Annotated in this window: 50 protein-coding genes; 38 read left to right on the top strand and 12 right to left on the bottom strand. The window is 49.8% G+C overall.

Features of this window, described 5'->3' with window-relative positions:
- Positions 1-66: 66 nt before the first annotated feature.
- The 6 genes from CHB92_RS21360 (at position 67) to CHB92_RS21335 (ending at position 6,012) form a co-directional block, all read left to right on the top strand.
- Entirely contained in the window at positions 67-783 is a 717-nt protein-coding gene (locus tag CHB92_RS21360; protein WP_089321276.1) for an ABC transporter ATP-binding protein, read from the top strand.
- A gap of 51 nt (positions 784-834) precedes the next feature.
- On the top strand, positions 835-2,079 hold the full coding sequence (locus tag CHB92_RS21355; protein WP_089321275.1) for an ABC transporter permease: 1,245 nt from the start codon (positions 835-837) through the stop codon (positions 2,077-2,079).
- Positions 2,080-2,299: 220 nt separating this feature from the next.
- On the top strand, positions 2,300-3,550 hold the full coding sequence (locus tag CHB92_RS21350) for an ABC transporter permease (protein ID WP_089321274.1): 1,251 nt from the start codon (positions 2,300-2,302) through the stop codon (positions 3,548-3,550).
- Positions 3,551-3,596: 46 nt separating this feature from the next.
- On the top strand, positions 3,597-4,691 hold the full coding sequence (locus CHB92_RS21345; RefSeq protein ID WP_089321273.1) for an efflux RND transporter periplasmic adaptor subunit: 1,095 nt from the start codon (positions 3,597-3,599) through the stop codon (positions 4,689-4,691).
- 201 nt (positions 4,692-4,892) lie between these two features.
- Positions 4,893-5,387 carry a CHRD domain-containing protein gene (locus CHB92_RS21340; protein WP_089321272.1) on the top strand — a complete coding sequence of 165 codons (495 nt, stop codon included), beginning with the start codon at positions 4,893-4,895 and terminating at the stop codon, positions 5,385-5,387.
- A gap of 130 nt (positions 5,388-5,517) precedes the next feature.
- Positions 5,518-6,012, top strand: coding sequence for a GNAT family N-acetyltransferase (locus CHB92_RS21335; protein ID WP_089321271.1), 495 nt, complete (start codon positions 5,518-5,520; stop codon positions 6,010-6,012).
- Positions 6,013-6,087: 75 nt separating this feature from the next.
- Here the strand turns inward: CHB92_RS21335 and CHB92_RS21330 are convergent, their stop codons facing one another.
- Positions 6,088-6,648, bottom strand: coding sequence for a DUF4864 domain-containing protein (locus CHB92_RS21330; protein ID WP_089321270.1), 561 nt, complete (start codon positions 6,646-6,648; stop codon positions 6,088-6,090).
- Positions 6,649-6,785: 137 nt separating this feature from the next.
- Between CHB92_RS21330 and CHB92_RS21325 the strand changes: the two genes are divergently transcribed.
- The 4 genes from CHB92_RS21325 to CHB92_RS21310 all read left to right on the top strand — a co-directional run bounded on the left by CHB92_RS21325 (position 6,786) and on the right by CHB92_RS21310 (position 9,951).
- Positions 6,786-7,580: a phosphatase PAP2 family protein gene (locus CHB92_RS21325; RefSeq protein ID WP_089321269.1), complete on the top strand. Its 795-nt coding sequence runs from the start codon at positions 6,786-6,788 to the stop codon at positions 7,578-7,580.
- A 276-nt stretch (positions 7,581-7,856) separates the two neighbouring features.
- The gene (locus CHB92_RS21320) at positions 7,857-8,213 is read left to right on the top strand and encodes a hypothetical protein (protein WP_089321268.1); all 357 of its coding nucleotides are present in this window, start codon (positions 7,857-7,859) and stop codon (positions 8,211-8,213) included.
- A 137-nt stretch (positions 8,214-8,350) separates the two neighbouring features.
- Positions 8,351-9,439, top strand: coding sequence for a DUF3616 domain-containing protein (locus CHB92_RS21315; RefSeq protein ID WP_089321267.1), 1,089 nt, complete (start codon positions 8,351-8,353; stop codon positions 9,437-9,439).
- A gap of 68 nt (positions 9,440-9,507) precedes the next feature.
- On the top strand, positions 9,508-9,951 hold the full coding sequence (locus CHB92_RS21310; protein WP_089321266.1) for a hypothetical protein: 444 nt from the start codon (positions 9,508-9,510) through the stop codon (positions 9,949-9,951).
- Between the two features lie 60 nt (positions 9,952-10,011).
- Here CHB92_RS21310 and CHB92_RS21305 read toward each other — a convergent pair whose 3' ends face one another.
- From CHB92_RS21305 to CHB92_RS21290, 4 genes are all read right to left on the bottom strand, one after another.
- A complete protein-coding gene (locus tag CHB92_RS21305) occupies positions 10,012-10,329 on the bottom strand; it encodes a hypothetical protein (protein WP_089321265.1) in 318 nt (105 codons plus the stop codon).
- Between the two features lie 66 nt (positions 10,330-10,395).
- Positions 10,396-11,772, bottom strand: coding sequence for a lysophospholipid acyltransferase family protein (locus CHB92_RS21300; RefSeq protein ID WP_089321264.1), 1,377 nt, complete (start codon positions 11,770-11,772; stop codon positions 10,396-10,398).
- 161 nt (positions 11,773-11,933) lie between these two features.
- Complete coding sequence (locus tag CHB92_RS21295; RefSeq protein WP_089321263.1) at positions 11,934-12,335, bottom strand: hypothetical protein; 402 nt, start codon at positions 12,333-12,335, stop codon at positions 11,934-11,936.
- A gap of 283 nt (positions 12,336-12,618) precedes the next feature.
- Positions 12,619-12,837 carry a hypothetical protein gene (locus CHB92_RS21290; RefSeq protein WP_089321262.1) on the bottom strand — a complete coding sequence of 73 codons (219 nt, stop codon included), beginning with the start codon at positions 12,835-12,837 and terminating at the stop codon, positions 12,619-12,621.
- Positions 12,838-13,102: 265 nt separating this feature from the next.
- Here CHB92_RS21290 and carB point away from each other — a divergent pair, with 265 nt between their 5' ends.
- From carB to CHB92_RS21260, 6 genes are all read left to right on the top strand, one after another.
- A complete protein-coding gene (gene carB / locus CHB92_RS21285) occupies positions 13,103-15,916 on the top strand; it encodes a carbamoyl-phosphate synthase large subunit (protein WP_089321261.1) in 2,814 nt (937 codons plus the stop codon).
- 281 nt (positions 15,917-16,197) lie between these two features.
- Entirely contained in the window at positions 16,198-17,073 is an 876-nt protein-coding gene (locus CHB92_RS21280) for a hypothetical protein (RefSeq protein ID WP_089321260.1), read from the top strand.
- Between the two features lie 206 nt (positions 17,074-17,279).
- The gene (locus CHB92_RS21275) at positions 17,280-17,573 is read left to right on the top strand and encodes a DUF4834 family protein (protein ID WP_089321259.1); all 294 of its coding nucleotides are present in this window, start codon (positions 17,280-17,282) and stop codon (positions 17,571-17,573) included.
- Positions 17,574-17,615: 42 nt separating this feature from the next.
- The gene (locus CHB92_RS21270) at positions 17,616-20,057 is read left to right on the top strand and encodes a YfhO family protein (RefSeq protein WP_089321258.1); all 2,442 of its coding nucleotides are present in this window, start codon (positions 17,616-17,618) and stop codon (positions 20,055-20,057) included.
- A 77-nt stretch (positions 20,058-20,134) separates the two neighbouring features.
- On the top strand, positions 20,135-21,034 hold the full coding sequence (locus tag CHB92_RS21265; RefSeq protein WP_089321257.1) for a 1-aminocyclopropane-1-carboxylate deaminase/D-cysteine desulfhydrase: 900 nt from the start codon (positions 20,135-20,137) through the stop codon (positions 21,032-21,034).
- Positions 21,035-21,286: 252 nt separating this feature from the next.
- Positions 21,287-21,922 (top strand): DUF4230 domain-containing protein, encoded by a 636-nt coding sequence (locus CHB92_RS21260; RefSeq protein WP_089321256.1) that lies wholly within the window; start codon positions 21,287-21,289, stop codon positions 21,920-21,922.
- 108 nt (positions 21,923-22,030) lie between these two features.
- On the opposite strand, the gene CHB92_RS21255 is transcribed toward CHB92_RS21260, so the two are convergent.
- Positions 22,031-22,513, bottom strand: coding sequence for a regulatory protein RecX (locus CHB92_RS21255; protein ID WP_089321297.1), 483 nt, complete (start codon positions 22,511-22,513; stop codon positions 22,031-22,033).
- 245 nt (positions 22,514-22,758) lie between these two features.
- On the opposite strand from CHB92_RS21255, the gene CHB92_RS21250 reads away from it, so the two are divergent.
- From CHB92_RS21250 to CHB92_RS21240, 3 genes are all read left to right on the top strand, one after another.
- Positions 22,759-23,649, top strand: a complete 891-nt coding sequence (locus CHB92_RS21250; RefSeq protein WP_245842782.1) for a DMT family transporter — start codon at positions 22,759-22,761, stop codon at positions 23,647-23,649.
- 137 nt (positions 23,650-23,786) lie between these two features.
- Positions 23,787-26,357 (top strand): DUF5686 and carboxypeptidase regulatory-like domain-containing protein, encoded by a 2,571-nt coding sequence (locus tag CHB92_RS21245; RefSeq protein ID WP_245842780.1) that lies wholly within the window; start codon positions 23,787-23,789, stop codon positions 26,355-26,357.
- Positions 26,358-26,583: 226 nt separating this feature from the next.
- Positions 26,584-26,937, top strand: coding sequence for a hypothetical protein (locus CHB92_RS21240; RefSeq protein WP_089321295.1), 354 nt, complete (start codon positions 26,584-26,586; stop codon positions 26,935-26,937).
- A gap of 50 nt (positions 26,938-26,987) precedes the next feature.
- On the opposite strand, the gene CHB92_RS21235 is transcribed toward CHB92_RS21240, so the two are convergent.
- Complete coding sequence (locus CHB92_RS21235) at positions 26,988-27,938, bottom strand: EamA family transporter (RefSeq protein ID WP_089321254.1); 951 nt, start codon at positions 27,936-27,938, stop codon at positions 26,988-26,990.
- Positions 27,939-28,101: 163 nt separating this feature from the next.
- Here CHB92_RS21235 and CHB92_RS21230 point away from each other — a divergent pair, with 163 nt between their 5' ends.
- The 5 genes from CHB92_RS21230 to CHB92_RS21205 all read left to right on the top strand — a co-directional run bounded on the left by CHB92_RS21230 (position 28,102) and on the right by CHB92_RS21205 (position 38,905).
- Positions 28,102-30,558 carry a bifunctional UDP-N-acetylmuramoyl-tripeptide:D-alanyl-D-alanine ligase/alanine racemase gene (locus CHB92_RS21230; RefSeq protein ID WP_089321253.1) on the top strand — a complete coding sequence of 819 codons (2,457 nt, stop codon included), beginning with the start codon at positions 28,102-28,104 and terminating at the stop codon, positions 30,556-30,558.
- 268 nt (positions 30,559-30,826) lie between these two features.
- A complete protein-coding gene (locus tag CHB92_RS21225; protein ID WP_245842778.1) occupies positions 30,827-31,039 on the top strand; it encodes a FeoA family protein in 213 nt (70 codons plus the stop codon).
- Between the two features lie 9 nt (positions 31,040-31,048).
- Positions 31,049-33,202: a ferrous iron transport protein B gene (gene feoB, locus CHB92_RS21220; protein WP_089321252.1), complete on the top strand. Its 2,154-nt coding sequence runs from the start codon at positions 31,049-31,051 to the stop codon at positions 33,200-33,202.
- Positions 33,203-34,118: 916 nt separating this feature from the next.
- A complete protein-coding gene (locus CHB92_RS21210) occupies positions 34,119-37,403 on the top strand; it encodes a SusC/RagA family TonB-linked outer membrane protein (protein WP_089321250.1) in 3,285 nt (1,094 codons plus the stop codon).
- A gap of 11 nt (positions 37,404-37,414) precedes the next feature.
- Positions 37,415-38,905 (top strand): SusD/RagB family nutrient-binding outer membrane lipoprotein, encoded by a 1,491-nt coding sequence (locus tag CHB92_RS21205; RefSeq protein WP_089321249.1) that lies wholly within the window; start codon positions 37,415-37,417, stop codon positions 38,903-38,905.
- A 189-nt stretch (positions 38,906-39,094) separates the two neighbouring features.
- Here the strand turns inward: CHB92_RS21205 and CHB92_RS21200 are convergent, their stop codons facing one another.
- From CHB92_RS21200 to CHB92_RS21180, 5 genes are all read right to left on the bottom strand, one after another.
- Positions 39,095-39,811, bottom strand: coding sequence for an SAM-dependent methyltransferase (locus CHB92_RS21200; protein WP_089321293.1), 717 nt, complete (start codon positions 39,809-39,811; stop codon positions 39,095-39,097).
- 156 nt (positions 39,812-39,967) lie between these two features.
- A complete protein-coding gene (locus CHB92_RS21195) occupies positions 39,968-40,735 on the bottom strand; it encodes an alpha/beta fold hydrolase (RefSeq protein ID WP_089321248.1) in 768 nt (255 codons plus the stop codon).
- A 90-nt stretch (positions 40,736-40,825) separates the two neighbouring features.
- Positions 40,826-41,878, bottom strand: a complete 1,053-nt coding sequence (gene selD, locus CHB92_RS21190; protein WP_089321247.1) for a selenide, water dikinase SelD — start codon at positions 41,876-41,878, stop codon at positions 40,826-40,828.
- Entirely contained in the window at positions 41,851-42,909 is a 1,059-nt protein-coding gene (mnmH, locus tag CHB92_RS21185) for a tRNA 2-selenouridine(34) synthase MnmH (RefSeq protein WP_089321246.1), read from the bottom strand. The genes selD and mnmH overlap by 28 nt, the downstream gene beginning before the upstream one ends.
- Positions 42,910-42,911: 2 nt before the next feature.
- The gene (locus CHB92_RS21180; protein ID WP_089321245.1) at positions 42,912-43,625 is read right to left on the bottom strand and encodes a pyridoxine 5'-phosphate synthase; all 714 of its coding nucleotides are present in this window, start codon (positions 43,623-43,625) and stop codon (positions 42,912-42,914) included.
- 175 nt (positions 43,626-43,800) lie between these two features.
- On the opposite strand from CHB92_RS21180, the gene CHB92_RS21175 reads away from it, so the two are divergent.
- The 14 genes from CHB92_RS21175 (at position 43,801) to CHB92_RS21110 (ending at position 57,044) form a co-directional block, all read left to right on the top strand.
- Positions 43,801-44,262: a GatB/YqeY domain-containing protein gene (locus CHB92_RS21175; protein ID WP_089321244.1), complete on the top strand. Its 462-nt coding sequence runs from the start codon at positions 43,801-43,803 to the stop codon at positions 44,260-44,262.
- 132 nt (positions 44,263-44,394) lie between these two features.
- Positions 44,395-44,913 (top strand): CvpA family protein, encoded by a 519-nt coding sequence (locus CHB92_RS21170; RefSeq protein WP_089321243.1) that lies wholly within the window; start codon positions 44,395-44,397, stop codon positions 44,911-44,913.
- 105 nt (positions 44,914-45,018) lie between these two features.
- Complete coding sequence (locus tag CHB92_RS21165) at positions 45,019-45,588, top strand: anthranilate synthase component II (protein ID WP_089321242.1); 570 nt, start codon at positions 45,019-45,021, stop codon at positions 45,586-45,588.
- A gap of 51 nt (positions 45,589-45,639) precedes the next feature.
- Positions 45,640-46,413: an alpha/beta fold hydrolase gene (locus CHB92_RS21160; protein ID WP_089321241.1), complete on the top strand. Its 774-nt coding sequence runs from the start codon at positions 45,640-45,642 to the stop codon at positions 46,411-46,413.
- On the top strand, positions 46,410-47,075 hold the full coding sequence (locus CHB92_RS21155; protein ID WP_089321240.1) for a CBS domain-containing protein: 666 nt from the start codon (positions 46,410-46,412) through the stop codon (positions 47,073-47,075). Before CHB92_RS21160 ends, CHB92_RS21155 begins: the two co-directional genes overlap by 4 nt.
- 12 nt (positions 47,076-47,087) lie before the next feature.
- Complete coding sequence (locus CHB92_RS21150; RefSeq protein ID WP_089321239.1) at positions 47,088-48,476, top strand: BamA/TamA family outer membrane protein; 1,389 nt, start codon at positions 47,088-47,090, stop codon at positions 48,474-48,476.
- 10 nt (positions 48,477-48,486) lie between these two features.
- Positions 48,487-49,377, top strand: a complete 891-nt coding sequence (locus CHB92_RS21145) for an NAD kinase (RefSeq protein WP_089321238.1) — start codon at positions 48,487-48,489, stop codon at positions 49,375-49,377.
- A gap of 123 nt (positions 49,378-49,500) precedes the next feature.
- On the top strand, positions 49,501-50,496 hold the full coding sequence (locus tag CHB92_RS21140; RefSeq protein WP_089321237.1) for a DUF6089 family protein: 996 nt from the start codon (positions 49,501-49,503) through the stop codon (positions 50,494-50,496).
- 44 nt (positions 50,497-50,540) lie between these two features.
- A complete protein-coding gene (gene porG / locus CHB92_RS21135) occupies positions 50,541-51,317 on the top strand; it encodes a type IX secretion system protein PorG (protein WP_089321236.1) in 777 nt (258 codons plus the stop codon).
- A 59-nt stretch (positions 51,318-51,376) separates the two neighbouring features.
- Positions 51,377-52,120: an isoprenyl transferase gene (locus tag CHB92_RS21130; protein WP_089321235.1), complete on the top strand. Its 744-nt coding sequence runs from the start codon at positions 51,377-51,379 to the stop codon at positions 52,118-52,120.
- An 11-nt stretch (positions 52,121-52,131) separates the two neighbouring features.
- The gene (gene bamA / locus CHB92_RS21125) at positions 52,132-54,618 is read left to right on the top strand and encodes an outer membrane protein assembly factor BamA (protein WP_089321234.1); all 2,487 of its coding nucleotides are present in this window, start codon (positions 52,132-52,134) and stop codon (positions 54,616-54,618) included.
- A gap of 15 nt (positions 54,619-54,633) precedes the next feature.
- Positions 54,634-55,290 carry an OmpH family outer membrane protein gene (locus CHB92_RS21120; protein WP_089321233.1) on the top strand — a complete coding sequence of 219 codons (657 nt, stop codon included), beginning with the start codon at positions 54,634-54,636 and terminating at the stop codon, positions 55,288-55,290.
- A gap of 29 nt (positions 55,291-55,319) precedes the next feature.
- Positions 55,320-55,922: an OmpH family outer membrane protein gene (locus CHB92_RS21115; protein ID WP_245842776.1), complete on the top strand. Its 603-nt coding sequence runs from the start codon at positions 55,320-55,322 to the stop codon at positions 55,920-55,922.
- 90 nt (positions 55,923-56,012) lie between these two features.
- Complete coding sequence (locus tag CHB92_RS21110) at positions 56,013-57,044, top strand: RluA family pseudouridine synthase (protein WP_089321292.1); 1,032 nt, start codon at positions 56,013-56,015, stop codon at positions 57,042-57,044.
- Positions 57,045-57,671: the final 627 nt, after the last annotated feature.

The raw sequence follows: 57,671 nt of genomic DNA, 5'->3' as shown, positions 1-57,671 counted from the left end.
ACTACTGATAGCTTGCATAGCCGACTACCGTATGAAGAAAGAGTTTTACTGTCAAACATTTAGCCTATGATACAGCTCCAGGACATACACAAGTATTACGCCGTAGGCCACAACAGGCTGCATGTGCTCAAAGGCATAGACATGCACATCGGGGAAGGGGAGTTTGTGTCGATCATGGGCTCTTCCGGTTCCGGTAAGTCTACCTTGCTTAACATTCTGGGTATTCTGGACGATTACGATCAGGGGGACTATACTCTGGCTGGTACCCCTATCAAGAATTTATCGGCAGCTAAAGCAGCCTATTACCGCAACCGCTTCCTGGGCTTTGTGTTCCAGTCCTTCAACCTGCTGTCTTTTAAGAATGCGATGGAGAATGTGGCCCTGCCGCTGTACTACCAGAAGGTAAGCCGCAGAGAGCGCAATAAGCTGGCCCTGGAGTACCTGGACATGGTGGGGCTGAAAGACTGGGCAGAGCACTCGCCAAACGAGATGTCGGGCGGGCAGCGGCAGCGGGTAGCGATTGCCCGTGCCCTGATCTCACAGCCCAAGCTAATCCTGGCCGACGAACCTACAGGAGCTTTGGACACGCAGACCTCCTACGAGGTAATGGACATTTTTAAAGAGGTAAACCGCAAGGGCATGACGGTGGTGATCGTAACGCACGAGAACGACATTGCCGAGCAGACCCACCGTGTGATCCGCTTAAAGGATGGCTTGATTGTAAATAGCCATGGCCTCCACGAAACAGCCAGTACAGTAGCAGCTGAATCAGCAGCTAAATAGGCACGCTTACACTTAAAAAGGCAAACGAAACCTATCAAATAAGTAGCATACATGTTCGATCTGGATAAGTGGCAGGAGATACTGGGAACAATGCAGAAAAACAAGCTGCGAACTTTCCTGACAGCCTTTGGCGTGTTCTGGGGCATCTTTATGCTGGTGTTGCTGCTCGGTGCGGGTAAGGGCATGGAGAACGGCGTGTACAACCGCTTTGGTGCTGGTGCCAAGAACAGCATTTTTGTATGGAGCGGGAAAACAGCGCTGGCACATAAAGGCATGGTGCCGGGCAGGGAGATCAAGTTCACGAACGAAGACCTGGAGGCAATTGAGCGGGAGGTAGCCCAATTAAATAAGCTGGCACCGCGCAATCGCGTGTGGGGCGAGTACACGATCAACTATAAAGACCAGAATGGTTCTTACCAGGTGTTTGGGGCAGAGCCGGCTTTTTTGGACATGAACGGCGAACGCCCTTACCGGGGCCGCGTGCTGAACGAGTTTGACGAGCGGGAGAAGCGTAAAGTGATTGTGCTGGGCGAGCAGGCCGCAAAGGTGCTGTTCAAAGAGCAGGACCCGGTAGGCGAGTACGTGAACATACAGGGTATTTACTTTAAAGTGATCGGTACTTTTAAGGCAAGTGGCAACAACAGCGGCCGTCGGGAGGAACGGGCCTATATCCCCTTCTCTACACTACAGACAGCCTTTAGCCAGCCAAACCAGGTGCAGATGATGCTGCTTACCCCGCAGGATGGCGTGCCGGCCAAGCAGGTGGAGGACAAACTGCGGGCCTTGCTGGCCAAACGGCACAAGTTCGCAGAGAATGACGACATGGCCCTGGGCATTGAAAACACCGAGGCAGAGTACCTCAAGCTGCAGGGACTTTTTAGCGGCATCAGCATCTTTGTATGGATTGTGGGCATTGGCACCTTGATAGCCGGTATCGTGGGTGTGAGCAATATCATGCTGATCATTGTGAAGGAGCGCACCCGCGAGATCGGAGTGCGAAAGGCCCTGGGGGCAACGCCCTTCTCCATTGTGAGTTTGATTCTCCAGGAATCGGTGGTGATCACTGCTTTCTCCGGTTACATGGGCCTGCTTTGCGGTACGGGGTTGCTGGCCTTAGTAGAGCACCTGCTCGTGTCATCGGGAGCTGAGCTTCCCTTTTTCGCCAACCCGGAGGTAGACCTGGAAGTGGCTTTGGCTGCTACGCTGGTGTTGGTACTGTCAGGCGCCCTTGCCGGGCTGGTTCCCGCTCTAAAGGCGGCCAACATCAAGCCCATTGAGGCACTGCGGGCAGACTAGATAACCTGGAATAAATGAGCTACTGAATTTTAAATGCGTGACTATTTAAAAAAAAGCGGATGTATTGATGTGCGAACCCTGTACTTGAGCCTTGTTTTCATCCTGAAAAGATCTTGGTGACAAGTCCTAGGCCTTGTTCCTAACACCTCCGAAAATCTTGAAGCAAAGCACCCTTTAGTCAGTCATTCAAAACACAGTGATTCAAAATTAAAGAAGAGCTATGATCGACATAGATAAGTGGACCGAGATTTACAATACCGTCAAGAAGCATAAGCTCCGTACGGGGCTTACGGCCTTTGGCGTGTTTTGGGGCATCTTTATGCTGGTCGTATTGCTTGGTGCAGGCAAGGGGCTGGAAAACGGCATCGTGAGTGAGTTCAACATTGCCAAGAACGCTGTTTTTGTCTGGACGCAGCGAACCAGCGTGCCTTATATGGGCCTGAAAGCCGGCCGCTTTATCCAGATAACAAACGATGATGTGGCTGCCATTAAAGCCAACATACCCGAGGTGGGGGTAGTAGCACCCAATAACCAGCTGGGGGGAGACTTTACCGTGAATTACGAAGACAAGAGCTCAGCTTTTACGGTAAACGGAGAGTCGCCGGAGGTTCTCTTTGTGAGGCCGCTCACAATTACGGGTGGTCGTTTTGTGAATGAAATTGACATGCGGGAAAAACGAAAGGTAGCAGTAGTGGGGCCACGGGTACTGGAGGTGCTTTTCCCGGGTGTGAAAGAACCGATTGGAGAGTACATCAGCATTAAGGGGAGCTACTTTCAGATAGTGGGCACCTTTGAGCCGGTTGGAAAAGGGGAGGACATTGTGGAAGACGCTAAAGTCATCTACATCCCCCACACAGCACTACAGCAGACCTTTAATCAGGTGAACAAGGTAGGCTCTCTGGCATTGGTACCCAAGCCAGGTGTGCCGGCCGCGGTGATAGAGGATAAGGTAAAAACCTTGCTGATGCAGCGCCACCAAGTAGCCCCTACAGACCTGAAGGCTTTCGGGTCGGCTAACGTGGAGGAGGAGTTTCAGGACATACAAGGCCTGTTTGCCGGCATTGCGGGCTTTAGTTGGCTGGTCAGCATTGGCACCATCATCGCCGGAATTATCGGGGTAAGCAACATCATGCTTATTGTAGTGAAGGAGCGCACCAAGGAGATAGGCATTCGCAAGGCGCTGGGGGCCACGCCATGGTCCATCATCAGCCTGATCATTCAGGAGTCTATCGTGATCACTGGCCTGGCCGGCTATGTTGGCTTGTTGGGCGGTACGGGCATTATCGCCCTGATCGAGTACCTGATGCGGAAGTTCGACGTGCAGGCAGGCTTCTTCGGCATTCCGGAGGTAAACCCAGGCATCGCCATAACCGCTACGGTGTTGCTGGTGATAACAGGGGCCTTGGCCGGACTAATACCTGCCACCAAGGCCGCCCGCGTGAATCCGGTCGTGGCTCTGAAAGACGAGTAGAGACAATTAGAGGAAAAGATCAAGAATACATAAATAAACATCAACTATGAAAAAGGTTCTTTTAGGCTTGTTCATCGTAGTTTTCCTGGGCCTGTCTGGCTGGCTGGGCTACTACTTCTACAACAAAGCGCACACAGACCCGGTGGTGTATAAAACAGAATCACCTTTCGAGACAGAGATCGTGAAGAAAACGGTAGCCACCGGTTCTATTGTACCCCGCAAGGAGGTACAGGTAAAGTCGCAGGTGTCTGGTATTGTGGAGGAGCTATACGTAGAGGCGGGCCAGGTAGTGAAAAAGGGGCAGCTGCTGGCGAAGATCCGTATTGTGCCGAACATGGTGAGCGTGAACAACGCCGAGACAGAGCTGCAAAGAGCCAGGCTCAACTTTGAGGAGGCAAAGCGTGAGTTGGCCCGCTATGAGCAGCTATACGAGCAGAAGGTAGTGCCGGAGCAGGAGTACCGCAAGTACAAAGCAGACTTTGCCATAAAAGAGGAGACCCTGCGGGCAGCGGAAAACAACCTGCAACTGGTACGCGAAGGCTCTTCCCGCCAAAAAGGGCAGTCCTCTAACCTGGTTTACTCCACCATCGACGGCATGCTGTTGGATGTACCGGTAAAAGTAGGTACCTCTATTATCGAGCGCAACAACTTTAACGAGGGTACTACCATTGCCTCCGTGGCCGATATGCGCAGCCTTGTGTTCGAGGGAAAGATCGATGAGTCGGAGGTTGGCAAGCTGCGGGAGAACATGGACCTGCTGCTCACGATTGGGGCTATTGAGGGCCGCGTGTTTGATGCCGAGCTGGAGTACATTGCCCCGAAAGGAGTGGATGAGGAAGGGACTATCAAATTCCCCATCAGGGCCAAGGTACTGCTGGATGAGAAGGACTTTATTCGCGCGGGCTACAGTGCCAATGCCGACATTGTGCTGGACAAGCGTGAGAAGGCGCTGGCCATTAAAGAAAGCATGCTGAAGTTTGAGAAGGAGCAGCCATATGTAGAGGTCGAGACAGCCCCACAGGTATTTGAAAAGCGGGTAATCAAGACAGGCATTTCCGACGGTATTAACATTGAGGTACTGTCTGGCCTACAGAAAAAAGACAAGGTGAAGGTGCCAGACGCCAACATCGTGCAGATATAAGTTTAAAGATGTTTGTAATAAAGGTGAAAGGGCGGGCATTTTTGTCCGCTTTTTTTGTTTGTACAAGCTTCTTTGCCAGGTAAAAACAGGGCTTGGTATCAGCCTTCGAAGGGCTTACGGAATAGTAGTGGTTTGGCTTAACAACGGATGCAGGATGCGTACTTATAAGTATGCTTAAACTTAATCTAATTTACCTGCAAAATGAAGAAGACCGTAAGTTACCGAAAATCGCTGCTCCTGTACCTGGTGGTACTTAGTGGCTTAACCCTCGCCTGCGACAAAAGTGATGATGAAGAGGAATTCTTCTTTATAGATGGGAAGACGAAGTATAATAATGTACAGCTGTTAGGGGCAAACCAGCGGCCGGTGGTAACTTCTAAGGGTTCGGGTACTATGAATGTAGCATACAGCGAACTAACCAACACAATTGATTACACCATCACCTGGGAGTTAGGAAACCCTGCCGATGCTACTACGGCTATGCACTTCCACGGCCCGGCTGATGCAAACGCCAGTGCCCCTCCTGTAGTAAGTATTGGAGGCTTTAGCACCGGCTATAGCGGTACAGTGATTGGTACGACACGCATGCTTACAAAAGGCGAGGCGAGCGACCTAAAGGCAGGCCTTTGGTACGTAAATATCCACAGCTCGCGTCATCCCAACGGGGAGTTGCGCGGTAACCTTCTAAAGAAGTGAAGTAAGGCTCAACGAACTTCGTCCCTTGCTGCTCTACCTAGCAGCAAGGGCAGCACCTGCTCTTTTCGTCGCATACGCTCCTCTAATCACGCCATTTTTCTAACTTTGCGCCTTTATTACATAGCGCAACATGGCACAGCATTATAGTACCCCTTCAGCTATACAGATAGTAGACTTTAACCTGTTCTACGGCCAGGCTTTCTATGACCTGAACCACGAGTGGATCTCGAAGTATTTTGTGATGGAAGACGCCGACGTGAAGTCGCTCAGTGACCCACAAGGCTACATTATCAACAAAGGAGGGCACATCCTGATGGCGCTTTTTAACGGAGAGCCTGTTGGCACTTGTGCCTTGCTAAAAGACGGGGAAGGCGTGTTCGAGTTGGCCAAGATGGCGGTGGCCCCGAAAATGCAGGGCATGAAGATCGGGAAGATGCTGGGCGAGGCAGCCATTGACTGGGCCCGCCGTGCTGGTGCCCATAAGGTATACCTAGTCTCTAACCGTCGCCTGCAAACAGCCCTTAACCTATACGAGCGTCTTGGCTTTGTGGAAGTTCCCCTGCCTGCCAGCATTTACGAGCGGGCAGACATCAAAATGGAGTTGGAGTTACAGCCAGCGAAATAAGTTGTCCTCATCACAAAAGTAGGTGCACAGGGGGCAAGGCAAACGGCTCTTAGGCTTCCTACGTGCCAATTTTTCTTAAGTCAGGCTCGTCTCCCGAAAGGCATCCATACGCGCCACACCCTCTGTCATCCAGCAGCCTTTGTAGCTGCCCTTGCGCTGCTTTGAAAGGATAAAGAGGTAGGCTTCCTCTTTGCCGTTTCTATCTGTAATCACCACCAGTTGGTACGCCGTGTTACCCGTCACGACCAATTGCCCGGCTTTGTAACTTTTGAAGTTTAGCATTGGACGATAAGCAGGGTCCCTTACTAAGAGTCTGAAGTGATTGATCGGCCCGATATACAGCTTGTTGGTAGGGGAGGAAAAGTTAAACACCGTGATGACACCACTGTCGCTTTTGTCGTTTTGCTGTAGTGCCTTTAGTTGTATACGTATAACTTCGTGTGGCGAAAGTGCCTTATCTGGTTTTAAATAAGTCCATTTTGAGGTGGACTTCGTTTCGGCGCTAGGTGAGGCATAGGAGGCGTAGTAATGCTCTTCCTGTGTGGGTGCCTCCGGAAATTGTATCCAGAACAAGACCAGCAACACAACCCCTAGCCCTAGCATTATTTTATCAAACAATTTGTCTATCTCCTTCATGTAAATATGTACTTTGTTTAGATAGCCTTAGTTGTGGTTTAGCCCCTTTTTGGGGTGTAGGGGCATCTTTAGAAAGGCAAGAGGGTATATTGATAAACAAACCCGGTGCCTCCCGTATACCCCTTCGATGCATTCTTATGAAAAACCCCCTTACCTATAGAGTCAGAAGGGCCATAAACTGGCTAAGGCGCCAACCTGCAGTCAAAGAGCTGCGCAGGAGATACCCGCATGTCTTTCAGGTTGCGGTAGATCGCTTTAGCACCCGGGAGTTTGTTGGCTTACCGCTTACCTTGGTGTTTTTGGTGGCTGCCATCAATATCCTGCTTTTATCAGAGCTGACAGAAAGTGTTATGCAGGCTGCCTGGGTCGTGTCGGTTGATAAGCAGTTCACCGCTTTCCTGTATAGCATGCGTAGCGAGAGGCTGAGCCTGTTCTTCTATACCATCACCCAATTGGCGGACCAGCAGGCTGCCTTGCTAGTCGGGGGCCTGGCAACGATTGTTCTCCTGTATCAAAAACGTTATGTGGCGCTGCTGGCCTTCTGGCTGACACTGGCAGGTGTGGGGCTCTCGGTGAGGTTTGGCAAAACGATCATCAGCCGGGCACGGCCTGTAGATGTAGCGTACTATGCTGTAGAGCACTTTTCTTTTCCGAGTGGGCACGCGACAACAGCCATTATGCTCTATGGCCTGCTGGCCTACTTTGCTTACGGGCGTTATAGCTGGCACCCGATGTTTCGGACGCTTATCCCGTGGGTAGCAGCCATACTGATCCTCCTAATCGGCTTTAGCAGAATATACCTGGGAGTGCACTACCTGTCTGATGTGCTGGCAGGTTTCCTGCTGGGTGGCTTGTGGCTACTGGTAGGCATTAGCCTAACAGAGGTGGTAATGCTCCGGAAAGAAAGACGTGCAGCCAGGAGCAAGGCGTAGTGCTCTTCTTCCCAAAGCACCTCCATGCTATGGCAAATGGCGGGACAGAAACTTTGTAGTCACATAACTTTATGAGGTGAACAGGCTACTACTACCTGTGAGTGTGTGGACGGTGTAGGGGAGCTACTGGAATAACAGAAATATTGCGGTATACGCAACTATATGTTTATTTCTCCGATAAAATAAGTCTAGTACCCGGCATAAATATCTGGTAGAGTTGTATCGGAGGTTGGGCGCTAGAATTGTATAAATGTAACGTTTAACGTAATTAAAGCTATGGAAAACAATAAAACCAATAACTCATCCCAAGCAAATGGACAAGCAAACACTAACGCTACCTCAGGAAAAGGAGGCTTGGGCAACATCACCGGTAAGCTACAGCAGTACAGTGGCCCTATTATGGATAAAATCAGCCACATGAGTACAACACAGAAAGTGGTAGGAGGTACTATCTTGGCGCTTGGCGCAGGCTGGCTGGCTATGAGCCCTAAAAGCAAGAACAAGTTGAAGGCAAAAGCAATGGAAACAGCTAATAACATGAAAGCTGCCGGTGGGAACAACCTGACTGCTGGTAAGAACAAGCTTAGCTCAGACAGTAACAACAGTTCTAAAACAGATGCGAAAGTAAAGTAATTTACTTTTAGGATAGATGAAGAGAGCCGGACAACCTGTCCGGCTTTTTTTATGCCCGGCCAACTTAAAGTGGTAACTTTAGGTAGGTAAATGCCTGTATTGGAGTTATTAATTGTACGCCATAAACATAAGCAGCCATGAGAAAGAACATAACCTTGCGTTTTGATCCGGAACTGAGTTTAAACCCTGAGGGGAAACACGTCCGGGACGGCTTATCTACTGTACTGCGGACAGGAAATGATTTATGGCTAAGCTGCGACGAGCGCCTGACAGTGGAGCGGCTCACCCGCTCTGATGATGGTTCCTTTGCCAAACACCGGTCATTTAACCTGGGCGACTACCTCGACTTACCGGCAAAGGACGGAGGCGAGATAGACATTGAGGGAATGGGGATAGCAAACAACTACCTCTGGATTGTGGGCTCACACAGTCTAAAGCGCAGAAAGCCCCGCCGGCATGATTCCGTTGCAAAGCAGATGAAACGCCTGTCCAAGGTAAAGTCTGACCCGAACCGCTACCTGCTGGCCCGCATTCCTATCCTGCAGGATGAGGAGACGGGGCATTACGTTATTTACAAATCATGTGAAGACCCAGACCGGCCGGGGCATACCTTGCGGGCGGCACAACTTAAGGGGGACACCACGAGCAGCGTACTAACGGATGTGCTACAGCACGACGAGCACGTGTCGCCTTTTATGCATATTCCAGGCAAAGACAATGGGTTTGACATAGAGGGGCTGGCTATCAGCGGTAGCCGTATTTTCATTGGCCTGCGTGGGCCTGTGCTCCGGGGATGGGCCATGGTGCTGGAGATAGAGACGGAGGAAGATGAGCAGGGCGTGCTGCACCTAAAGCAGGTTGCGGAGAACAGGCCTTACAAAAAGCATTTCCTAAACCTAAGGGGCAAGGGTGTCCGGGAGCTTCGGGTGTTTGGTGAGGACATCTACATTCTGGCAGGTCCTACTATGGATCTGGATGGCGTCATCGCCATTTATCGCTGGCCCGGTGCCATCAGCAAGAAGGGAGAGCAGATGGTGCACAACAACGAGCTGGAGCGCCTGTGCGAGGTGCCTCATGGCACAGGCGATAACTCAGGCAAAGACAAAGCGGAGGGGCTGACCACGTATGACGAGAAACACGTGCTGATCGTGTATGACAGCCCTACCGATGCACGAAAAGTAGGGGAAGATGCTGTGTTGGCTGACCTGATACAAGTTATCCCCTAAGTGCCTTCTGAAACCTTCTGTACCGGATACGGCTATACCTGAATAACATTTTGAAACAAAGTAAAACTATGAACAAGGTAATTAAAGCTCTAGCAGGCGGGTTGGCAGGCGCCTGCGCCGTGACCCTGGTACACGAAACAGTACGACGATTCACACCAAACGCACCCCGAATGGATATTCTGGGCATGCGCTCCATAGCCAAGTTAATGCGGGAGGCAGACGAGCAGCCGCCAAGCGACAGAGATGAGCTGCATACATGGGCATTGGTAGGTGATGTGCTGTCAAACTCCCTTTACTATAGTCTTGCTGGCACGGGTAAAGATGCCTGGTGGAAAGGATCTGTATTAGGTGCTGCTGCTGGTGCTGGTGCGGTTTTCTTACCTGGTCCACTAGGCTTGGGAGAGGAGCCAAGCAACAAAACCACCGAAACGCAGGCAATGGCTGTAGCTTATTATTTACTGGGAGGTTTAGTTGCCGCCGCAGTTGGCTATGCCCTGGGCGATGAGGAGTAAAAAGGCAAAAGCCGTTAGCGCAAGTAGCGTTAGCGGCTTTTGTTATGTTCTGGCAAATGCTTAGAACTCCTCTTCCTCGGTTTCCCGTATAGGGCCACCTGGATTCTCCTCACCAATTGGGTCCACTGGTCCTACATCCGGATCAAGCATCACAGGTGTATCCTGCTCTATGCCCCGATCCCGTAAATCGGTTCCCTGGTTATTTCTTAATTCATCCTCTTCCACGTCCCTATCAAGGCTTCCTTCATTAACCTCCCCGTCATAGGCTTCTTCTGAGTTTTCTATGTCCACGCCGGTGGTGTTTTCGCCTGAGCAGCTGACTAGCCCAAAGTTTACGAGCATAGCCCCTGACAGTATAAATGCATATGTTCTTTTCATGATTTTCCAGTTTAAGTTCGTACTATAGGTTCTTTTGTACGAGCGTATGCCTGAAATTGATCATTCCTAGGCCTTTGCATCCTTAAAGTTGTTTGGGGAGCCCTCTGTCTCCTGCAGGTAGTCTTGCCTGGCTTGCTCCAGTTGTGCGATGAGCTGTTGTCGCTGCTGGCGGAGCTTATTCACCACGTCCTGCCGCTTGAAGAACAGGCGGAGCAATAGCCAGTTATCCTGCGTTTTCTGCATAATGTTCCAGTACCCCAGCGTAAAGAAGCCGCTTAAGGGTAAGCTCAGGAAATATGTCAGCAGCCATGTCAGTGACAGGTCAAGCAGCTCTGCGGCAAGCCAGGCTTTCAGGAGATAGAACACAGGAAAGGTGAAAATGCCTGCGGTTAGCATGATGGGGGCATACCACTCCTCCTCTTGTGTGACGGCACGGGCGATTTTAGAGGGAATAAGATAGGGCAGGTAGTTGTGAAGCAAGCCATATAAGTACACAGGCAGGCCAAGTACCAGAAAGAGCAAAGACAGCAGACTCTGACGCAAAACTTCCTGCTTGCCTTTGCCCAATACGGCGTCCTGGAGGTGCAGGCGCTTTAGCTGCAAGCGGTAGTTGCTGAGGTCCCGCTTAAGAGCGGCCACCCGTTCCGGGGCTACCTGGCTGAAGTAGCTCACGCTGCGCACGATGGCCTTTGTTAGTAAAAAGTCCTGCTCCGGCAAACGTGCCGGAACTGTGGCTGCCAACTGCTCTTTGTAGATGCCCTCTACTTGCCTGGCCAGTTCGTCTTCTTCGTCGGTGGGGGTGTGGATGATGAGGCGCTCCAGCCGGTGGCGAATTTCTTCTGTCAGGGCAAGTACCGCTGCGGGCCCGTCTTGCCTGTACGCGGCGAGGTAATCCGCTACCTGTATGGGCTGCCCTACATTAATGAACACGTCGCTCCGAAAGCGGGTAGGGGCGGAGTAGTTTAAACCAACAGGTAAGATTTTAATGCCCAAAGCCTGGGGCGATTCTGCCTCAGCCCCCAGAGCGATACGTGCAGTGCCTGTCTTGATCTTGCGCAGGCGCCGCTGGTTAAAGCTGTTGCCTTCCGGAAAGATGAGCAAAGTCTTTTGCTGGTGTAGCGCCTGAAAGCTGGCGGCGAAGGCTTCCTCATTGCTGATAGCCTGTTCCGGATTGTCCTCGCGGCGGTGAATGGGGATCAGGTGCATCTGGCGCAGTATCCAGTTCTGAAGCTTAGAGCCAAATACAGTTCCTTTCGCTAAAAAGAACACCGGCTGGCGTAGCAGGGAGGCCGTTACAATTGGGTCCATAAACGTGTTCGGGTGATTCGACACGACCAGGAGAGGACCCTTATCCGGCATCAGAGCACGGTTATGCACCTCTAACTTTCTAAAGAAAACGAACAGCCCGGCTCTGTAAATTAGCTTCAGGACGGCGTACAGCATGTAGCGAGTTGTTTAGTGGCTTGTTTTACCTCCAATATAAGCAATTAGGACACGCTTCACGTGGTGTGCTGTAAGTAGCAGCGAGAGGACTTGTACTATCGAAATTAGAGTAAACAGGGAGGTTAACAATAAGGGACACAAGGGGCTTCCGCGCCTGGTACTCAGGCTTTCACTGATACAAGCCAATCGTAGGCGGAGGTTAGGTCTTCGAATACCTTTACTTCGAAAGGGATTTTACAAAAAGGGTTGCTCAGAAAGGTTTGTAACTGAGCGCCTGCTGCTTCGTTGAAGCAGTTGATATAAGCAAAGCGCTTGAGGGGGAGCTGGCAGAACTGCTTTGCGAACACATTTACTGTCCAATCAATGTCTTCCTGCGATATGGGAGGCAATAAGCGTCTGTCTGAAATGGCGAACTGTATGTTCTTCTGCTTTACGATGTAAGCAAAGCGAGCATGGGCATCGCGGTACTGCTGGCTGGTACATTTCCCGTACCACTGGCTTACCAGTACGCCTTGCTCTTCGTACAGCTCTGTGTGTAAGTATTCTGAGTGGAAGCAGACCATGTTAGCGCCCTTTTTTATTTAAATATATTTATTTGGAATTGACCATCAAAGCGTTTCCCTCAATATTTTAGCTGCTTTATTAGATAGGCTGTGGCGTTCCTACAGCTGCCCTGGCTGGGGAGGGGTTCGGTTATGGGTACGAAAGTTTGCCTTAAGTATTGGCAGAGGTACTGCCTAGTACAGGTTAGCGGCACTACTCCTGTACACGTTTTATGAGAGAGGGAAAAGGCAGAGAGCCACCCCACCGGCTCGTTTAAGCAGTGCGGCCCTGAATAAAAAGAGGCTATTTTGTTCTGAGTGAGTTCGCGTTGCTCCCGTCTAATTTGCGGGTTTGTTCTTCCGTCTTGGCTGCGGCGTTCCCTCCTGCTTCTTTTCCCTCATAGCCACACTCCAGTATGTCTTTTTCTTTTTTTAGCTTCCCTTCCAATGGCTCTGGCTGCCTGTCTGTCTTACGTTCTGTTTCTGCGCTCTTGTTAGAGGGAGTGCCCTTTGCTGTCTTCATCTTTCTGTCGTCTTGTTACCTTTCCGTTTACGCAAAGGCCTGGGATTGTTTTCCGGACAGGGTGCGGAAAGAAGTAAAAGTCCAATTAAACCAATGCGTTTATCTTATGTTGCAAAGCCTTGTTTTAGCCTGTTTTTAGGCTGCATTGCTGTAATGCTCTGTCTTTTAAGGTTTGCCGACCGAAAAAAAGAGGAGGGCAGGGCGCTTTTTCCTTGTACCCCCAAACATTTTGGGCTAACTTTGGGCAATTTATACATACCTAACCATGCCTAAAGACACCAGCATTAAATCTGTTCTCATCATTGGCTCAGGTCCTATTATTATCGGCCAGGCCTGTGAATTTGATTATTCCGGCTCCCAAGCCGCCCGCTCTCTCCGCGAAGAGGGAATTGAAGTTACGCTGATTAACTCTAACCCAGCCACCATTATGACGGACCCCGTTACGGCGGACAACGTGTACCTGAGGCCGCTGGAGAAGAAGTACATCATTGAGATTCTGGAGAAGCACAAGATTGATGCGGTGCTGCCTACAATGGGTGGACAGACAGCCCTTAACTTAGCCATTGACTGTGAGAAAGCAGGTATTTGGAAGAAGTATGGCGTTAATATTATAGGGGTTGACATTAAGGCGATTGAAACGACGGAGGACCGTGAGGAGTTCCGCCTGAAGATGCTGGAGCTAGGGGTGAACGTGTGTAAGGGCGAAACGGCTACTTCCTTTCTGGAGGGCAAGGAGATCGCACAGGAGATCGGCTTCCCGCTTGTGATCCGGCCTTCGTTTACGCTAGGAGGGTACGGTGGTGGCTTTGTGAACACCCCGGAGGAGTTTGATGCCGCCCTTACCCGCGGCCTGCACGCCTCACCTACGCACGAAGTACTGATTGAACAAAGCATTCTGGGTTGGAAAGAGTATGAGCTGGAGTTGCTGCGCGATAATATCGGCAACGTGATCATCATCTGCTCTATTGAGAACTTTGACCCAATGGGGGTCCACACTGGTGACTCAATTACGGTGGCACCAGCCATGACACTGCCGGACACTGTGTACCAGAAGATGCGTGACCTGGCAATCAAAATGATGAACGGGATTGGTCAGTTTGCCGGCGGCTGTAATGTGCAGTTCTCTGTGAACCCCGAAGATGATACCATCATTGCCATCGAGATTAACCCGCGTGTTTCCCGTTCCTCTGCCCTGGCCTCTAAAGCCACAGGTTATCCTATTGCCAAAGTGGCGGCTAAGCTGGCCATTGGCTATAACCTGGATGAGTTGAAAAACGCGATCACGAAAACAACATCAGCTTACTTTGAGCCGGCGCTGGACTATGTAATTGTGAAGATCCCTCGCTGGAACTTTGATAAGTTCCCGGGCGCAAATCGCAAACTGGGCTTGCAGATGAAATCTGTAGGTGAGGTAATGGGTATTGGCCGCACGTTCCAAGAAGCGCTGCAGAAGGCTTGCCAGAGCCTGGAGATCAAGCGAAATGGTATAGGGGCCGATGGTAAAGAGATCACCGACTATAACAAGTTGATTGACAGCCTGCAAAACCCAAGCTGGAACCGCCTGTTCAGCATTAAGGATGCCATGCGCATCGGTATCCCGACCAGCACGATTCAAAATCTTACGAAGATAGACCCTTGGTTCCTGGCACAGATCGAGGAGCTGGACGCGATGGAGAAGGAGATAGAAAAGTATTCCCTGGCTACCATCCCTACAGAGTTACTGCGTGAGGCGAAGGTGAAAGGCTACGCCGACCGTCAGATAGCGCACCTGTTACGCTGCAAGGAAAGTGAAGTATTTAACGTGCGCCAGGAACTGGGCATTAAGCGGGTGTACAAAATGGTGGATACCTGCGCTGCGGAGTTCGAGGCCAACACCCCTTACTACTACAGTACCTTTGATGGTGAGAACGAAAGCATCGTAACCGACAAGAAAAAGGTCGTAGTGCTGGGCTCTGGTCCAAACCGCATCGGGCAGGGTATTGAGTTCGATTACAGCTGTGTGCACGGTGTGCTGGCGGCGAAAGAGAGCGGTTACGAAACCATCATGATCAACTGTAACCCGGAGACGGTTTCTACAGACTTCGATATCTCTGATAAGCTGTATTTTGAGCCGGTGTTCTGGGAGCATATCTACGAGATCATCCTGCACGAGAAGCCAGAGGGCGTAATCGTGCAGCTGGGTGGCCAGACGGCACTGAAGCTGGCGGAAAAGCTGGACCGTTACGGCATTAAGGTGCTGGGCACCAGCTACAAGGCGCTTGACTTGGCAGAGGATCGTGGTTCTTTCTCTTCCTTGCTGCGCGACCTGGATATTCCGTACCCTCCCTTCGCGGTAATCGAGACGGCGGAAGAGGCCCTGGCGCTGAGCAAGGAGCTGAAGTTCCCACTGTTGGTGCGTCCGAGCTACGTATTGGGAGGCCAGAACATGAAGATCGTGATCAACGAGAAGGAGCTGGAGGCCCACGTGATTGACCTGCTGAAAGACCACCCAGGCAACAAGGTGCTGCTAGACCACTTCCTGGACAATGCCATAGAGGCGGAGGCCGATGCGATTAGTGATGGCGAAGATGTGCATATCTGCGGTATCATGGAGCATATTGAGCCAGCCGGTATCCACTCCGGAGACTCTTATGCCGTGCTGCCACCATTTGACCTGAGCGAGAACGTATTGAACCAAATCGAGGACTATACCAAGCGTATCGCTGTGGCGCTGGAAACGGTAGGTGTGATCAACATTCAGTTCGCTATTAAAAATGAGGTGGTGTACGTAATCGAGGCCAACCCACGTGCCTCTCGTACCTTCCCGTTCATAGCAAAGGCATACCGTGAGCCGTACATCAACTATGCTACTAAAATTATGCTGGGTAAGAAGAAGGTGAAGGACTTTACCTTTAACCCGCATAAGCAAGGGTACGCCATCAAGGTGCCGGTGTTCTCTTATAACAAGTTCCCGGAAGTGAACAAAGAGCTCGGCCCTGAGATGAAGTCAACAGGAGAGGCGATCTACTTTATTGACGACCTGCAGGATGACTACTTCACGCAGGTATATTCGGAAAGGAACCTGTACCTGAGCAAGTAAATTTCTAAAGCCCCTCCAGCCTCGGAGGGGCTTTTTGTTTTATAGGCGTTGATGCAATTGCTTTCGCTTCGGTTCGTTTACTCTTAGTTGCAGGCGAGCGAAGAATTTAGTGAGGGTTTTGTAAGAGAGAGCCTTATTTCTGTAGTTTTACGCCGAAAAGTAAATGGTTCGGAAGGAGTTCAAGAGCTTCTTTTCCCGGACCTTCTTTTTAAAGTTTTGTAAATGATTCTTAAAGTCAGGCTATGCGTCTTTCTGTTGTTTTAACGTCTAGAGTTTGGTTATTGGTACTATTTGTGTCCGTCGTGGGTTGTACGGCTCCCAGAGCGGTCATAAACTCGGGAAAAGTAACGGCACCGGGTAGGTTTAAGGCTGGGGTTAACTTTGGGGGCAACATTGCCACAGAGCCAATCGGCCAGTTAGACGATATTGCCAAATCCGCCGTAGACGCCATCGCCAAGAGAGACTCCGTTTATTATGATGATGAAGTAGAGGCCGCCACCAAAGGCCTGCTAGCCTATGCCCTGGACCCGGTAGGGCCTACTTTCGATTTCTACATTCGCTATGGAGTGGCAAGGCGGGTGGATGTGGGCTATAAGTATGCCTCTGGCGTGCACGTTTTTGATGCCCAGTACCAGTTCTTGGGGCCTACCGGCACACCGGAGAACCCCGGTGAAGGGGACTGGTACGGAAGCGTGGGCCTGCAGTATGCCGGTCAGAGCTCAGAGTGGATCGACAACCTGTTCCTGGATAAGTTGCAGCCCTTGCTGCAGTTCACGGCAAAGCGCCGGGACTATACGGTGCCGCTTATCTTCACGAAGTCATTTGGAGTGGAGGAGCAAGCGGGCAGCGTTTCCTTCGGTGCCGTTTACAACCGTACCTCCATTGAGTACGGCTTTGAACCCGGAAAGCTCTTTGAGCGCTATGGAGGAGAAGTAGAGGAAGTGAATCCCCTGATGGAGGAGAACGGCTTTTCTTCATACGGGGTATTTGCCAATGCCCGTGTTGGCTTTAAGTTCCTCTATGTGGTGCCTGCCCTTACGGTTTACTACCAGAATTACGGTGACTATAAACTCCTGAACAACGCCTCTTATAGCTTCTCTGGTTTAACCTTTATCCCTTCTATTGGCCTGGAGGCAAGGTTTGGAAAGGGGAGGTAGACAAGCTGTACTTCAGCAGGCGTGAAGGTGTGATCGGGTAGCTTTGCCGGAACTAGCGGTTCCGGCCTGCATTTCCGCACTATACTTCTTATCTTTGCAAGAGCCTGGTTAAAAGGGCCTACAACAAAACTTTGGCAAAGGAGTTGTATAGGAATACAGGTACTGTTCTTGCAGTATCATAGTATCTTAAGAAAGAAAGCAGCATCATGATCAAGTTCATATTCACCACTTTACTTATAATTTTCTTCATCCGCATGGTAGCCCCGGTGCTGTTCAGGTGGCTGTTAGGCCTTTTTGTGAAAAAGAGCCTGCGCAACGGTACCTTCTTTTACTCAAACATGCACCAGCAGCGGCGCCAGCCTCAGAACCCCTATAACAATAGCGGAAGCCAGAGCAATGGCAAAACAAGAGGCAACGTGAAGATCGACTATATCCCAGAGCAGCCAGACCGGAAGGAATTCAATGGCGGCGAGTACGTCGATTATGAAGAAGTAAAATAAAACTCCTAACTTTCAACCTTATGTTCCGAGGTACTGAAAGATATGACAACACCCTTTAGTTTTAAGCGTGATGTGCTGCCGCATATCATCGCTGTTCTGGTTTTCCTGCTTTTAGTAGCAGTGTATTTCTCGCCGGTTATATTCGAAGGAAAAGCCCCTGCCCAACATGACCTTCTGCAATTTAGGGGCATGGCTAAAGAAATACAGGATTACCGTGCGGCTACCGGAGAAGAGGCGCTCTGGACAAATTCTATGTTCGGCGGGATGCCTTCTTACCTCATCAACACCCGTTTCCCTGGTGATTGGTCAGGTGTTATTCATACAGTCCTCACTTTCAGTCTGCCATCCTTAGCAAGTAATATCTTTGTTACGCTGCTGTGCGCTTACATTCTGTTTGTTGCCATGGGCATGAGCTCCTGGCTGGCCATTGCTGGGGCCATCGCCTTCTCCTTTACCTCTTACAACATCATTATCCTGGAGGCAGGCCACAACACCAAGTCGCTTACCATCGCTTACATACCGATGGTGCTCGCAGGCCTTATTTATGCCCTGCGCAAGAACCTGTGGATAGGAGCGGCATTGTTTGCCTTGGGCTTAACAATGAACCTGCACTTCAATCACCTGCAGATGACCTATTACTTGCTGCTGTTGGTGATCGTGTTTGGCATTGTGGAAATCATCTACGCCGTAAAGCATGGCACTTTTGCAGCACTGCTGAAGCGTGGGTTAGTGCTGTTAGTGGCAGCCGTGCTGGCAGTGGGCGTGAACTTCGGGAGGTTGTACACCACGGCAGAGTACAGTGAGTACAGCATCCGGGGGAAGTCTGAACTAACGCAGGAAGACGAAAGCCCTGATACTGGCCTGGACAGAGAGTACGCTTTTAACTGGAGTTATGGCATCGGCGAAACGATCACTTTGCTGATCCCGGACTTTTACGGGGGAAGCAGCAGTGCCTCTCTGGAGACGGACTCAGAAACCTACCAGGCCTTTACGCGCATGGGCGTTCCTCCTGTGCAAGCCGAACAGATCGTAGAGCAGGGTCTACCCCTGTATTGGGGGCCGCAGCCGATGACGAGTGGCCCTGTGTACGTCGGCGCCATCGTAGTTTTCCTGTTTGTACTGGGCATGTTCATCGTAGACCGCCGCTGGACGAGCTGGCTGGTAGCCGGTACCGTTCTGTCTATCGTGCTGGCTTGGGGTAAGAATTTTGAGGCGTTTAACTACTTCATGTTCGATTACTTTCCGCTCTATAACAAGTTCCGGGCAGTCTCCTCGGCGCTGGTGATCGCACAGATTACCATGCCTTTCCTAGCCATCCTGGCGCTCTGGAAGCTATTGCGCGAAAAAGAGCAGATCAAGGAACTGGACAAGAAACTCCTGATATCCGCAGGTATTACAGGAGGCATTTGTTTGCTGGCCTGGTTGTTTGCCGGCACGTTTAGTTATACCTCTTTAACCGACCAGCAACTGATACAGGCGCAGTTCCCGATTGATGCCATTCGTGCTGACCGGGAGAGCATGCTTCGCTCCGACGCTTTTCGTTCGCTCGTCTTTATTGTGCTGGCTGCCGGCTTACTGTACCTGTACTTAAAGCAAAAAGTGTCTGCCAACATAGCCATAGCCGGTATGGGTGTGCTGATACTGGTAGACCTTTGGGCCGTAGACAAGCGCTACCTGAAAGATGCCGACTTTAAACCGGAGGTAGTAGCGAACTTCTTCCAGCCAACCCAGGTGGACCAACTGATCTTACAGGATAAAGACCTGAGCTACCGGGTAATTTACCTGCCGAACCCGTTTAACGATGCCCGTACTTCCTACTTCCATAAGTCGGTTGGCGGGTATCATGGAGCCAAGCTGCGCCGTTACCAGGACGTAATAGACCGCCATCTCTCGCAGAACAACCTGGAGGTGCTGCGCATGCTCAACACGCGTTATGCTATCACTGGCGATCAGCAACAGCCAGTGCAACGGGTACCGGGGGCACTGGGCAATGCCTGGTTCGTGGAAGAAGTACAGGCAGTACAGTCGCCGGATGAGGAGCTGGATGCCCTGACCATGTTTGATGCAGGCAGCACAGCTGTGGTAGACGTAACAAAGTTTCCAATTGAGCAGCGGGAGTTTGCTGTAGACAGCACCAATATGATTGAACTGGTGGAGTATGAGCCGAATTACCTGAAGTATACCTACGAGGCAGCAGAAGAGGGTTTGGTGGTTTTCTCTGAAGTGTATTACGCCGCTGGCTGGCAGGCTTACCTGGACGGAGAGCCGGTGGATCACATCAGGGCCAATTATATCCTACGGGCGATGCAGGTGCCGGCGGGGGAGCATACCATCGAATTCCGGTTTGCTCCAAAGGCATATACGATCGGTAATACTGTCTCCCTCATATCCTCTATCCTGCTTTTAGTAGTTGTGGTGGGGGCCATTGCTTACGGGGTCAGGAAAAAGCCAAGCGAAGAAGAACCAATCGTGAAACAGGTATAAAGCAAAAGCTAACAGCTCATCATTCAATAAAGCAAAAAGAAGCCTCAGCAAAAGCTGGGGCTTCTTTTTAACATACTATGGAAGCTCCCTTACAAAGGATACAGGACACGCTGCTGCAGGAGCATAGTGTAACGCTATGGATAAAGCGGGAGGACCTGCTGCACCCGCACATTTCAGGCAATAAGTGGCGTAAGCTGAAGTATAACCTACAGGAAGCAAAGCACCTTCAGAAAGATACCCTGCTAACTTTTGGGGGTGCCTATTCCAATCATATCGCGGCCACGGCTGCCGCGGGAAAAGAGTTCGGGTTTAAAACAGTTGGCCTGATCAGGGGAGAGGAGCATTTACCCCTTAACCCTACCCTTCACTTTGCAACTTCCTGTGGCATGGAGTTACGCTACCTGAACCGGGAGCAGTACAGGCACAAGCAGGATCCGGCGTTTTCAAAGAGGCTGTCAGCACAGTTTGGAGAGCCTTATATGCTACCCGAGGGCGGCACAAACAGTTTGGCAGTAAAAGGCTGTACAGAAATCGTCACAGACGTTGCAGTTGACTACGACTACATCTGTTGCGCTTCCGGGACAGGCGGGACACTGGCGGGTATTGTAGCGGGTCTGGATGGGGAAAAGCAGGTGCTCGGCTTCCCGGCACTAAAAGGAGGTGCGTTTTTGCAAGAGGAAACAGCACAGCTCATAATCTCCTATAATGGCAAACAGTACAACAATTGGCAGCTCATTACAGACTATCATTTTGGGGGCTACGCAAAGGTAAAGCCCGAGCTGTTGGAGTTCATGCAGCAATTTCAGAAACAGCACGGTATTCCACTGGAACCGGTTTATACAGGCAAAATGCTGTTTGGCCTTTACGATCTTATCAGGCGCGGTTATTTCCCGCCTAACAGTAACGTCATCGCCGTTCATACAGGAGGCCTGCAGGGCAATGCTGGGTTTAAAGAACGCTTAGGCGTGGAGGTGTAGCAGGTAAATTTTAAAGCTTTAAAAGGCCTAGCACTGCCTTTGCTAGAATGGCTTTACAACTGGTATAACTATTGTTATTCTTTTAAAGCCCAGTACCCCTTTGCAGGAGCAGAACGCGTAAGGGCACGTTGCCAAACGAACAAAGTTCATTGCAAGGGTACAGGGTATTGTAACTTATTGAGCCCGATGCTTGTTGAGGTAGCATACTACAAGTATGAAAACTCTAATATCTAGCAATACTCCTTTAAGCTAATGCCTCTACTCCGACTTTTTTTTAGGCTTGTTCCCTGGATCATTATTCTGGCGGCAGGCATCTTCTTTTGGCGCACATATGATGATTGGTTTAAAAAGCCGGAGGAGGAGAAAGTGCCGGAAGTGGTGCTGAACTATAATACGGTTCTAACCTCTGTGGAGGACTTGGGACGGATGGAGTTGGTGCGGTATAATTTTAAAGACGTAGTGGAGTACGAGAAGAACGTTTCGCGCTGGATCCCAAATTCTAAAATTGTTCTGATCGTATCGGGAGAGGCAGTAGGGTGTGTGGATTTTTCGAAAGTAAGCCCTTCCGATATTCAAATTCAGGGGGACTCTGTTGTACAGGTAGCTTTGCCAGAGCCCGAGATATGCTACTATAAAGTAGATCACAGCAAATCTAAAGTGTTCTCTAAGGAAAACACCTATTTTCAGGATGCGGAGCTAGTGGAGGAAAGCTTTCAGTACGCTGAGCAAAACGTAAAGAAGGCTGCCCTGAACTCTGGTATTCTGCGCCAAACGCAGGTGAACGCTGAGAAGGTGCTTAAGCCTATGCTCGAGGAGATCACTGGCCGTCGTGTTGTGCTGGTACCACAGCGGAAAATCCAGAACCCCGAACTGCCGCCAAAGCGTTAATGCTAGACAAAGGAGGAAGATAAAAGACAAAGGAATGGACATTTAGAGCTTCCTTTTTTATACTTATGGCGAGCCTTTCATCCATTCTCTAACTGTCTTTTGTCTGTGTTATGACTCCAGCCCCTTCAAAGCGTCCTGAATGAGATCATTCTCATAGCCCTTGCTCATCAGGTAGTAGCTTAATTTTTGGCGGCGCAGGAAAGGATTTTTTTCCTTTTCGGAAGCATCTTTCTTCTCTAGTAGCTGTAGCAGGTTTTGCTCATAGGCCTCCGGGTCAATTTCCTTCATGCCTTGCTTGATGCAGTAGTCCGAGATGCCCTTGCTTTTAAGCCCCTGCATGATCTTGCGGCGGCCCCACTTTTTCAGGCCATACTTACCCCGTACATAAGACTGGGCATAGCGCTCTTCGTCGATTAGCTTCTCCTGGCTCAGGCGCACGATCAGCTCTTCCACGTCATCAGGCTCCAGGCCATAAGAGTACAGCTTATCGCGCACCTCCTGCTGCGTGCGGTCCTGGTAGGCACAATAAGCAGCCGCTTTTATCAAAGCTTCCTTCGGGGTATAAGACTTCTGTTTTTTCTGTCGCTCCAACATATACTGTTCGTTTCTCTACTGTAGACACTACGCAGCAGTGGTGAGTTCTGCCTTGCACAGGGTATAAAAATAAGCAAGGAAAGAGGGAAAGAAGGCCTGTTTACACGCTTTTTCGCCGCTGGTTTTCTGCGCTAGCCTTGCCTGAAGTAACTCTTCCCCGCCCCCCGCTTCAACCTAATCTCTAAATTACTTCTTTCCTACGGCATAAAGCCGGACCTTTGTAGTGAAAACAATTTGAGCTTATGTTATCAAAAGGGGTAAAGTACATGCTGCTCTCGACGCTCTTCTTCTCGTTGATGCAGGTGTGCGTGAAGTTGGTGCCACACATTCCGGCTACGGAGGTAATCGTGTTTCGCTCTGTAATTTCACTGGTCATGAGCTATGCTTTCCTGCGCAGAGCGAGTGTGAGCGTGTGGGGGAATAACCGGAAGTGGCTGTTGGCGCGCGGGGCTTTTGGGGCCGTGGCGCTTGTCCTGTTCTTCAATACCCTGCAAAATATTCCGCTGGCTACGGCAGCCACGGTGCAATATATGTCTCCAATCTTTACCACGATCCTGGGAATCTTTGTCGTAAAAGAGCGGGTCAAGCCCTGGCAATGGGTCTTTTTTCTGCTGTCTTTTGCCGGCATATTAGTCATAGAGGGAGTGGAGACAAACGTCGATACCTTTTACCTGTGGATAGGCGTGCTGAGTTCTGTCTTTACAGGCGTGGCCTATACCATTGTCCGGAAGCTTAACACCAAAGAGCACCCCTTGGTTATTATCTTCTATTTTCCGCTTGTTACCCTGCCCGTGGTAGGAGTTTACTCCCTGTTCCATTGGGTGCAGCCGGAAGGGTGGGACTGGGCTATTCTGCTGTTGGTAGGTATACTCACACAGCTTGGGCAGTACTACATGACTCTGTCGTACCAGGCAGAGGAGATTTCGAAGGTGGCTAACCTTACGTACATTGGTATTGTCTACGCCCTGTTGTTTGGGTATTTCATGTTTGGAGAGGTATTCGACATCTGGACATATACCGGAATGGCCTTGGTGCTGGTGGGAGTAATTTTAAATGTACGCTATAAGAACAGACTGATGAAGAAGGCCGCCGCAGCCAGGGCCGCAGTGCCTGTTGAGAAAGCCGGTAAGTAATAGCAAAATTACTATCTTGTATAAATGCCTCAGCATTAAACGTTTTGTGCTGCTTTATGCGTTAGTCTGGTATGTTACCAATATTCTTTAGCCAAAGAACACGCTCTCACCTGCGTCTTTGTTCCTTGCTCACCTTGTTGCTCCTCCTCCCTCTGCTTTCTGTGGCAGGTGTCGTGCGTGGGCGTATCACGGATGAAAACGGAAAGGGCTTGCCTTTTGCCAGCATTTACATCAAGGAGACTGCCAGTGGTACAGCCTCTAATGAGGAGGGGTTTTACCAATTGCAGCTTAGCCCCGGCACTTATACCCTGGAGTTTAAGTATGTGGGTTACCGTGCCAGCACAAAGACGGTTACGGTAGAGGAGGGAGTACAGGAACTGGATGTGCAGCTACAGCCAGAGGTACTGAAGCTAAATGAGGTAGTCGTGCGTGCGGCCGATGAAGACCCTGCTTATGCCATTATGCGGAATGCCATCCGGCTGCGCAAGTACCATCAAAACGAAGCAAAGGCCTGGAGTGCCCGTGTATACATGAAAGGGGTGTACCGCCTGGATAAAGTACCCCCAAAAGTACTAGGTATACGGGTAGTGGACGTGGATACGGGCATCGTGTACCTATCAGAGTCGGTATCGGAACTGCACTTTAAGCGACCGAACAAGATAAACGAACGCATTATTTCGAGTAAGGTAAGCGGCCAGAAAAAGGGCTTTAGCTTTAACCAGGCCTCTGAAATGAACATCAGCTTTTATGATAACCTACTGAAGGTGGAGGGGCTGAGTGAGCGGGGCTTTGTGTCCCCTCTGGCTGGCAACGCCCTTTTCTTTTACCGCTTTGAGTACCAGGGCGCTTTTGAGGAGAACGGGCGTACGGTCAACAAGATCAAGGTAATCCCCCGCCGGAAGAATGATCCTGTGTTCTCTGGCTACATTTACATTGTGGATAATTCCTGGCGTATTCACAGCACGGACCTGCGGCTATCGAAAAGTGCGGGTATTGAGTTTGTGGATTGGATACGTGTACGACAGGTATATGAGCCGGTGGCTGGTCACGTATGGCTGCCCGTGTCACAAAAGTTTAGCTTCGAGGCCGAGGGGCTCGGTTTTAAGGGAGGCGGCTATGCGATGGGGGTGTACTCTAACTACAAAGTGCAGCCCGCCTATGCCAGGCCTCCTAAACTAGTGGAAATAGAGCCGGAGCCGGAAGAGAGGGAGAAGGCTATGGCAGTAGCAGCGAAGCCTTCCCGAAAGCCTAAAGTGGAATTGGTGGAGCCGGAGGAAATAGCACCGGAAGAGGAAAAGCCTATTCACGACGACAAACTGTTTAGTAAGGAGATTCTGGTGGTGGATGCCGAGGCCAACACGCGCGACTCGGCTTACTGGGCCTCGGTAAGGCCTGTGCCCCTCACACAAGAGGAAGTGGCAGATTATCACCTGAAAGATAGCCTGGAGGTAATCAAGAGCTCGCGGGTTTACCAGGACTCGGTGGACCGGGTGCGAAATAAACCCTCTATCGGTAATTTCTTGCTCGGGGGCTACACCTACTCCAATACTTATCAGAAAAGGTTCTTCCACTTCGATCCAATCCTGAATTTACGAGGCGGTCCCAGTGTTCTGCAGTTTAATACCGTAGAGGGCGTGGTGGCCGACGTGCGGGTGGACTACATCCAACGGTTCGAAGACAGGCGCTATTATGTCATCGAGCCAGCGGTGCGGTATGGTTTTTCCAACGAAAAGCTCAATGCGAAGCTAAAGCTAAGTTATAGCTATGATCCTTTTAAGAACAGCAGGATCTCGGTAGAGGGCGGGCGTTATGTCTACCAGATCAACAACCTGGATCCCATCTCTCCTTTTGTGAATACCGCTTATACCTTGTTGGGAGGGTACAACTTCATGAAGCTGTATCAGCGGGACTTTGCAAGCCTTAGTTACCGGAGCGAGCCCTGGAATGACCTGGTGTTGAATGCCGGCGTGGATTATGCCCACCGTATGCCATTAGACAATACCAACCTCTTTACTTTCCGTGATCGGGAGGATGAGGAAAGCCGCTTTACCTCTAATGTGCCAGTCAATGCTGAACTGAAAGATGCCGCTTTCGCTCAGCATGAGGCCCTGACCTTAACGGCAGCCCTTAGCTTTAAGCCGGGGCAACGTTACATTACCCGCCCGGATGATAAAATAAACCTTGGCTCTAAATACCCAACTTTTACGCTGAGTTACCGCGGGGGAGTAAAGGCCTTAGGGGGAGACGTACAGTATAGTACAGCCGGGCTGAGTATAGGCGACGAGGTAAGCATGGGGCTGCTGGGGCGTAGCAAGTATAGCGTACTGGGTGCTTTATGGTGGGGCAAGGAGAACATGCGGCTGATGGACTATAAGCACTTTAATGGCAACCGGACGTTGTTTGCCGGTGTGTATGAGGGCTTTCAGCTACTGGATTACTACCGCTACAGCACCAACAACCGATACCTGGAGGCGCACTACGAGCATCATTTCAATGGCTTCCTGTTTAACAAGGTGCCCCTGTTTAGGCGCTTAAAGTGGCAGGAGGTTGTGAGTCTGAATTACCTGCACACGGTGGAGTCGCGGAACTACCTGGAGCTGGGCCTGGGGATAGAACACATCTTTAAAGTGATCCGGGTTGATTTTGTTACCTCTTTCCAGGAAGGCAATAAGGCAAGAACAGGATTTACAGTTGGGCTAGGCTTCTAAAAACCGCTAATTCTTTTCAGAGAGTTAAACGGTATGCAGCCTGTGCTCCAGCCAGTACAATTTAGAGGTTAGCCCGGTAGAACCTGGAAATAGCACTGCTTTCTGTTTGTTTTCTTGTAAGTGATAGACTGTTTTGCTTCAGTGTCAGGGTAGTAGCTGCTCCTTCTGAATAACCTATTAGGACTGTAGACGTTTAAAATAGCCTAGGAATTAAATGAAAACAGACATGAAAAATATAACGAATATATTCAAAACAGGGCTAGCGGTACTGTTTGCTGCTGTCCTGGGGTTTGGTTGCAATGGCGAAAGGCCCGCGACAGATCCGATTGATGATACCAGTACCTCAGAAGCGATTGTAGACAAGACAGATGCTGAACACCTGATGGAGCCGCGTCCGGCTGCGATCGGGGATACTGCCGTGACTGCCGAGCAGGCTGACCAGTTTGGGGACTTACCTTCCAACGTGGATACGGCCGCACGACGAATGCACCAGCTGGATATTCAAAAGCAGCTGGAAGAAAACCCGAATCAGCGGCCAGAGATCTCAGCACCTACGAACCGGGACATTGATGGCACATAAAACTGCGAGAGCATACAAAAAGAGCCTCCCTTGTTTAAGGGAGGCTCTTTTTACTTTACAATAGCCGTAGTGCCTACGGGTGGAATCACTATGCCATTACCCCGTTTCTTGCGCCCTTTCAGGTTCAGGTTGTATATGATCACCGAGATAAAAATGAGCAGGTAGGCCAGCATTTTGGTCGGTGTCGTCTGTTCGTTAAAATACAGGAAAGCCATCACGAAGTTGAGGATGGGGTTGATGTACATCAGGATACCAATTGTGCCAGAGGTTAGCTCCTTCAGGGCAAACAGGTTCAGGAAGAGGGGAAGCACTGTAAAACCAGCGCTTAACAAAGTTATGCTTAAAAAGAAGTGCGTGCCCAGGGCCACGGTACTGTCACCTTTAAAATAAGCATAAAAAGGGCCTATCAGGGTAATAGAGAGGAGCAGTTGCAGGGTTAGCAGCACAATCTTGTCATATGCTTTGAGAAGGCGCTGTGTGATCAGGTAAAAAGCGTAGCTGAGTGCAATCAGCAGGCTAAATAGTAAGCTGGTGACCTCACCGGAGCCAACCAGCACACAGCTTAGGGCACTTAGCACGATTGCCAGCCACTGGTTTGCCCTGAGCTCTTCTTTCAGTAACAAAAAGCCCAGCACCGCCGTCAGGATAGGGCATAGCAGATAAGAGAAAGAGCCCGTTTGAATATTGATGTGGTTGATCACGTAGATAAACGTGAGCCAGTTAACGGTGAGTAGCATTCCTCCCAGCAGCGTATAGGTGATGAACAGGCGTTTTTCGGCAGGTTCGGATTTCTTTAGCTGCGTCAGCGTTTGCTGTACCTGCTTTCTGCGGAAGATGAACGAGATTAGTAACAGCAGGGCAACAGAGAACATCACCCGAAAGTACAGGATCTGCCCGCTGGGATAAGCCGCCAGTGCCTTGAGCGGAAAGGGGATAAAGCCCCAGATAACAAAGGCGCTCAGCCCTGCTGCATAATATGGCTTTGTGTTTGTGGTTTCCATTGTCAGGTAAAAGTAAAATTGCGCAAAAGTACAGAATTGTCGCCTGGGATAAGGTGCTGGCGGGCAGAATAAAATCACTCGGACAAAGGCCGCGCTAATATGTTTCAGTTCTAAACACATTGCTCAAAGCGCTATCTTTGGAGCACGTATTTATATGACCCCTATGCTCACTTTTAAGGAACTAGCTTCTATTGTACACGGGCAGGTACTGCAGCAGGCGCACAACATGCCCGTGTTGCACTTGTTAACAGACAGCCGAAAGCTTTCGCAGTCATGGGGCACGGTGTTTTTTGCCATCAGGGGTAAGTACAATAACGGGCATAAGTACCTGGCACAGCTCTACAGGCAAGGGGTAAAGACCTTTGTGGTAGAAGAGGGGGAGCGGGAGGCTCTGGTTCAGCAATACCCGGAGGCTACCATCCTGCAAGTGTCGGATAGCTTAGAGGCTCTGCAAAAACTGGCCGCCTGGCATAGGGCGCAGTTCTCTATCCCTGTTGTGGGAATTACGGGTAGTAATGGCAAAACCATTGTGAAGGAATGGCTGGCACAGCTGCTGAGCCCGGAGGAGTTAGTGGTAAAGAGCCCCCGTAGCTATAATTCCCAGTTGGGAGTGCCTCTGAGTGTGTGGCAGATCAGTGCGAATCACACCTTTGGAGTGTTTGAAGCCGGTATTTCTCAGCCCGGCGAGATGGAGAAACTTCACTCTGTTGTCCAACCCACCTTAGGCATCTTCACCAATGTGGGTACTGCCCACGATGAGGGCTTTTCCTCCCGTCGGCAGAAGGTGGAAGAGAAGCTGAAGCTGTTTGTAGGGGTGGAAAAGCTGTTCTACTGCTCAGACTATGATGCGCTACATGAGGCTGTGCAGGCGCAGGGGATAAAAGCTTTTACCTGGTCCAGGAAAAAAGAGGCGGATGTAAGCATCACGGCCACTACCACAGCGGGGCACAGAACGATCGTAGTCTATACCTACAAAGGCGAGAAACAGCGCCTGGCACTCCCCTTTACAGATGAGGCCTCTGTGGAAAATGCCCTACATTGCCTGGCGCTGCTGCTTTATAGAGGCTTACCACTGGCAGAGATCCAGGACCGTCTCGACCGCCTGCAGCCTGTGGCTATGCGCCTTGAGATGAAGGAGGCCATCAACGGCTGTTACCTGATAGACGATACTTACAACAATGACTTGGGCGGTCTGGCCATTGCCCTGGACCTGCTCATGAACCAACCGCGCCGCGGCCGCCGTACCGTTATTCTCTCAGACTTGTTGGAGTCGGGCTTACCGGAGGAGCAACTGTACAGGCAAGTGGCAGGGCTACTGCAGACGCGGGGTGTGGAGCGGCTCATTGCTATTGGGCCAACCATCAGCAAGTACAGCAGCCTTTTCGCGGTCCCGGCCGCATTTTGTGATACCACTGCCGCTTTTCTGACACAATTTAACGCAGGGGACTTCCGGAACGAGGTGATCCTGGTAAAAGGGGCGCGTGTCTTTGGGTTTGAGAAGATCGTACAGGCCTTTCAGCAGAAAGTGCACGGCACTGTACTGGAAGTAAACCTGGATGCCCTGGTACATAACCTCAACTACTACCGCTCTAAGCTGGCGCCTGATACCAAGCTGATGGTGATGGTAAAGGCTTTTGCTTACGGCAGTGGCAGTTTTGAGGTAGCTAATCTTCTACAATTTCATCAGGTAGATTACCTGGCCGTAGCCTATGTTGATGAAGGAGTGATGCTGCGGGAGCATGGGATTTCGGTGCCAATCATGGTGATGAATCCTTCGCCCGATAGCTTCGGAAAGCTACAGCAGTACAGCCTGGAGCCGGAAATCTACTCGTTGGAGCAGCTGCAGGCCTTTGTGGCCGCGACGGCAGGAGAGGGGCAGTATAAAATACACCTGAAGCTGGACACCGGCATGCACCGCCTGGGGTTTGTACACGAGGACTTCGAAGCCTTGTTTGCCCTGCTGCAGCAAGCCCCACAAGTACAGGTGGCAAGTGCTTTTAGTCATTTAGCCGGTGCGGATGAAGCCCTGCACAACGATTTTTCACAGCACCAGATAGCCACCTTCAGAACGCTGGCTGCAGAAGTGGAAAGCCGTTTGGGTTACGCTGTTATCAAGCATATCTTAAATTCAGCCGGCATTGTGCGCTTTCCCGAGCATCAATTGGATATGGTGCGGCTGGGGATTGGCTTGTATGGTGTGGAGGCGACCGGGGCAGAGCAGGAGGCCCTGCGCCCCGTCAGTATGCTAAAGACCACGGTTTCGCAGGTGAAGCGCATCAGGCAAGGTGAAACAGTGGGGTACAGCCGTAAAGGCATCGCCGATGAGGACAAGACGATCGCCACGATTGCTGTGGGGTATGCCGACGGCTATGACCGCCGCTTCAGCAACGGGGTTGGGCAAGTACTGATCAAGGGGCAGCGTTGCCCGCTGATCGGGAACGTGTGCATGGACATGTGCATGATAGACGTAACAGGCGTGGATGTGAAAGCCGGTGATGAGGCAGTGGTGTTTGGTCCGCAATTGACCCTGGTAGAACTGGCCAAGCGTATCGGTACGATTCCCTACGAACTCCTCACGAATGTGAGTACCCGCGTAAAGCGCGTGTTCTTCTCAGAGTAAGCAAACGCTTCAGGGAGTGGGCAAACTAGTGCTCATGAAAGAAAGACGCTCCAGGGGGCAGGGAGGTGAGCATCTTTATGTATTGATAAATCTATATATATCAATGGTTTGTAAGTGCTGCTTCCCTTTGCTCTGCGCGCAGCACATTTCGCTAAATCTTTTGCTTTAGAGGTCAACACCTCGTAACTTGCAGTTGTTTATAAACAGTCTAAATAAGAACAGGAGAGACGTGCAAAAAAAGGTAAGCGAGCAAAAAAGCCAAAAGAGCGTGCGCGATTTAAAGCTAGGGGAAAGTGGAGTGATTTGTTGCCTCCAGGATCCGGAAATGGGATTAAAGCTTCTGGAAATGGGCTGTATCCCTGGCACCGAGGTAAAGTTGAATAGCCGTGCCCCTCTTGGCGACCCGATTACCATTATTGTGAATGATTATACCCTCTCCCTGCGGTTAGACGAAGCCGAAACCATTTTGCTGAAGCAGTAATCCAAATTCATGACTGTAACAACCCAGCCGGAAATAGTACAGGCCGAGAGGCCCCAAATAGCACCAGCAGTGGCTAAAATTGCCCTGATTGGTAATCCAAACTCAGGTAAAACATCTCTTTTTAACCAGTTAACCGGCTTAAACCAAAAGGTTGGTAACTTCCCGGGGGTTACAGTAGATAAAAAGACGGGCTATAGCCAGCTTACCTCTAGTTTTAGAGCCCAAATCATTGATTTGCCCGGCACCTACAGCCTGTATCCCAAGTCGTTGGATGAGCGGGTTATCACGGACCTACTATACGACCCAAACTCCTCGCTTTTCCCAGACCTTGTTGTTGTTACCGCCGATGCCTCTAACCTAAAGCGTAACCTGCTGCTGTTTACACAGCTGGCAGATCTGAAGCTGCCCGTAGTACTTGCCCTGAACATGGTAGACGTGGCGGAGCAGGAAGGGGTAAAAATAGACGTCCCGGCCCTGCAGCGAGAACTGGGTGTGCCAGTAATCCCGATGAATGCCCGCAAAGGGGTGGGGGTGGCAGCCCTGAAGATTGTGATGATGCAGGAGCTGCAGGCTACGAAGGCTCCTTTCTTCCAGATACCGGCAGACCTGAAGCCCATGCTGCAGCAGGTAAAAGACAGGTTCCAACTGAGCAGTGATTACCTTGCCCTGCAGTATGCCCACCAATACAGACACCTAAAAGGCTTTTCGGTACAGGACATGGCCTGGATGGATAAGCTGTTGGAGGACACTGAGTTCAGATCGGTTACCCAACAGGCGAATGAAACCGTGGCACGCTATGCCCGCATTAACGATATTTTGTTAGATGTCGTGCGTGTAGAGCGGGTAAACAAGAGTGAGAAGTTCAGCAACCGCCTGGACCAGATCCTGACGCACAAGATCTTTGGTTACCTGATTTTCTTTACCATCCTGTTCCTCATCTTCCAGGCTATCTTTGCCTGGGCCAGCTATCCTATGGATCTGATAGACGAGGGGGTTGCGGGACTTAATGGGCTGATACAGGATAACTTTGATGGACCGTTGGTTGACCTGCTTACCGAGGGGGTAATTGCAGGTTTAGGGGGCGTACTGGTGTTTGTACCTCAAATCGCTATCCTGTTTGCGTTCATTGCCATCCTGGAGGAGACCGGCTATATGGCGCGCGTGACCTTTATGATGGACAAGATCATGCGCAAGTTTGGCCTGAACGGTAAAAGTGTCGTGCCTTTGATATCCGGTGTTGCCTGTGCAGTGCCCGCCATCATGTCGGCCAGGACGATTGAGAACTGGAAGGACCGCATGATCACCATCTTCGTGACACCGCTCATGAGTTGCTCGGCCAGGATTCCTGTATATGCCGTGCTAATTGCCCTGGTGGTGCCCGAAAAATATTACTTTGGCTTTCTGAACCTACAGGGGATTGTTTTGATGGCCTTGTACCTGATGGGTTTCCTGGCGGCTATCTTCTCTGCACTTCTTCTGAAAACAGTTTTGAAGGCCCGTGAGCGAAGCTACTTTATCATGGAGTTCCCGGTCTATAAATGGCCGCGCTGGAAGAACGTGGGCATTACCATTGTAGAGAAGGTAAAGGCGTTCCTGTTCGAGGCAGGTAAAATCATTGTGGCTATCTCCATTATCTTATGGGTGCTGGCATCTTATGGCCCCGGTGATAACTTTGAAGAGGCGAGAGAGTTAGCGCTGGCTGAGGCACAGGCAAAGAACCTGAATGAGGTGCAGACAGAAAACAAGATCGCTTCCTATCAGCTGGAGTCCTCTTACGCAGGAATCGTTGGACGCACCATAGAGCCTGTTATCAGACCATTAGGGTATGACTGGAAGATAGGCATTGCCTTGCTGACCTCTTTTGCTGCCCGTGAGGTATTTGTCGGGACCATCTCCACCATTTATAGCATTGGAGAGGAAGAAAACGTATCCACCATCAAAAACAAGTTGCTGTCTGAGACCGACGCCAATGGTGATCCTTTCTTTACACCGGCACGGGGCTTCTCGCTCATGGTGTTTTACCTCTTCGCCATGCAATGTATCAGCACGTTGGCGATTGTACGTCGTGAGACCAACAGCTGGACATGGCCACTAGCGCAACTGTTGTATATGAGTAGTCTGGCCTACGTGATGGCCTTTATCACATATCATGTGTTCAGCTAACAGTACCCTGTTTCCCGTTTAAAGCCAAATCGCCCTGTGCACGAACTGCACAGGGCGATTTGGCTTTAAGGGACTTAGGTAGCAGGCAGTAGTGCAGGTACCAGTAGAAATAAAAGTATGTAGCTGTCTATGGTACTGTCTGTGTTTTGGCTTTTTTTCTGTACTTTAGAAAATGCACAGCTTGTCAGGGTACAGTTTATGTCCAAATCAAGGACCATACAGACTAAAAGCAGCAGCGTTTGCAACTTAAATTGCCCTACCATACGTAAGAGTCAATAACCTATTTCAGGCCTTTACTTCCTTGCCAATAAAGTTTTATAAGTTTTTTTCTGAACCAGCACTTTCTTTAGGGTTCGCATTTGTAAGATATTGTTTGTTAGCTATTTGTGTTTGAGTGTATCTTATGCATGTTTTAACATTGTTTATTGTGTTCAAACATTTGTATAGATGAATGTTTGCTAATATGACTTTTTTGTAATATACTTGATGTAAATCTCACCTTAAACAAACACTTTATGAAGAAAACTTTACTACTTAAAACATCCCCTCGAGGATGCTGTCTGCACCCTCCATCCACAAAATATTTCTTGTTATTAGCAGCTAGCTAATAAAGTCTCAGGCACTTGTACAGCATAAGGGCCTTGCCGCCTTTGTGCCCTCGCGCTCAAGTGCACACTGCTTTATTAGTCTGTATCTAACAGTTTCGCAGAAAAGAACCTGCGGGACTGAAGGGCACTATTTTGTCCTTTTCAAAGGAGCACGAATCCTTAACAGGAAAGCTATGCCTGCTTCTGACTGTAACATCCTATTCTAACAGCATAATTTTAAAAACCACACCTCTGCGGGCCTCCCGAAGGTCTCTTTTACGCTTGAACTAAATGTTAAACTCTAAACACTCACTTTAAACAAACACGCAATGAAGAAAGCTCTAATGTTGTGCTTCTTTCTGGTCGCCGTGCTGCTACAGCAGGCCATGGCCCAGAGTAAGACAGTTACGGGTACAGTGACTGATGCGGCTACCGGACAGGCGCTGCCAGGGGTCGCTGTAATCGTTAAAGGAACCACGGTGGGTACCACAACTGGTGCAAACGGTGCTTACTCTATTAACGTGCCGGCAGGAAAGAACACACTGGTGTATCGTTTTATAGGGTATAATACCCTGGAACGTGCCATTGGAAATGCTACTACTATCAACGTAGACCTTGCCACTGATACAGAACAGCTACAGGAAGTTGTTGTAACTGCCCTCGGTTTCGAAAGAGCGGAGAGAACAGTTACTTACGCCTCACAAGAAGTGGAGGCAAAAGACCTGAACATCACGCAAGGTGTAAACGTGAAAGATGCCCTTGCAGGTAAGGTGGCTGGTGTGCAGATCAACGGACAGGCCGGCTCTAAACTGGGGCAGTTCGGTAAGATCCGTATCAGAGGCGCTATATCCCTGACAAGCGATAGCGATCCGCTTTATATTGTGGACGGGGTGCCTACTCCGGATCCGAACGAGATCGACATGAACAACGTGGAGTCGATCAACGTGCTGAAAGGACCAAACGCAACTTCGCTTTATGGCCAGCGAGCTGACGCGGGTGTGGTGGTAATTACTACGAAAAAAGGTTCTGGCGCACTTGCTGTTGAAGTTGCTAACTCTACTACCTGGGATAAGGTTGGTTACCTGCCAAACTATCAAGACCTGTACGGTGGCGGATATGACGGTAATGCTTCCTTCGGAACCTTCGACTTTGCTGCAGGTGCTGCTGGCAAGCCTTATCCGGCTGAGTGGGAGGTGTTTGACGGAAAACGCTACCTGCTATGGGACAATAACTATGCAGACGAAAGCTGGGGTCCTGCTTTTGATGGCCAGGAGTACGTGCCATGGTATGCCTGGTGGCCAGGAACAGAGGAGAATCCAAACCCTTACTTTGGTAAAACAGCTAAGTACGAGGCGCAGCCAGACAACATCAAGGACTTCTACGATACTGGTATTACACAAAAGACAACGGTTGCGCTTAGCGGCGGAAACGAGAAGTTCAATGGCCGTTTAGCCTATACTCTGCTTGATCAAACAGGCATCACGCCTTACTCAGACCTGCTGAAGCACTTTGTAAATGCAAACTTCGGTTTCCAGGCTACGGAAAAGTTGAGAGTTAACTCAAACATCCGTTATGCCACATCAGAGATCAATGGTGACTTTGACGATGGTTACGGTAACCAGACTACTGGTTCATTCAACTCCTGGTTTGCCAGAGACACAGACATCAATAAGCTGAGAGAGTTAAGAAACCTTACTACGCCAGACGGTTACTCTACTTCCTGGAACTGGTGGGGCCCTGACTACTACACTTACTATGGAGGAGGATTCCAGAAGCCTGCTTTCTGGTTTAACCCTTACACCTTCCTGGACAAGTATGACCAGACCAGAAACAACGATAACTTAGCTGGTAGCCTGACTGCTACTTATGAGTTTGATGATCACTGGGAGTGGTCTGCTACAGGTTCACTAAACTCAACAGAGTACAAGTCTGAGTACTTCTTCCCATTCTACTTATCGAACTCAGCGGCTCCTGACCTGTACAACGCTTGGAGCAATAGCTTTGGCAGATATAGCTTATCTGAGTCTGAAAAGAACTTTAGCTCTGTATTGAAGTACGAGAACCGCTTCGGAGAATTTGACATCACCGCTTTTGTGGGTGGTAACATCAGAAAGAACGATTACTATAGCTTCTCTGCTCAGATGAGCCCTGGAGCTAAAACAGGCGGTCTGATTGTACCGGATGTGTACACTTTCTCTAACGCAGGCATTGTGCCAACACCGCAGACGTACATTTATGAGAAGCAGGTAAACAGCCTTTATGGTAATGCGTCTTTGGGCTACAAAGACATGATCTACCTAGACGCCAGCTACAGAAAAGACTGGAGCTCTGCGCTGCCAGCTGATAATAACGGATATGGTTATCCAGGCATTGGAGCCAGCTTTATCTTCTCTGAACTGGTGGATGACTTTGCTGCCCTGTCTTTCGGTAAGCTGAGAGCAGGTTGGGCTCAGGTGGGTAACGACGTGGATGCACTTCGCCTAAACCCGGTATACCGTACAGGTCCGCAGCCATTCTTAGGAACTGACTTCCTGGTGTACCCAAATAACAGACTTATTGATCCAAATATTACACCATCACTGAATACCTCGTTTGAGGCTGGCTTTGACCTGCGCTTCATTAACAACAGAGTTGGCTTGAGCTTTACTTACTACAATGAGGACAGAAAGAACGAGATCATCCCTGTTAGTATCTCTCAAGCAACAGGCTACTACGACTTCCTGACAAACGCAGGCGAGTCTTCAAGAGAAGGGGTAGAGGTAGTAGTGGATGCCGAGATCTTCAGATCAACAAGTGGCTTTAACTGGACTGCTACCCTAAACTACGCCAACAACAACACAACGGTAGAGGCCCTGCCTGCTGGTCTGGATGCCATCAACGCGCCTGGAGGAGCCGACGACTGGGAATTTGTGACAGTTGTACACGAGCTAGGTAACAACTGGGGACAGTTAAGAGGTAGAGGTCTTGCCAGAGATGACGACGGAAACTACATCCTTCAGCCAAACGGCTTGTACGTAGTAGAGCCAAATCAGTACTTTGGAAGCGTACTGCCTGACTTTACAGGTGGTTTTGTAAACAGATTCAGCTACAAAGGCCTGACATTGGCTGCAGCGATCGACTTCCAGAAAGGCGGCAAGTTCTTCTCCCTGTCTGAGCAGTGGGGATACTACTCAGGTCTGTTAGAGGAGACTGCCGCTATCAACGACAAAGGCAATAACGTGCGTGATGCTGTTGATGAAGGTGGTGGCGTGCACGTAGTAGGTGTAACCACAAACGGAGAGGCTGTGGATACTTACGTAGATGCGCTGGACTACTTCATGCAGTTCCAGGCTAACTCTATCGCAGAGCCTTTCATCCACGATGCCAGCTACATTAAGTTAAGAGACATCAACCTGTCTTACGACTTTACGAAGGCGCTTAGCAAGAGCGTGTTCAGAGAAGGTTTCATCAAAGGAGCAACTGTTGGTCTTGTGGGTAGAAACCTGTGGCTGATTGCTGTGTCTGATGACAACAAGCACAGATGGGATCCTTCTGAACTGTCTCAGACTTACGGTGAGAACAGCCAGTTACCAGGTACCAGAGGCTATGGCGTAAACGTTAGACTATTATTCTAAAAGAACGGAACATGAAAAAAGTACTATATATATTACTGAGCCTTGCGCTAGCACAGGGATTTGTTGCTTGCGATACGGTGGACTTTGGTGATATGAACGAAAACCAAAATGGTCCTGCCGACCCTTATCCTGCCGGTTTGCTGGCAGGTGCGATAGAGAACTATTCTACAGTAACAGGAAGATCTTACTTCCTGGTGCCTACCCTGCTGGTGCAGTACCAGTCTCAGGTTACCTATACGGACGAAATGCTGTACGCAGAGTCTCCTTACGAATGGGAGAACTACTACAACATCATTCTGCCTGCCCTAAACCAGGTGATAGCGTATAACCTGAACGAGGATAACCATGGTGCTGAGTTAGAGGCTCAGGGTGCTCCGGTTAACCAAGCCGGTGTAGCCATGATCATGAAGGCCATTGTGATGAAGCGGGTAACTGATACCTGGGGCGACGTGCCTTATTCTCAGGCTTTCTTAGGACTTGGGGATGTGACGCCTGCTTACGATAAGCAGGAAGATATCTACAAAGCCTTGATCGAAGAGCTACAGACAGCCAGAGATATGCTGGACCCAGCTTTGAAAGGACCTATCGGTGACCTTATCTATGGTGGAAATGTGGCAAAGTGGAAGCAGTTGGCTAACTCCGTACTGTTACAAATGGCCCTGCAGATGTCTGAAGTTTATCCTGCCGCCAACGGTTATGCTGCACAGGTGTTCCAGGAAGCACTGGCACATCCTGCCGGCGTAATTGACGATGTTGCAGAAGAGGCTTGGTACACGTTTGACGAGGTAGCGCAGTACCAGAACCCTTTCAACCCGAACAGAGCGCGTGACTACTTCCTGTCTGCTGAGTTCGTGGATGCCTTCCAGGGTGATACCGGGGAAGGTTCGCTTAACCCAACCTCAAACGACACCTTTGATGCCAGACTTTACGTGTACTCTACGGATGCAGAACTAGACGGTGTGCCTTATGGCTATAACGATGAAAGTGGTTCCGGCAGAGCACAGGTATCAACTGACTATTTCTGGAATGCAACAGCGCCACTGCCAATGATGACAGCTTCATACACCTATCTGAACAGAGCAGAAGCTGCTGTAAGAGGCTGGACAACTGAGGATGCTGAAGAAATGCTTGCCAAAGGTATCGTCATGTCTTTCGTGACTTGGGATGCACACTCTGAAGAGGACATAGCCTCTGAAGGCGAGGCTTATGCCGCTGCCAGACTTGAGGACGCAGAGGAAGTTGGCATGTACCAGGTAATCGGAGAAGAGAAGTGGAAAACACTGTTCCCGCAAGGGTTCGACGCATGGGCAGAGTGGAGAAGAACGGAGTTCCCTGTTCTTTACCCAGCCACCGATTACCTGAACGACGGCCAGATTCCAAGAAGATACCTGTACCCGGCAGAAGAAGCTACCCTGAACCGTGAGAACTATGCGGCAGGTGTTGGAGCCCTGAACCCTGCTACAGATAACAACACGGCCAGAGTGTGGTGGGACGTAGAATAGCCTGTGCTGTTTAGACGCCCTTGTTTTAAATGAAAGTTGGTAAATAAAGTAGATAAGAATACTAGGTAGTAGTCTTCTTCATTGGATAAAGGCTCCCGGTTTCCGGGGGCCTTTTCTTTTTATAAGAGTCAAAAAAATGAGCGGCAGCCATACTATCTATGGCTGCCGCTCATTTTTGGGTATCGGCTATTATTTGTAGATCAGAAAAACGGCGGGCTGCTTATGTATGTCTGGTAGCTTGCCTTGCCATTGCCGGATGCTTTTGGTCTGGATGAACTCCTGAGTAGGAGAGGTGACGTTGGCGGCAATGCACAGGCGCGTATCAGGGTGCAGGGTAGTGAGCAGGTCTTCGAGCAGTTTGTTGTTACGGTAGGGCGTTTCCATGAAGATCTGCGTCTGGTTGCGCTGCTGCATTTCTTTCTCCAGATTACGCAGGGCTTGCAGCCTGTCCCGCTTATCGATGGGCAGGTAACCATGGAAGGCGAATTGCTGACCGTTAAAGCCACTGGCCATCAGGCTCAGCAGGATAGCCGAGGGGCCGGCGAAAGGCACTACTTTTATATCCTTCTGGTGAGCATGCTTCACTACTTCTGCCCCTGGGTCGGCCACACCCGGGCAACCTGCTTCAGAAATGACCCCTGCATCCTTGCCCGCCTCTAAGAGGGGTTTCAGCGAGGCTTGTACCTGTGCTGGCGTCGCATCCTTATCTATCTGTACAAAGGTCAGTTGCTCTATTACCAATTCCGGGCAAATGCTTTTCACGTAGCGCCGGGCCGTGCGCAGGTTTTCTACGATAAAGTAGGTGAGGTGCTGCACCGTCTCTTTTACCTGTGGCGAGATAACTTTATCTGCCGTGTCTTCTGCAAGTACTGTGGGGATGAGGTATAAGGTGCCGGATTTTTTCATGATACAAAGGTAGGGTAAGCGTGCCAAGTAGCAAGACGGGGCAAAGAGGGGCGTTTAGCGTAAGTCTTGCTAAAAGAGGCAAAAGCAGCCAGGTGCAAAATGCCCAGGCAGCTTTTGGCTCTTTTGTACGGCTCAGCCTGTAGGCACGTGTTGTTGTTAGTGCTCCAGAAAGTTTGTGACAAGGTCATATACCTTATCAGGTGCCTGGGCATGCACCCAATGGCCGGCCTCTGGTATTGTCTCTATTTCTACTAAGGTAAAGAGGTGCTCTATGCTACTGTAAAGGTCCTCCGGTTGTATGTAGTTGGACCTGCCACCACGAATAAAAAGGGTGCTCTTTTTAAAAGGAACATCGGAGGTGACAGCCGCGGCTATTTTCTCATAGTTCTGCTCGATGGCCTCCAGGTTCATGCGCCAGCCGAAAGAATTATCTTCTTTACGGTAAATGTTCTTCATCAGGAACAGGCGCACATCAGGCACTTTAATGGTTTTAGCAAGTTGTGCGTCAATATCGCTACGGCTGGTTGCAGTACGAAGATCTACTGACTGCAGCGCCTCGATAATGTCATCGTGATGTGGAGGGTAGGCCTTTGGGGCAATGTCCACTACTATCAGTTTTGTAATACGGGTGGGATAGCGGAGTGCATAAGTCATGGCTACCTTGCCGCCCATGGAGTGTCCCATGATGGCCGGTGTAGGGATGCGCAGTTCCTCTACCAGTTCCAGTACATCCGCGGCCATGGCATCGTAGTCGTGCTGCTCGCTGTGCGGAGAGCGCCCGTGGTTGCGCAGGTCTACCAAAAAAACGTTATAGTGCTCGGCAAAGCGCTTGGCCAGGGTCTGCCAGTTATCCAATGTGCCGAACAAGCCGTGCAGAATCAGCAGCGGTTGTCCATGGCCCATTTCTTTGTAGTGTAGTTTCATGTTGTCAGTTAACAGTTATCATTCAGTTCGTAGCTTATTACTTATTCCAGCTTACGAACACAGCATGCATTTGATGAAAGAGGGGTAGCGTTAGACTACCTGTATCAGCTTCTCCGTTGGCTTTCGTTCTTTCAGTACTCCCAGTGGCTCTAGTTGCAGCGCACACTTTTTAAGTACCTGTAACACATCGTCTCTTCCTGCCGGATCGACAGCAATTAAAAGGCCTCCGCTGGTTTGTGGGTCGCAGAGCAGGTGCTTCTGGTCATCGGTAAGTTCGGCTACCTTGTGCCCGTAGCTGTCGAAGTTACGGAGTGTGCCGCCCGGTACGGCCTTTTGTGCCAAGTACTCCAGCGCTTCCGGTATCACCGGTACTTTTTCAAAGAATACTTCTGCCGACAGGTTGCTGCCTTCGCACATTTCGGAGAGGTGACCAAGCAGGCCAAAACCTGTGACGTCGGTCATCGCCTTTACTTGCGGCAAAGCCCCTAGTTCTTCTCCGACTTTGTTTAGACGCATCATCTGCCCTGGTGCTATGTGAGCATGCTCTGCCTTTAGGAGCCCCTTTTTTTGCGCAGTGGAGAGAATACCCACTCCAAGGGGTTTGGTAAGGTATAGTTCGCAGCCGGCCGTGGCTGTGTCGTTGCGCTTTAGGTTGGGGATATCGAGCATGCCTGTTACAGCCAGACCGAAGATAGGCTCCGGGCTATCGATGCTGTGCCCGCCTGCCAGTGGGATGCCTGCCTCATGGCAGATGCTGCGGCTTCCTTCTATAACACGCTGGGCTACCTCTGGGGCTAGCGTGTTGATAGGCCAGCCCAACACGGCAATAGCCATCATCGGCGTGCCGCCCATGGCATAAACATCCGAAATGGCATTTGCCGAGGCAATGCGCCCAAAATCAAAGGCATCATCCACGATCGGCATAAAGAAATCGGTGGTGCTGATCACGGCGCGTCCCTTGCCAATGTCGTACACTGCCGCATCATCCCGGGAACTGTTGCCTACCAGCAGCTTTTTCTCCGCTGGGTAACTCACTTCCGAGTGCAGGATGGCATCGAGCACTTTAGGGGAAATTTTACAGCCGCAGCCGGCTCCGTGGCTGTACTGGGTTAGTCTTATGTCTTGTATGGACGTTTCTTCCATGCTTGTACGAGTTTCTGTTGTTGTACGAATTGCAGCACTCTCGCCGCGTTTTCTTCAGGGTCTAAGCCCGGTAGTTCCAGTGGTAATACGTGCTCCTTCTTATTTAGCTGGAAAGTGTAGGCTTTGTCATAATAGGTGAGGACCAGTTCTACCATCTTCTCCATGTCCCCTTCTGCAATGGCCGCCAAAGCTTCTTTGGTAGCCAGCCCACCTAGTCGCTTTTTTATCTTTAACACAGCGGCAGCCAGCACGGCTTCATCCGTTTTGCAATACTCCTGTGCCAGCTTTTGTACCCGTAGCTTGTCCGGTACTTGCAGCACAATGGTAGGTGAACGCTGCATTTGGTCGTACAAGGGCTTAGGCACCATTACCTTGCCTACGGTGATGTTCTCGTCCTCCAGCCACAGGGGTTGTTGTGTATGCAACTGTAGGAGTTCTGTGCCCAACAGGTTCTCGAAGTGCTCGGTACTGGGCTGTGGCGGCATTCCTATGCTACCAAAGGCAGAGCCTTTGTGACTGGCCAGCTTTTCCAGATCAATCACTTGCTGGCCCATAGCCTGCAGGTAGGGAAGCAGGTCTGTTTTGCCGCTTCCTGTTAAACCGCCTAGCACCAGCAAGGGCCTTGGTTGGGTGAACTGTTCTTGTATGAGGTGGCGGTAGGCTTTGTAGCCGCCTTTAAGCAAGTGCACTTTATATCCGGAGAAGTTAAGCAGCCAGGCCATGGCGCTGCTGCGCATGCCCCCGCGCCAGCAGTGCACCAGCAACTCCTTGTTCTTGGCCAGTTTCTTCGCCTGTCGCACAAAGCCAGACATCTTAGGCCCGAACAGGTCCAGGCCAAGCAGCACAGCCGGGTCATGCCCTTGCTGCTTATAGGCCGTGCCCACAACGGCGCGTTCCTCATCTAAAAAAATGGGGAAACTGTGCGCCTGCGGAATATGCCCTTCGGTAAACTCTTTAGGCGCCCGGACGTCCAGCACAGGCAGTTCTTTTGCCTTCTGCAGAAACTCCGCTATGTCTATCGTGTTTACCACCGCTATCTCAGTTGGCGCAGGTAAAGCTGTATGGTGTTCTCCAGGCCGTAGTACAAGGCATCGCAGATCAGGGCGTGGCCGATGCTTACCTCCAGCAGGCCCGGCAGGGTATCGTGCATGTACTTCAGGTTGTCCAGGTCCAGGTCGTGGCCAGCGTTAAGCCCCAGGCCCAGTTCCTGTGCTTTTCGGGCCGCCTCCAGGTAAGGCGCGATTGCCTCCTCCCGGTTATCCTGGTACTGGCGGGCGTAGCTCTCTGTGTATAGCTCAATCCGATCAGTTTTTACAGCAGCAGCTCCCTCTACCATTTCTGTCACCGGATCTACGAAGATGGAGGTCCGGATGCCCAGCTCTTTCAGCTCGCCGATCACATCGGTCAGAAAGTCTTTGTGCTTAACTGTGTCCCAGCCGGCATTTGAGGTGATGGCATCCGGGGCATCGGGCACTAAGGTGGCCTGCGCCGGTTTCACGCCTTTTACCAGCTTCAGGAAGTCGGGAGTAGGGTTGCCTTCGATGTTAAACTCGGTTGTTACGATCTCCTTCAGGTCGTGGACATCCTGATAGCGGATGTGGCGCTCGTCGGGGCGGGGGTGTACGGTGATGCCCTGAGCTCCGAAACGCTCACAATCTTTTGCTACCTGTACTACATTCGGCCTGTCGCCGCCGCGCGCATTCCGCAGCGTGGCTATTTTGTTTATATTTACACTCAGTTTGGTCATGATACAAGTTTTGGTGCCCCTGTGGGCGTTTGTGTACCCGAATCTTATAGATGACTAAATTAGTGGAATTTTGTTTAAGATGTTAAACTGTAGGCAGGCGTGTGAGCGCGTATAAGGTCGTAAGGCAGTATAAGCTACAGCCGCTCAGTTAATAAAGGATAACCATTCAAAAACTATGACCTTAAAAGAACGCATAGACGCTGACATCAAACAGGCGATGTTGGCGAAAGACAAAGCTCGCTTGCAGGCACTCCGCAGCATCAAATCTCAGATCCTGTTAGCCGAAACAGAAAAAGGCGGCGCGGAAGGTATCACGACAGACACAGAGATGAAGCTCCTGACAAAAGCCGCGAAGCAGCGACGCGAGTCTGCCGAGTTGTACGCCAAGCAGGGGCGTGCCGATTTAGAGCAGGTAGAGCTGCAGGAACTCGCCGTAATTGAAGCCTACCTGCCCAAGCAACTGGATGAGGGGGACCTGCGCGCGCGTTTGGTAGAGATCATACAGCGTGTGGGAGCTACCGGTCCTTCCGACATTGGCAGAGTGATGGGGGTGGCCTCCAAAGAGTTGGCAGGCCAGGCCGATGGCCGGGCTATTTCCCAGGCGGCCGGCGAGTTATTAAATAACACAGACTTTTAGAGAGAAAATTAAGCAGTGCCAGGGTTGAATTCCATTGGCACTAGCTATGTTCTAGACAGGGGGAAGACATCAGGGTATGGTAGGAATACCTGATGTCTTTCATACTGAAGTGAAGGCTTTAAGATTGCACCATTGAGTACATTCGACATTTTTCTGGCATTACCCATTCTGTACGGCGCCTTTCAGGGTTTCCGAAAGGGGCTTCTCCTGGAACTTGTTTCACTGGTGGCCTTGGTACTGGCCATACTAGGCGGACTGAAACTCCTGGATTCAACTTTGCCTGTAATGGAGGGCTTTATAGGAGACGCCCATGGCCTGCTGCCCTATGTCACGTTCCTAGTCGTGTTTGTAGGCATTATTCTCCTGATCCATCTGGGCGGCCTTATCCTAAAGAAGGTAATTGATTTTACACCCTTCGGGCTCTTTGATAATGTGCTGGGCAGCATACTGGGGGCGCTGAAATGGTGCGTGGCTTTAAGCCTGCTGCTCTACGTTTCGGAGATGGCGGGGATAAGCGTGTCGGTAGAGACAGCCTCTGCCTCTATAGTGTACCCGGTTGTTCTTAAAACCACACCTTATGCCCTGGATATTCTGGGCTATGTGCTGCCATTTGTTAAAGCTTTGATTACCTCCGTGCAACGTCATTTCTAGATCTGGAGAAGCAGGCTTTTATAGTTGTGATACTAAGTCTCTACGGCTGACCTAATCCCAACATTTCCTCTTTACATCTGCAAGTTTCGTCATCTCCATATTCCAATGGTGCTCCTGCTCGATAATTTTGATTCATTTACCTACAACCTGGTTGATTATTTCGGGCAGTTAGGAGTAGAGGTAAAGGTAGTGCGCAACAATGTGCCGTTGGCTGAAATACAGCAGCTCCCAGTAGAGGCAGTTGTCCTGTCGCCGGGGCCGGGTGCGCCAAAAGGCGCAGGTTGTATGATGGAGGTGATCCGTTATTACCATGAGCGGGTCCCCATGCTCGGCATTTGTCTGGGGCATCAGGCCTTGGGAGAGTTCTTTGGAGCGAAACTGGAGAAAGGAGTTCGGCCGATGCACGGCAAAGTATCTGAAATTATTTGCGAGCCTGACCCGCTCTTCGAAGGGCTGCCGCAGCTAATGCCTGTGGTCCGGTATCACTCGCTGGTATTGCAGCATGCCCCGGAGAGTATAGTGCCACTAGCCCATACCCAGGCAGGAGAACTGATGGCTTTCCGGCACAAGAAGCTGCCGCTGTACGCCCTGCAGTTCCATCCGGAGGCTGCGTTAACTACTTACGGCTTGCACATGCTCCGAAATTGGGTTAGTATTGCTAATATTGTACACTAATTTAATCGTGTCCTTTCAAAATACGTTTCTTTCAAAAAGTTTTACCCTATAATGAATCTACAAGTCAGACAAGAAGGCGAATTTCAATACATAGACGAGGGAGAAGGAGAAGTACTGTTGCTATTGCACGGACTGTTTGGTGCACTTAGCAACTGGAATGGCGTTGTGGATTTTTTCTCAAAAAATTACCGTGTAATAATTCCGTTGATGCCAATTTACGAGATGCCCCTGCTGAAGGCGGGCGTTCCGGGGTTGGTGTCTTTTGTCGAGGATTTTGTTAAGTTGAAGAACCTGAAGGATATGACCCTGCTGGGTAATTCCCTGGGAGGGCATGTGGCTTTGGTGTATACCCTTAATAACCCGGATAAGGTGAAGCGGCTGGTGCTTACTGGCAGTTCCGGCCTGTTTGAGGACTCTATGGGAGGTTCTTTCCCTAAGCGCGGGAACTACGATTACGTAAAAGAGCGTGTGGGCTATACGTTTTACGACCCTAACACGGCTACGCAGGAACTGGTGGATGAGGTGTTCTCCATTACCAACAGCAATGCCAAGTGCCTGCGCATTATTTCTATTGCTAAGTCTGCGCAACGACATAATATGGCCAAGGATATCACAAATATACAGGTGCCAACGTTATTGATCTGGGGCTTAAACGATACTATCACGCCACCACTCGTTGCGTATGAGTTTAACAGGCTCATGGTGAACTCCGAATTATATTTCATTGATAAGTGCGGACACGCCCCCATGATGGAACATCCTGAGAAGTTTAACAGTATCTTAGAAAGATTCTTACAGAAAACACCCATAACCGCATCAACATGATCGCAGAAGAACTCATCAATCAAATGATACCACCACTGAAGCTTTACGATACCGTAGAGAAGGCTTTGCGTTGGATGGATGAGTTCCGGGTGAATGAGTTGCCTGTAGTTAGTAACCGCAAGTACAAGGGGCTGGCAACCGAACACAGCCTAATAGAGTTGACTGACCGAAGCCAGCAATTAAAAGAACTGGCGCTGGAGTACCTGGATGTGCATGTACAGCAGCGGCAGCACTTTTATGATGTAATGGAGGCAGCCATTAAAAATAAGATACAGGTAGTGCCCGTACTGGATGATGAGCAGGATTACATGGGCATTATTACGATAAACGATACGTTAGCCGCCTTCGGGCAAATGTCAGCGTTGCAGGGGCAGGGAAGCATCCTGGTGCTCTCGATGCCGGAGCGGGACTACTCGCTTAGCCAGATCAGCCGTTTAATTGAGGAGGAGAACGTGAAGATTCTTAGTGCCTATGTTTCGCCAGACGAGCTGGACCCTTACAAAATCAAGCTTACCCTAAAGTTAAATGCCACAGACCTTAGCCGCATCATCGCAACACTGGAGCGCTTCGAATACCGCATCACGGCCCAGTTTAACGATGGCAATGATTATGATGTGGGGCAGGACAGGCTGGACATGCTTTTCAAATACCTTGATATCTAAGCCAGGGCGGTGATGCTGCGTTGCATCTTCTCTGTTTTGCTGTTGTTCATAACCGGAGTCAATGCTCTGGCTATACCGTGCGATGTGCCGGCTGTAGTCGTAAAAGAGATTGTGCTGGAGGGCAATGAAACAACAAAGGCGCCTGTGCTGCTACAGGAGCTTACTTTTGCTCCCGGAGACACCGTTCCTGTTGTGGAGCTGGAGCCACTGCTGCAGGAAAACAGGAAAAGGCTTCTAAATCTGCGGCTCTTCCATCATGTCAGTTACAGCTATGTCTGTGAAGAAGGACTTGTGCAGGTGCAGTTTGAGATGCAGGAGCGCTTCTACCTGTACCCTATCCCTATCTTTGACTTTGCGGACCGCAACTTTAACGCCTGGCTTGAGAAAAAAGACTGGAGCCGCATAGACTATGGGCTTAACCTCGTGTGGCGCAACTTCAGGGGGCGTAATGAGGAGGTGCGGGCGCGGGTACAGCGTGGGTTTAATAAAAGACTAGAGCTTTCGTACCGCCTACCGTACATTAGCCGCAGGTATAACATCGGCGCAGAGTTAAGCGCTGCAGATTACCGCAGCCGTACCATCAGTTACAATGTCATCAATAACAGGCAGCTCTTCTATGAGCAGGAAGAGGGCCTGCCGATCAAACGCAGCTACGTGTCCGGAGCGCTGATACACCGCCAAAGCGTGCAGCGGAGCGAAGGGGTAAGGCTGTCTTACTATCAGGAGAGCATATCAGATTCTGTTGTGCGCCTTAACCCCGAGTACTACACACATAGTCAGGGAGCCCGGCAATACCTTCGCCTGGAGCTGTACAAAGTGATAAACCAACGGAATAACTTTGCCTATCCGCTGGTGGGTAGCTACTTTGAGGCTGGTGTGGCACAGACGCTGTTTCTGCATAACTCCGGCTCTCCCTTTACGACTGTACGGGCAAAGTACGTTAAATACAGCAGGCTGTCAGACAAGTACTTTTATATGGCGGGTGCTGAGGGGCAGTTGCGCTTGGCGAAGGAATACGCCTTTGCAGATAACACCGCCCTGGGCTATAGGTCATATGTAAGAGGGTATGAGCTTTACGTGATAGGGGGGCAACACTATGGCCTTTTTAAGCAAGGGCTGACGCGCTCGCTACTGGATATTAAAAGTATAAAGCTTAAATTTATCGACAACCCGAAGTTTAACAACATACCGCTGGCACTGTATCTCAATGCCTTTACTGATGCGGGTTATGTGGTTGCCAACGAGTTTCACCAGCACAATCCCATGACAAACCGACTGCTGTTGGGCGGCGGTTTAGGGCTGCACCTCGTAACCTTTTACGATGCCGTCTTTCGGCTGGAGTACACGCTGAGCAGGGAAGGGGGCAGGGGCTTTTATTTTAGTGGGAGGTTTCCCTTTTAACAGAACTACAATGAGAATAGCTATACTTGGTAAACCTTTTAATGAGAGTACAGCACCTTTTATTCAGATGCTCTTCGACGAGTTATTGCGCCGAAAGGCAGAGGTGTTGCTGGTAGAGCACTTTCAGTTGTACCTGAAGAACACGCTTAACCTGCCTACAGGTATACAAACTTTTACCCGGGGCGATAAGCTGGAGGACGTGGACGTGGTGCTAAGCATAGGGGGCGATGGCACTTTGCTAGACACTGTAACCTATGTGGGAGAGCAACAAATTCCTATTCTCGGGATTAACACTGGCAGACTGGGTTTTCTGGCCACCATTCCCTACGATAGCATCAACGTAGCCCTTGATGCCCTTGATAAAGGCCATTATACCCTGGACGACCGCGCCTTGATCAGAGTGGACTCTGACCAAGAGGTCTTCGATGGCATCAACTTCGGACTGAACGAGTTTAGCTTGCTGAAGCGTGATAGCTCTGCCATGATCGTTGTGCATACTTATATTGACGGAGAGTACTTGAATTCGTATTGGGCAGACGGTCTCGTAGTGGCAACACCCACAGGCTCTACTGGTTACTCGCTTAGTACTGGTGGCCCTTTAGTACTGCCGCAGACCAACAATTTTGTCATTTCTCCCGTATGCCCGCATAACCTGAACGTGCGCCCCATGATTGTGTCAGACAGAAGTGTCATTTCTTTTGAGGTGGAAGGGCGCAGCAGCAGTTACCTCGCCTCTCTAGACTCGCGGTCTAAACCAGTGGATATGAATGTGCAATTGGCCGTTCGCAGGGAAGACTTTGTGGCAAGACTGGTTAAACTTCATCATGTGAACTTTCTCTCAACATTGCGCAGCAAGCTGAACTGGGGTTTAGATAAACGAAACAACATGATGGGCAGTTGATTTTCTTGTATTATTAGGTTTTAATATTTTTTTATTAGATTGTGTTTAATTCCTAATTTTGTTCTGGTTTACTTGAGGCAGTGGGCAACCAGTTGCTATGGTGTTCCTTAGATAGCTTTCTGTATGTATAAATTTTGGACCCTTCTACTGCTAGCTATGTTTACGCTGGCGTTGGTGCCTACCGATGCTGAAGCACAGGTGTTCACGCAACGTAAGCGGTACAGTTCTTTGGGTTTGACGCTCGGGGCCGGAAATTATTTTGGTGACATTGTGCCTGAACCAGACTTTACAAGTTTCCGGGTTAAGTCGACACGCCCTAGCGTGGCTCTAAATTATACCTACCGCTATGCCCCCCGTATATCCTTTAGAACGGGCTTACAGTGGATTCGTATCATGGGAGATGACATTCTCAGCGCTTCACTGAATGAAGCCGAGAACGCTGGCCGTTATAAACGAAACCTGTCTTTTCGGAATGATTTGAAAGAATTAAGCCTGGGGGTGGTTATTGACCTGTTTGAAAACAGTGAGACTTATGCCCGCCGCCCGGATTTTGTGCCCTTTGCTTTCGTAGGGGTTGCTGTCTTTCATCATAACCCCAAAACATACTATATCAGTGGCTTAAGAGAGGGGTTAGCTGCCGAAAATGATATCCCAACCGGATGGTACGAGCTGCAGCCTTTAGGTACTGAAGGGCAATATGCGAAAACTGGTGATTATCCGGACCCCTATAAACGCATACAGATTGCAATCCCATTTGGCTTGGGCGCACGTTACAAGCTTGACAGGTACTGGGACTTAAGCCTCGAGATAACCTGGAGAAAAACCTTTACAGACTATTTGGATGACAGTAGCGCCGGCTTTGCCTGGAAGTCTGATATTTTGAATGGGGGAGGTGAAAACCCTGTAGCTGCAACTATTCTTTCAGACAGAAGCGCTGAAACTGAGTTCCAGACCATACAAGACCCAAGCGGAACACCTTATCATCTTGTGCCCAGTTATGGCACACCGGCCAACCAAAGGCGAGGAAACAAATCGGACGATGATTGGTATATTACAACGGGCTTAACTATAAGCTACATTATACAGCCAGGCTTCTTAAGGGCAAAGTTTAGATACTAGAATGAACAACATATCGTTGTTTAATTGAACCGCTTTTACTTTTCATGACATTACATATTTTCAAACAGGCACTCCTTATTTGTGCGATGCTGCAAATTGGGGGTGCTTTTTTTAGCTACTCTGCATTTGCACAGGTAAAAGTCCCCGTGACAACCTCTGAGTTAGGCGTCGGGATAGGAGGGGCAAACTATAAAGGTGAACTTTCCCCAAATTATAGGTTCCTGAACAACCAGCCGGCCCTTACAGTGTTCTATCGTCGTGATATGTCTAATGCCGTTACTTTGCGGGGTGGTGTTATGGTTAGCCGCCGTGTTGGGGAGGAAAACAACTTCCTGGACGAGACCTACGCGGAAGAGCGTCCTTTTCATGCCTACCGGCTAGCGCGGCTAAGCCTTACCCTCTTAGAAGTGTCAGGGGGCATGGAGTACAACTTTCTGGATTACTACGATATGAGCCAAAGCCCCCGCGTGTCGCCTTATGTTTTTGTAGGTGTGGCTGGAGTGCTTCATAATGTGCGGCTGTATGTTGACCCTGATACTGCACCCTTTAGCGAGGCTTTTAACTCCAAAATTACCGTTGCTGTTCCTTTCGGGGTGGGGGTGAAGTATGCCCTGAGCAAGCACTGGAATCTGGGCTTGGAGTTCGGGGCACGTAAACTCTTCACCGATCAGTTAGACCGTCTCTCCGAAGAGGATGAGAAGAAATGGGCTAACCCCTATGATAAGGACTGGTACTACTACAACGGCATCAGTCTTTCCTACACTTTCTACCGTACAAACTGCCCTCCTAGCTACCGGAAGCGTCCTGGTCTGTTAGATTAAACAGCATTCCTTCTCAAGTTTATCTTGCTTTTTGTAACTTGCAGGGAAATTGTGTTTTAATGAATCTGAAGGAGAACGTAGACTTAGGCAATTTACCCAAGCACATAGCCGTTATAATGGACGGTAACGGACGCTGGGCAAAGCAAAGAGGCGGCTTGCGAATATTGGGGCATCAGAATGCCATTAAAGCAGTACGGGATACTGTAGAAGGGGCGGCAGAACTGGGGGTAGAATACCTGACGCTTTATGCCTTTTCTACCGAGAACTGGTCGCGGCCAGCGGCAGAGGTAACGGCTTTGATGACCCTTTTGGTCTCGACTATTCGCAAAGAAACTGCTACGCTTAATAAGAACAATATTCGCCTGCAAACTATTGGAAACACAGCTAGCTTGCCAGCAGCTTGCCAACGGGAGTTAACGGAGGCCATAGAACTTACGAAGGGCAACACCCGCATGACGCTGGTACTTGCCTTAAGTTACAGTGGCCGCTGGGATCTTACTCAAGCGATGCAGAGAATAGCTGCTGAGGTGGAGCAGGGACAACTTAAAGCAGACGAAGTAACCGAGCGGACTTTAGAAGAGCGGCTCTCTACTTCCGGTATGCCCGACCCAGAACTGCTTATCCGCACAAGTGGTGAGCAGCGCATCAGTAATTTCCTGCTTTGGCAACTGGCTTACACCGAACTATACATTACAGAGCTGCTTTGGCCCGATTTTAGGAGAGAGCACCTGTACGAAGCAATTATTTCTTTCCAGCGGAGGGAGCGACGCTTTGGAAAGACAAGCGAACAAATTATCAAGTGACAAAGACACTAATGACAAGATGCATCTGGATGCTCGTGTTCCTGCTTATGGCAGGCACAGCCTCTTCTCAGGTTCTGGACAGACCTACCCAAACATCCCCTGTTGACTATTCTCAGCCAAAGCAGTACCGCATCGGTGGTATTACGGTAAGTGGAGCAAAATTTCTGGAGCCAACGGCTCTCCTCTCTGTTACTGGTCTGGCAGTTGGGGATGAAATTACAGTACCCGGCGAAGACCTGAGCCGCGCTATTCAAAAGCTTTGGGAGCAGGGCATTCTGGGGGATGTGGAAGTATACGTAACTAAAGTTGAAGGGGATGAAATTTTCCTGAATTTTGAACTGAAGGAAAGACCTCGCTTGTCGCAGTACCGGTTTTCAGGTATCAGTAAAGCACAGGCAGATGCCCTTCGGGAGAAAGTGCCTTTGCAGCGCGGCCGAATCGTGACAGATGCCGTCCTGAACAGCACCCGTAACGTAATCCGGGACTACTACCTCGAAAAGAGCTTCCTGAATGCCAAAGTAAATATTACGCAGCGCCCGGACTCGGTGCTACCTAATAGCGTGGTATTGAACATCCATGTTGATAAAGGCGATAAAGTAAAAATCTCCGACATTGAGTTCGTGGGTAATGAGGCTTTCCCTGACAAAAGACTGCGCAAGCAGCTGAAAAACACAAAAGAGAAAAAATTCTACAAGATATTCACCTCGTCAAAGTATAACCGTGAGAAGTATGAGGAGGACAAGGAAGCCCTGCTGAACTTCTACCGCTCGGAAGGTTACCGGGATGCAACTATCGTGTCAGATTCTGTTTTCCGGACAGAAGAGGATCGGTTGGGCATACAGATTGTCGTAGATGAGGGAGACCGCTATTACTACCGGGATATAACCTGGAAAGGAAATTACCTGTACGATGACGAGTACCTGTCCAGAGTGCTTGGCATCGCGAAAGGAGACGTGTATAACCAGGAGGAGCTTGAGAAGCGCCTGAACTTTAACCCTACCGGTATCGACGTATCAGCGCTTTACCAGAATGACGGTTACCTGTTCTTCAACATTGATCCGGTTGAAGTACGCGTGGAAGGTGATTCAATTGACCTGGAGCTGCGTGTAACGGAAGGACCACAGGCAACGATTGATAAGATTACCATCACGGGGAACGACAAAACAAGCGATCACGTGATCCTGCGTGAGATCCGTACCCTTCCGGGACAGAAGTACAGCCGCGAAGACCTGATCAGAACCCGGAATGAGCTGGCAGCCCTTGGCTATTTTGACCCAGAAACAATCGGCCTGAACCCTATTCCAAACCCTGCTGAGGGTACAGTAGATATCAATTATAGCGTGGTAGAGCGGCCGAATGACCAGATAAGCCTTTCTGGTGGCTGGGGTGGTGTACTGGGCCCTGTCGGTACGGTTGGCTTAACGCTGAATAACTTCTCTACCCGTAAGATGTTTGACCTTTCGGAGTGGAGACCTATCCCAACCGGGGATGGCCAAAGGCTTTCGCTGAACGTGCAGGCAAACGGCAGGTTGTACCAGTCTTATTCCCTGTCTTTCACAGAACCATGGTTGGGTGGCCGTAAACCGAACTCCCTTACTGTAAGCTTGTACAAGACGATTAGAAGGTATTCTCTTGCAGCCGACGAGGATGCAAGTGCCTCCAGGTTGAATGTAGACGGTGCCGCTGTGAGTTTAGGTCGAAGGTTGAACTGGCCAGATAACTACTTCTACATGAACCATTCCCTGTCGTTCAACAGGTATGACGTGCAGAACCTTAACCTGAGGGGCTTCCCGAATGGTATCTCAAACAGTGTATCGTTAACAAATACCTTAGGCCGCTCAAGCGTGGATAACCCTACTTTCCCTAGAAGAGGGTCGCAGTTCACGATGAGCGTTATCCTGACACCTCCTTACTCGCTGCTTTCTGATAATTATGATGCGAGCCGATTCATCGAATTCAACAAATGGATGTTCGATGCCTCTTACTTCATAAATCTGGCAGGGAATTTGGTATTGAATACCCGGGCACACTTTGGTTTCCTCGGCACATATAGCGCTGATGCCACGCTTGGGCCGTACGAGCGCTTTAAGTTAGGCGGTTCCGGTTTAGCGGGGAATAACCAGCTGGTGGGTACTGAGTATATCGGCCTGAGAGGGTATGATGATGAAACGGTGGTGAATACAAGAGACGCAACGTTGTTAAACTCTGGAGGTATCGCTTACAACAAGTTTGTGATTGAGGCGCGCCAGCTAATTTCCCCAAACCCAGCGGCCACTATTTATGGTTTAGCGTTTTTGGAGGCTGGTAACAATTTCGGGTCTTACGACCAATACAACCCGTTCAAGCTTTATCGCTCAGTGGGTGTGGGTGCCAGAGTATTTATGGCTGCCTTTGGTCTACTCGGCTTTGACTATGCGTGGAGGTTGGATACACTGCCAGGAGGCTTAGACGACAAGCGAGGCATGTTCCACTTCACTATCGGACAGCAGATACGCTAAAGAGAAGGAATTTGTATGAAGAAGTTTTTGTTCATCTTTTTAACAGGGCTTTTACTGGCGTCTGTTTCGCAAGCACAGAAGATTGGCTATATTGACTCAAACTTTATCCTGAGCAAGATACCCGATTACAATAAGGTGCAGCAGGAGATGGATAAATACGCAGAGGCCTGGCAAAAAGAGATAGAGCAACAGCAGCAGCAGGTAGACCAGCTAAAGCAGGATTACAAAGCCGAGGAGGTGCTGTTGACAGAAGAAATGAAGCGAAAGCGTCAGGCTGAAATAGCCAAAAAGGAAACCGAGATGCGGGACTACCAGCGGAAGGTCTTTGGCTACGAGGGCATGATGTTTAGGCGAAGGCAAGAGTTAATGCGCCCAATACAGGACAAAGTGTTTGAGGCCGTGGAGAAAGTATCCAAAGCAAAACGCGTTGATTTCATGATTGATAAGTCCGGTGAGCTGCTACTAATTTACACCAACCCAGTACATGATTATACCGAGTATGTGCTGGAGGAACTAGGGCTAGTATCAGACAGACAGAACACAACGGGCAGTCAGCCGGCGAGTGGCATAGTAGATGATCCGAATAACTTACCTGAAATAGATGTAGGGGAACAACAGGAGGCAACTCCTGCTCCGCCTGCAAAAGGGACAAAGAAGAAGTCAAACAACTAAACTTTCAAATATTTTTAATTAACCAACCAATGATGAACAAAATCAAAACATTAGTAGTAGCGTTCTTACTGATCAGCTTTGCATCTTTTGCTCAGAGCAACGACCAGGCGCCAAAGTTTGGTTATACAAACGTTGAATACATTCTTCTTCAGATGCCAGAAAGCAAGCAGATTGAGTCTGAACTGAAGACACACAGTGCGCAACTGGAAAACAGCTTAAAGCAGAAGTATGCTGAGTACGAAAGCAAGCTGCAGGCATATGAGAAGGGCGCCGCTACAATGGATAAAGTAGTGCGCGAGGATAAAGAGAAAGAGTTGATGAACCTGAACAACTCTATCCAGGAGTTCCAGCGTAATGCACAGGCTTCTCTGCAGCAGAAAGAGAAAGCGCTTGTAGACCCTGTGATCGCCAGAATCGACAAAGCTATCAAAGAAGTAGCAAAAGAGAGCGGATATACTTACGTAATCAGCAACCAAGCATTGCTTGCTGGTCCTGAGGATGGCGATATCTCTCCACTTGTATTGAAGAAACTAGGCGTAGACCCAGCAAAAGCACAGCAGACTCCAGAGCCTGCCGCCGCTAAGCCAGCTGCTGCTCCAGCAACTTCTAAGAGCACTAAAAAGAAAAACTAAGCAAGCTAAAGACTTCTTTCTATAGTTTGAGAAAGCCGATGTGTCTAACTTCGGCTTTCTTTTTTTTACCCTATTTTGTACCTGAATAACGTGGTAGATTATATAGAGACAGACAATAGTACAGAGGATTCGGACGAGTTATACGAGCACTACCGTATAGTAGTGGATGGGGGCCAGGCGCTGCTGCGCCTGGATAAGTTCCTGATGGACCGCCTACCTAACGTAACACGCAATAAGTTGCAGGGAGCCATACGGTCAGAGTCGGTACAGGTAAACCAGAAGCCGGTAAAGGTAAGTTATAAGGTAAAGCCGAAAGACGTTATTACTGTAACGCTGGCAGAGCCACCTCGCGAAACAGACATTGTGCCAGAGAACATCCCGCTGGACATCGTGTATGAGGATGAGGAACTGTTGTTAGTAAATAAGCCGGCCGGGATGGTGGTGCATCCTGCTTATAATAACTGGAACGGTACTTTAGTAAATGCTCTCACATATTACTTACAGAACCTGCCTACTACCCGTAACGGAGAGGGGAGGCCAGGACTTGTGCACCGGATAGACAAGGATACTTCCGGGCTGTTGGTTATTGCTAAAACAGAATATAGTATGGCCTTTTTAGCAAAGCAGTTCTTCGATCATAGCATAGAGCGGACTTACTATGCCTTGGTATGGGGAGTTCCTAAGGAGGAGAGCGGTACCATTGCAGGGCATGTGGGAAGGAGTGTAAAAGACAGAAAGGTGATGGCTGTGTATCCTGCCGGCGACTATGGGAAACATGCCGTAACGCATTATAAGGTACTACAAAGCTTTAAGTACGTTTCTTTGGTGCAATGCAACCTTGAGACAGGCCGTACGCACCAGATACGGGCGCACATGAAGCATATAGGCCATCCGCTCTTCTCTGATGCTACTTACGGTGGCGACAAAATTTTGTGTGGTGCCCCAAACGGAACGTACAAGGCTTTTGTAGAGAACGCCTTTAAACTGATGCCGAGGCAGGCCCTGCATGCGAAATCGCTTGGCTTTGTTCATCCCACTACCAAAGAGCTACTGCAATTCAATTCAGAGCTACCGGAGGACTTCCAAGCTGTGTTAGATAAGTGGAAAATCTATGAGGGCTAGTGGAGCAGGTTAAAGGTTATTGAAGCAGTCAAAGCTGGGAAAGGAGCCGGCGAGAGTAAAGCTTCGTGTAGCGAAGCGAAGTCAGCTGCTAGCTCGATTCAGTACTTTCCCTCCTAAACTTAGGGAGCGCCTTCTGTTTGCCTGATGCTGGGACGGGTTTGTAAATGTTACCTCCAAAGTCAAACCTTCAAACCTTCTGTTTTGAAGGTATGACATGTTTTCCATCCTCAGTAAGCTTTGTGCGCTATCAGGCTAAGGCTGCGACATCTGAGGATGAAACTTGGTTGCTAATACACTGCTATTGGATAGGCCTAAAAACTGGAAGAGGTAATTTGAGGGCCTTGCTTAAGGAAGATGTTCACTTCATTCGGTTATTGAGCGGAAGCTAGGTTCCCTTTCTCCTCCCGATTGTTTGAACTCTTATGTTACTTTGGGGCTATAGCCGCAACAGAGATAAAGTACTGTCAAGCTACTGTGTATGTACGTCTACTCTTTACTATGTTGTCTTCTAAAGTTGATATAAAAAATAGAATGTCTCGTCCTGAAATAAGTTGACGGGTTTGAGACGAAGTTACTTTTTAATTTGAGACCTCCAATGCGTTTGCGTTGGAGGTTTTCTTTTTCCAC

Source organism: Pontibacter ummariensis, from assembly GCF_900188175.1.
In the GTDB taxonomy this organism is placed as follows: domain Bacteria; phylum Bacteroidota; class Bacteroidia; order Cytophagales; family Hymenobacteraceae; genus Pontibacter; species Pontibacter ummariensis.
Note: the sequence above shows the minus strand (reverse complement) of the source record. Positions and strands in the feature narration are given on the sequence as shown.

Excerpts from the sequence above, each read along its gene's own strand:
- CHB92_RS21300 (WP_089321264.1), bottom strand. The coding sequence starts at position 11,772 with ATGCTGTACGCCGTCCTGAAGCTAATTTACAGAGCCGGGCTGTTCGTT.
- CHB92_RS21325 (WP_089321269.1), top strand. The coding sequence starts at position 6,786 with ATGAAAAACCCCCTTACCTATAGAGTCAGAAGGGCCATAAACTGGCTA.
- CHB92_RS21155 (WP_089321240.1), top strand. The coding sequence starts at position 46,410 with ATGATCGCAGAAGAACTCATCAATCAAATGATACCACCACTGAAGCTT.
- CHB92_RS21275 (WP_089321259.1), top strand. The coding sequence starts at position 17,280 with ATGATCAAGTTCATATTCACCACTTTACTTATAATTTTCTTCATCCGC.
- CHB92_RS21350 (WP_089321274.1), top strand. The coding sequence starts at position 2,300 with ATGATCGACATAGATAAGTGGACCGAGATTTACAATACCGTCAAGAAG.
- CHB92_RS21150 (WP_089321239.1), top strand. The coding sequence starts at position 47,088 with ATGCTGCGTTGCATCTTCTCTGTTTTGCTGTTGTTCATAACCGGAGTC.
- CHB92_RS21205 (WP_089321249.1), top strand. The coding sequence starts at position 37,415 with ATGAAAAAAGTACTATATATATTACTGAGCCTTGCGCTAGCACAGGGA.
- CHB92_RS21160 (WP_089321241.1), top strand. The coding sequence starts at position 45,640 with ATGAATCTACAAGTCAGACAAGAAGGCGAATTTCAATACATAGACGAG.
- CHB92_RS21345 (WP_089321273.1), top strand. The coding sequence starts at position 3,597 with ATGAAAAAGGTTCTTTTAGGCTTGTTCATCGTAGTTTTCCTGGGCCTG.
- CHB92_RS21320 (WP_089321268.1), top strand. The coding sequence starts at position 7,857 with ATGGAAAACAATAAAACCAATAACTCATCCCAAGCAAATGGACAAGCA.
- porG (WP_089321236.1), top strand. The coding sequence starts at position 50,541 with ATGACATTACATATTTTCAAACAGGCACTCCTTATTTGTGCGATGCTG.
- CHB92_RS21340 (WP_089321272.1), top strand. The coding sequence starts at position 4,893 with ATGAAGAAGACCGTAAGTTACCGAAAATCGCTGCTCCTGTACCTGGTG.
- CHB92_RS21335 (WP_089321271.1), top strand. The coding sequence starts at position 5,518 with ATGGCACAGCATTATAGTACCCCTTCAGCTATACAGATAGTAGACTTT.
- CHB92_RS21210 (WP_089321250.1), top strand. The coding sequence starts at position 34,119 with ATGAAGAAAGCTCTAATGTTGTGCTTCTTTCTGGTCGCCGTGCTGCTA.
- CHB92_RS21270 (WP_089321258.1), top strand. The coding sequence starts at position 17,616 with ATGACAACACCCTTTAGTTTTAAGCGTGATGTGCTGCCGCATATCATC.
- CHB92_RS21180 (WP_089321245.1), bottom strand. The coding sequence starts at position 43,625 with ATGACCAAACTGAGTGTAAATATAAACAAAATAGCCACGCTGCGGAAT.
- CHB92_RS21145 (WP_089321238.1), top strand. The coding sequence starts at position 48,487 with ATGAGAATAGCTATACTTGGTAAACCTTTTAATGAGAGTACAGCACCT.
- feoB (WP_089321252.1), top strand. The coding sequence starts at position 31,049 with ATGACTGTAACAACCCAGCCGGAAATAGTACAGGCCGAGAGGCCCCAA.
- CHB92_RS21230 (WP_089321253.1), top strand. The coding sequence starts at position 28,102 with ATGCTCACTTTTAAGGAACTAGCTTCTATTGTACACGGGCAGGTACTG.
- CHB92_RS21200 (WP_089321293.1), bottom strand. The coding sequence starts at position 39,811 with ATGAAAAAATCCGGCACCTTATACCTCATCCCCACAGTACTTGCAGAA.
- CHB92_RS21310 (WP_089321266.1), top strand. The coding sequence starts at position 9,508 with ATGAACAAGGTAATTAAAGCTCTAGCAGGCGGGTTGGCAGGCGCCTGC.
- selD (WP_089321247.1), bottom strand. The coding sequence starts at position 41,878 with ATGGAAGAAACGTCCATACAAGACATAAGACTAACCCAGTACAGCCAC.
- CHB92_RS21360 (WP_089321276.1), top strand. The coding sequence starts at position 67 with ATGATACAGCTCCAGGACATACACAAGTATTACGCCGTAGGCCACAAC.
- CHB92_RS21295 (WP_089321263.1), bottom strand. The coding sequence starts at position 12,335 with ATGGTCTGCTTCCACTCAGAATACTTACACACAGAGCTGTACGAAGAG.
- CHB92_RS21130 (WP_089321235.1), top strand. The coding sequence starts at position 51,377 with ATGAATCTGAAGGAGAACGTAGACTTAGGCAATTTACCCAAGCACATA.
- CHB92_RS21355 (WP_089321275.1), top strand. The coding sequence starts at position 835 with ATGTTCGATCTGGATAAGTGGCAGGAGATACTGGGAACAATGCAGAAA.
- carB (WP_089321261.1), top strand. The coding sequence starts at position 13,103 with ATGCCTAAAGACACCAGCATTAAATCTGTTCTCATCATTGGCTCAGGT.
- CHB92_RS21235 (WP_089321254.1), bottom strand. The coding sequence starts at position 27,938 with ATGGAAACCACAAACACAAAGCCATATTATGCAGCAGGGCTGAGCGCC.
- CHB92_RS21165 (WP_089321242.1), top strand. The coding sequence starts at position 45,019 with ATGGTGCTCCTGCTCGATAATTTTGATTCATTTACCTACAACCTGGTT.
- CHB92_RS21115 (WP_245842776.1), top strand. The coding sequence starts at position 55,320 with ATGATGAACAAAATCAAAACATTAGTAGTAGCGTTCTTACTGATCAGC.
- CHB92_RS21260 (WP_089321256.1), top strand. The coding sequence starts at position 21,287 with ATGCCTCTACTCCGACTTTTTTTTAGGCTTGTTCCCTGGATCATTATT.
- CHB92_RS21175 (WP_089321244.1), top strand. The coding sequence starts at position 43,801 with ATGACCTTAAAAGAACGCATAGACGCTGACATCAAACAGGCGATGTTG.
- CHB92_RS21265 (WP_089321257.1), top strand. The coding sequence starts at position 20,135 with ATGGAAGCTCCCTTACAAAGGATACAGGACACGCTGCTGCAGGAGCAT.
- CHB92_RS21250 (WP_245842782.1), top strand. The coding sequence starts at position 22,759 with ATGTTATCAAAAGGGGTAAAGTACATGCTGCTCTCGACGCTCTTCTTC.
- CHB92_RS21290 (WP_089321262.1), bottom strand. The coding sequence starts at position 12,837 with ATGAAGACAGCAAAGGGCACTCCCTCTAACAAGAGCGCAGAAACAGAA.
- CHB92_RS21195 (WP_089321248.1), bottom strand. The coding sequence starts at position 40,735 with ATGAAACTACACTACAAAGAAATGGGCCATGGACAACCGCTGCTGATT.
- bamA (WP_089321234.1), top strand. The coding sequence starts at position 52,132 with ATGACAAGATGCATCTGGATGCTCGTGTTCCTGCTTATGGCAGGCACA.
- CHB92_RS21140 (WP_089321237.1), top strand. The coding sequence starts at position 49,501 with ATGTATAAATTTTGGACCCTTCTACTGCTAGCTATGTTTACGCTGGCG.
- CHB92_RS21330 (WP_089321270.1), bottom strand. The coding sequence starts at position 6,648 with ATGAAGGAGATAGACAAATTGTTTGATAAAATAATGCTAGGGCTAGGG.
- CHB92_RS21120 (WP_089321233.1), top strand. The coding sequence starts at position 54,634 with ATGAAGAAGTTTTTGTTCATCTTTTTAACAGGGCTTTTACTGGCGTCT.
- CHB92_RS21240 (WP_089321295.1), top strand. The coding sequence starts at position 26,584 with ATGAAAAATATAACGAATATATTCAAAACAGGGCTAGCGGTACTGTTT.
- CHB92_RS21305 (WP_089321265.1), bottom strand. The coding sequence starts at position 10,329 with ATGAAAAGAACATATGCATTTATACTGTCAGGGGCTATGCTCGTAAAC.
- CHB92_RS21315 (WP_089321267.1), top strand. The coding sequence starts at position 8,351 with ATGAGAAAGAACATAACCTTGCGTTTTGATCCGGAACTGAGTTTAAAC.